This window comes from Streptomyces sp. NPDC056527, from assembly GCF_042794475.1.
Taxonomy (GTDB): Bacteria; Actinomycetota; Actinomycetes; order Streptomycetales; family Streptomycetaceae; genus Streptomyces.
On record NZ_JBHTTQ010000011.1, the window covers coordinates 57672 to 115342 of the forward strand.

At 71.2% G+C, this 57671-nt stretch carries 48 protein-coding genes and 1 riboswitch (2 of these 49 cut by a window edge); of the genes, 32 read left to right on the forward strand and 16 right to left on the reverse strand.

From position 1 onward, the window contains the following. Positions 1–1594 carry the 5' portion of an ATP-binding protein gene (locus ACFQ7Q_RS08980; RefSeq protein ID WP_383551537.1) on the reverse strand. Its footprint begins 167 nt before the window's first position, so 1594 of the gene's 1761 nt are visible here — the first part of the coding sequence; the start codon lies at positions 1592–1594; its stop codon lies beyond the left edge, outside the window. A 281-nt stretch (positions 1595–1875) separates the two neighbouring features. On the opposite strand from ACFQ7Q_RS08980, the gene ACFQ7Q_RS08985 reads away from it, so the two are divergent. Continuing rightward, positions 1876–2928 (forward strand): CobW family GTP-binding protein, encoded by a 1053-nt coding sequence (locus tag ACFQ7Q_RS08985; RefSeq protein ID WP_383551539.1) that lies wholly within the window; start codon positions 1876–1878, stop codon positions 2926–2928. Here ACFQ7Q_RS08985 and ACFQ7Q_RS08990 read toward each other — a convergent pair. Then, the gene (locus ACFQ7Q_RS08990; protein ID WP_383551541.1) at positions 2925–5381 is read right to left on the reverse strand and encodes a DNA topoisomerase (ATP-hydrolyzing) subunit A; all 2457 of its coding nucleotides are present in this window, start codon (positions 5379–5381) and stop codon (positions 2925–2927) included. The two genes, ACFQ7Q_RS08985 and ACFQ7Q_RS08990, sit on opposite strands and share 4 nt — an antisense overlap. A gap of 230 nt (positions 5382–5611) precedes the next feature. Here ACFQ7Q_RS08990 and ACFQ7Q_RS08995 point away from each other — a divergent pair, with 230 nt between their 5' ends. From ACFQ7Q_RS08995 to ACFQ7Q_RS09010, 4 genes are all read left to right on the forward strand, one after another. Further along, positions 5612–6952: a M16 family metallopeptidase gene (locus ACFQ7Q_RS08995; RefSeq protein ID WP_383551543.1), complete on the forward strand. Its 1341-nt coding sequence runs from the start codon at positions 5612–5614 to the stop codon at positions 6950–6952. Positions 6953–6978: 26 nt separating this feature from the next. Then, entirely contained in the window at positions 6979–8346 is a 1368-nt protein-coding gene (locus ACFQ7Q_RS09000) for a M16 family metallopeptidase (protein WP_383551641.1), read from the forward strand. Positions 8347–8549: 203 nt separating this feature from the next. Then, a riboswitch (cyclic di-AMP (ydaO/yuaA leader) is annotated at positions 8550–8716 on the forward strand. A gap of 12 nt (positions 8717–8728) precedes the next feature. Further along, positions 8729–9511, forward strand: a complete 783-nt coding sequence (locus tag ACFQ7Q_RS09005) for a M23 family metallopeptidase (protein WP_383551545.1) — start codon at positions 8729–8731, stop codon at positions 9509–9511. Positions 9512–9677: 166 nt separating this feature from the next. Beyond that, the gene (locus ACFQ7Q_RS09010; protein WP_383551547.1) at positions 9678–10361 is read left to right on the forward strand and encodes a GntR family transcriptional regulator; all 684 of its coding nucleotides are present in this window, start codon (positions 9678–9680) and stop codon (positions 10359–10361) included. Positions 10362–10509: 148 nt separating this feature from the next. On the opposite strand, the gene ACFQ7Q_RS09015 is transcribed toward ACFQ7Q_RS09010, so the two are convergent. Beyond that, positions 10510–10791: an HPr family phosphocarrier protein gene (locus tag ACFQ7Q_RS09015; RefSeq protein ID WP_383551549.1), complete on the reverse strand. Its 282-nt coding sequence runs from the start codon at positions 10789–10791 to the stop codon at positions 10510–10512. 176 nt (positions 10792–10967) lie between these two features. On the opposite strand from ACFQ7Q_RS09015, the gene ACFQ7Q_RS09020 reads away from it, so the two are divergent. From ACFQ7Q_RS09020 to ACFQ7Q_RS09045, 6 genes are all read left to right on the forward strand, one after another. Beyond that, positions 10968–14168, forward strand: a complete 3201-nt coding sequence (locus ACFQ7Q_RS09020) for a GNAT family N-acetyltransferase (protein WP_383551551.1) — start codon at positions 10968–10970, stop codon at positions 14166–14168. A gap of 67 nt (positions 14169–14235) precedes the next feature. After that, positions 14236–14820: a DUF5998 family protein gene (locus tag ACFQ7Q_RS09025; RefSeq protein ID WP_329115009.1), complete on the forward strand. Its 585-nt coding sequence runs from the start codon at positions 14236–14238 to the stop codon at positions 14818–14820. Beyond that, on the forward strand, positions 14820–16025 hold the full coding sequence (locus ACFQ7Q_RS09030; RefSeq protein ID WP_383551554.1) for an alkaline phosphatase family protein: 1206 nt from the start codon (positions 14820–14822) through the stop codon (positions 16023–16025). The genes ACFQ7Q_RS09025 and ACFQ7Q_RS09030 overlap by 1 nt, the downstream gene beginning before the upstream one ends. A gap of 165 nt (positions 16026–16190) precedes the next feature. Beyond that, entirely contained in the window at positions 16191–16838 is a 648-nt protein-coding gene (locus ACFQ7Q_RS09035; RefSeq protein WP_383551556.1) for a thymidine kinase, read from the forward strand. Positions 16839–17136: 298 nt separating this feature from the next. Further along, entirely contained in the window at positions 17137–17673 is a 537-nt protein-coding gene (locus ACFQ7Q_RS09040) for a GNAT family N-acetyltransferase (RefSeq protein WP_383551558.1), read from the forward strand. Between the two features lie 48 nt (positions 17674–17721). Further along, positions 17722–18405: a maleylpyruvate isomerase N-terminal domain-containing protein gene (locus ACFQ7Q_RS09045; RefSeq protein ID WP_383551560.1), complete on the forward strand. Its 684-nt coding sequence runs from the start codon at positions 17722–17724 to the stop codon at positions 18403–18405. Between the two features lie 227 nt (positions 18406–18632). Here ACFQ7Q_RS09045 and ACFQ7Q_RS09050 read toward each other — a convergent pair whose 3' ends face one another. Together ACFQ7Q_RS09050 and ACFQ7Q_RS09055 are read right to left on the reverse strand one after the other, a co-directional pair. After that, positions 18633–19061 carry a heme-binding protein gene (locus ACFQ7Q_RS09050; protein ID WP_383551562.1) on the reverse strand — a complete coding sequence of 143 codons (429 nt, stop codon included), beginning with the start codon at positions 19059–19061 and terminating at the stop codon, positions 18633–18635. Between the two features lie 53 nt (positions 19062–19114). Then, positions 19115–20335 (reverse strand): MFS transporter, encoded by a 1221-nt coding sequence (locus ACFQ7Q_RS09055; protein WP_383551564.1) that lies wholly within the window; start codon positions 20333–20335, stop codon positions 19115–19117. 445 nt (positions 20336–20780) lie between these two features. On the opposite strand from ACFQ7Q_RS09055, the gene ACFQ7Q_RS09060 reads away from it, so the two are divergent. The 3 genes from ACFQ7Q_RS09060 to ACFQ7Q_RS09070 all read left to right on the forward strand — a co-directional run bounded on the left by ACFQ7Q_RS09060 (position 20781) and on the right by ACFQ7Q_RS09070 (position 25840). Further along, complete coding sequence (locus ACFQ7Q_RS09060) at positions 20781–23429, forward strand: YfhO family protein (protein WP_383551566.1); 2649 nt, start codon at positions 20781–20783, stop codon at positions 23427–23429. 107 nt (positions 23430–23536) lie between these two features. Next, complete coding sequence (locus ACFQ7Q_RS09065; RefSeq protein ID WP_383551568.1) at positions 23537–24502, forward strand: glycosyltransferase family 2 protein; 966 nt, start codon at positions 23537–23539, stop codon at positions 24500–24502. Between the two features lie 3 nt (positions 24503–24505). After that, positions 24506–25840, forward strand: coding sequence for a polysialyltransferase family glycosyltransferase (locus ACFQ7Q_RS09070; protein ID WP_383551570.1), 1335 nt, complete (start codon positions 24506–24508; stop codon positions 25838–25840). Between the two features lie 284 nt (positions 25841–26124). Here ACFQ7Q_RS09070 and ACFQ7Q_RS09075 read toward each other — a convergent pair whose 3' ends face one another. Continuing rightward, on the reverse strand, positions 26125–26898 hold the full coding sequence (locus ACFQ7Q_RS09075; RefSeq protein WP_383551572.1) for a VOC family protein: 774 nt from the start codon (positions 26896–26898) through the stop codon (positions 26125–26127). A gap of 332 nt (positions 26899–27230) precedes the next feature. On the opposite strand from ACFQ7Q_RS09075, the gene ACFQ7Q_RS09080 reads away from it, so the two are divergent. Beyond that, positions 27231–28073 carry a sulfurtransferase gene (locus ACFQ7Q_RS09080; protein WP_383551574.1) on the forward strand — a complete coding sequence of 281 codons (843 nt, stop codon included), beginning with the start codon at positions 27231–27233 and terminating at the stop codon, positions 28071–28073. A 327-nt stretch (positions 28074–28400) separates the two neighbouring features. On the opposite strand, the gene sepH is transcribed toward ACFQ7Q_RS09080, so the two are convergent. Further along, the gene (gene sepH / locus ACFQ7Q_RS09085; RefSeq protein ID WP_383551576.1) at positions 28401–29477 is read right to left on the reverse strand and encodes a septation protein SepH; all 1077 of its coding nucleotides are present in this window, start codon (positions 29475–29477) and stop codon (positions 28401–28403) included. Between the two features lie 453 nt (positions 29478–29930). Here sepH and ACFQ7Q_RS09090 point away from each other — a divergent pair, with 453 nt between their 5' ends. Then, complete coding sequence (locus ACFQ7Q_RS09090; RefSeq protein WP_383551578.1) at positions 29931–30749, forward strand: hypothetical protein; 819 nt, start codon at positions 29931–29933, stop codon at positions 30747–30749. A 3-nt stretch (positions 30750–30752) separates the two neighbouring features. On the opposite strand, the gene ACFQ7Q_RS09095 is transcribed toward ACFQ7Q_RS09090, so the two are convergent. Both ACFQ7Q_RS09095 and ACFQ7Q_RS09100 read right to left on the reverse strand, forming a co-directional pair. Next, complete coding sequence (locus ACFQ7Q_RS09095; RefSeq protein ID WP_383551580.1) at positions 30753–32051, reverse strand: D-arabinono-1,4-lactone oxidase; 1299 nt, start codon at positions 32049–32051, stop codon at positions 30753–30755. Beyond that, complete coding sequence (locus ACFQ7Q_RS09100) at positions 32032–33303, reverse strand: MFS transporter (RefSeq protein ID WP_383551582.1); 1272 nt, start codon at positions 33301–33303, stop codon at positions 32032–32034. Before ACFQ7Q_RS09100 ends, ACFQ7Q_RS09095 begins: the two co-directional genes overlap by 20 nt. Before the next feature lie 132 nt (positions 33304–33435). Between ACFQ7Q_RS09100 and ACFQ7Q_RS09105 the strand changes: the two genes are divergently transcribed. Both ACFQ7Q_RS09105 and ACFQ7Q_RS09110 read left to right on the forward strand, forming a co-directional pair. Further along, positions 33436–34563, forward strand: a complete 1128-nt coding sequence (locus ACFQ7Q_RS09105; RefSeq protein WP_383551584.1) for a ferrochelatase — start codon at positions 33436–33438, stop codon at positions 34561–34563. 9 nt (positions 34564–34572) lie between these two features. After that, positions 34573–35397 carry an inositol monophosphatase family protein gene (locus ACFQ7Q_RS09110; protein WP_383551586.1) on the forward strand — a complete coding sequence of 275 codons (825 nt, stop codon included), beginning with the start codon at positions 34573–34575 and terminating at the stop codon, positions 35395–35397. Between the two features lie 64 nt (positions 35398–35461). Here the strand turns inward: ACFQ7Q_RS09110 and ACFQ7Q_RS09115 are convergent, their stop codons facing one another. Beyond that, the gene (locus tag ACFQ7Q_RS09115; protein ID WP_315893340.1) at positions 35462–35635 is read right to left on the reverse strand and encodes a hypothetical protein; all 174 of its coding nucleotides are present in this window, start codon (positions 35633–35635) and stop codon (positions 35462–35464) included. Positions 35636–36019: 384 nt separating this feature from the next. Here ACFQ7Q_RS09115 and ACFQ7Q_RS09120 point away from each other — a divergent pair, with 384 nt between their 5' ends. From ACFQ7Q_RS09120 to ACFQ7Q_RS09135, 4 genes are all read left to right on the forward strand, one after another. Then, the gene (locus ACFQ7Q_RS09120; protein ID WP_132914883.1) at positions 36020–36673 is read left to right on the forward strand and encodes a response regulator transcription factor; all 654 of its coding nucleotides are present in this window, start codon (positions 36020–36022) and stop codon (positions 36671–36673) included. 4 nt (positions 36674–36677) lie between these two features. Then, positions 36678–37913 (forward strand): sensor histidine kinase, encoded by a 1236-nt coding sequence (locus tag ACFQ7Q_RS09125; RefSeq protein WP_383551588.1) that lies wholly within the window; start codon positions 36678–36680, stop codon positions 37911–37913. 395 nt (positions 37914–38308) lie between these two features. Next, positions 38309–38605: a DUF4193 domain-containing protein gene (locus ACFQ7Q_RS09130; RefSeq protein ID WP_003955561.1), complete on the forward strand. Its 297-nt coding sequence runs from the start codon at positions 38309–38311 to the stop codon at positions 38603–38605. A gap of 12 nt (positions 38606–38617) precedes the next feature. After that, positions 38618–39622, forward strand: a complete 1005-nt coding sequence (locus ACFQ7Q_RS09135; RefSeq protein ID WP_383551591.1) for a hypothetical protein — start codon at positions 38618–38620, stop codon at positions 39620–39622. On the opposite strand, the gene ACFQ7Q_RS09140 is transcribed toward ACFQ7Q_RS09135, so the two are convergent. Further along, complete coding sequence (locus ACFQ7Q_RS09140; protein WP_383551593.1) at positions 39619–40152, reverse strand: DUF3093 domain-containing protein; 534 nt, start codon at positions 40150–40152, stop codon at positions 39619–39621. The two genes, ACFQ7Q_RS09135 and ACFQ7Q_RS09140, sit on opposite strands and share 4 nt — an antisense overlap. Before the next feature lie 58 nt (positions 40153–40210). Between ACFQ7Q_RS09140 and ACFQ7Q_RS09145 the strand changes: the two genes are divergently transcribed. From ACFQ7Q_RS09145 to ACFQ7Q_RS09180, 8 genes are all read left to right on the forward strand, one after another. Continuing rightward, the gene (locus ACFQ7Q_RS09145; RefSeq protein ID WP_383551595.1) at positions 40211–40795 is read left to right on the forward strand and encodes a PaaI family thioesterase; all 585 of its coding nucleotides are present in this window, start codon (positions 40211–40213) and stop codon (positions 40793–40795) included. Then, complete coding sequence (gene dut, locus ACFQ7Q_RS09150) at positions 40795–41307, forward strand: dUTP diphosphatase (protein WP_383551597.1); 513 nt, start codon at positions 40795–40797, stop codon at positions 41305–41307. Before ACFQ7Q_RS09145 ends, dut begins: the two co-directional genes overlap by 1 nt. 1 nt (position 41308) lies before the next feature. Then, complete coding sequence (locus ACFQ7Q_RS09155) at positions 41309–42067, forward strand: DUF3710 domain-containing protein (RefSeq protein WP_329114961.1); 759 nt, start codon at positions 41309–41311, stop codon at positions 42065–42067. Positions 42068–42212: 145 nt separating this feature from the next. Next, positions 42213–42941, forward strand: coding sequence for an ABC transporter ATP-binding protein (locus ACFQ7Q_RS09160; RefSeq protein ID WP_383551600.1), 729 nt, complete (start codon positions 42213–42215; stop codon positions 42939–42941). A gap of 163 nt (positions 42942–43104) precedes the next feature. Continuing rightward, positions 43105–45651, forward strand: coding sequence for an ATP-binding protein (locus ACFQ7Q_RS09165; protein ID WP_383551602.1), 2547 nt, complete (start codon positions 43105–43107; stop codon positions 45649–45651). A 103-nt stretch (positions 45652–45754) separates the two neighbouring features. Further along, on the forward strand, positions 45755–46444 hold the full coding sequence (locus ACFQ7Q_RS09170) for a response regulator (RefSeq protein WP_383551604.1): 690 nt from the start codon (positions 45755–45757) through the stop codon (positions 46442–46444). A gap of 137 nt (positions 46445–46581) precedes the next feature. Further along, positions 46582–46980 carry an OB-fold nucleic acid binding domain-containing protein gene (locus ACFQ7Q_RS09175; protein WP_361441847.1) on the forward strand — a complete coding sequence of 133 codons (399 nt, stop codon included), beginning with the start codon at positions 46582–46584 and terminating at the stop codon, positions 46978–46980. Between the two features lie 3 nt (positions 46981–46983). Next, positions 46984–47739, forward strand: a complete 756-nt coding sequence (locus tag ACFQ7Q_RS09180; RefSeq protein ID WP_383551606.1) for a DUF3159 domain-containing protein — start codon at positions 46984–46986, stop codon at positions 47737–47739. A 179-nt stretch (positions 47740–47918) separates the two neighbouring features. Here the strand turns inward: ACFQ7Q_RS09180 and ACFQ7Q_RS09185 are convergent, their stop codons facing one another. Both ACFQ7Q_RS09185 and ACFQ7Q_RS09190 read right to left on the reverse strand, forming a co-directional pair. Next, the gene (locus tag ACFQ7Q_RS09185) at positions 47919–48599 is read right to left on the reverse strand and encodes a potassium channel family protein (RefSeq protein WP_383551608.1); all 681 of its coding nucleotides are present in this window, start codon (positions 48597–48599) and stop codon (positions 47919–47921) included. Next, a complete protein-coding gene (locus tag ACFQ7Q_RS09190) occupies positions 48599–49267 on the reverse strand; it encodes a potassium channel family protein (RefSeq protein WP_383551610.1) in 669 nt (222 codons plus the stop codon). Before ACFQ7Q_RS09190 ends, ACFQ7Q_RS09185 begins: the two co-directional genes overlap by 1 nt. Positions 49268–49501: 234 nt before the next feature. On the opposite strand from ACFQ7Q_RS09190, the gene ACFQ7Q_RS09195 reads away from it, so the two are divergent. Both ACFQ7Q_RS09195 and ACFQ7Q_RS09200 read left to right on the forward strand, forming a co-directional pair. Then, complete coding sequence (locus ACFQ7Q_RS09195; protein ID WP_383551612.1) at positions 49502–51550, forward strand: APC family permease; 2049 nt, start codon at positions 49502–49504, stop codon at positions 51548–51550. A gap of 87 nt (positions 51551–51637) precedes the next feature. After that, a complete protein-coding gene (locus tag ACFQ7Q_RS09200) occupies positions 51638–52966 on the forward strand; it encodes a class I SAM-dependent RNA methyltransferase (protein WP_383551614.1) in 1329 nt (442 codons plus the stop codon). Between the two features lie 296 nt (positions 52967–53262). Here the strand turns inward: ACFQ7Q_RS09200 and ACFQ7Q_RS09205 are convergent, their stop codons facing one another. The 3 genes from ACFQ7Q_RS09205 to ACFQ7Q_RS09215 form a co-directional block, all read right to left on the reverse strand. Further along, complete coding sequence (locus ACFQ7Q_RS09205) at positions 53263–55320, reverse strand: WD40 repeat domain-containing serine/threonine protein kinase (RefSeq protein WP_383551616.1); 2058 nt, start codon at positions 55318–55320, stop codon at positions 53263–53265. Positions 55321–55397: 77 nt separating this feature from the next. Then, positions 55398–57410: a WD40 repeat domain-containing serine/threonine protein kinase gene (locus ACFQ7Q_RS09210; protein ID WP_383551618.1), complete on the reverse strand. Its 2013-nt coding sequence runs from the start codon at positions 57408–57410 to the stop codon at positions 55398–55400. A 125-nt stretch (positions 57411–57535) separates the two neighbouring features. After that, positions 57536–57671, reverse strand: partial view of a DUF6585 family protein gene (locus ACFQ7Q_RS09215; protein ID WP_383551620.1) — the 3' end only. It continues 674 nt past the right edge of the window; the window shows 136 of its 810 coding nt (coding positions 675–810); its start codon lies beyond the right edge, outside the window; its stop codon occupies positions 57536–57538.

Genomic DNA, 57671 nt, shown 5'->3' on the forward strand with positions numbered 1-57671 from the left:
TGAACTCGGCGCCTCCGTCCGGCCCGTCCGCGACACGGGCGCTGCCGCCCCGGCGCTCGGCGAGCCGGCGCACCAGGGCCAGGCCCAGACCCCGCTTGCCGTGCGACGGCAGCTCCTTCGTGGTCCAGCCCTCGGTGAAGATCAGCTCGCGGCGGTCGTCCGGGACGCCCGGGCCGCTGTCGGTCACCCGCAGGACGGCGGTGCGCCCCTCGGCCCGCAGCGCGATCTCGACGCGCGGCTCGGCCGTGCCCGCGGCGGCGTCCAGGGCGTTGTCGACGAGGTTGCCGACCACGGTGACCAGCTCGCGCGGGTCCACCAGACGGTCGGGGAGCAGCGAGTCGGACGAGATCCGCAAGGACACGCCCCGCTCCGCGGCGACCGTGGCCTTGCCGACCAGCAGCGCGGCGAGCAGCGGATCGTGGACCTTCTCCGTGACCTGCTCCGCGGTGGCCCGATGGACGCCGACGACCTCGTTGACGAACTCGACCGCCTCCTCGTGCATCTCCAGCTCGAGGAGGCCCAGAAGGGTGTGCAGCCGGTTGGCGTGCTCGTGGTCCTGGGCGCGCAGGGCGTCGATCAGGCCGCGGGTGGAGTCCAGCTCGCGGCCGAGCCGCTCCAGCTCGGTGCGGTCGCGCAGGGTGGCCACCGCGCCGCCGTCGTCCGTCGGCATCCGGTTGGCGATGAGGACGCGGTGGCCGCGTACGGTCACCAGATCCTCGCCCGTGACCCGCCCGGCCAGCACGTCGGCCGTGCGGCCCGGACCGAGGACCTCCTCAAGGGGCCGGCCGGTGGCCTCCGGGCCGATCCCGAGGAGGCGCTGGGCCTCGTCGTTCATCAGGCGCACGCGGCCGGTGCGGTCCAGGGCGACGACGCCCTCGCGGATGCCGTGGAGCATGGCCTCGCGCTCCGCGAGCAGCGCGGAGATGTCGGAGAACGCCAGGTCGTGGGTCCGCCGCTGGAGCCTGCGGGAGATCAAGTACGCGGCGAGGGCGCCGGCCGCGAGCGCGCCGCCGGCGTAGGCGAGGAGACCCGGGATCGCGCCGAGCAGCCGGTCCTGGACGCTGTCGTACTCGATGCCGACGGACACCGCGCCGACGATCGTCCCGTCGGGGCTCCGCAAGGGGGCCTTGCCGCGCGCCGAGCGGCCCAGGGTGCCGCTGTCGATCTCCATGACCTCGTGCCCGGCGAGCGCCTCGCTGGGGTCCGTGGAGACGAGTCTGCCGATCTGCGCGGGGTCGGTGTGGGACCAGCGCACGCCGCGGGTGTCCATGACGACGACGTACTCGGCGCCGGTGGACTGCCGGATCCGCTCGGCCTCCGCCTGTACGGGGCCCTGGGCGGAGGGCGCGGAGCCCTTCAGCGCGGAGGCGACCTGCGGGGAGGCGGTCGTCTCGGCGATGGCGAGGGCACGGCGCATCGCCTGGTCGTCGAGCTGGGCGCTGAGAGGGGCGAGGAAGAAGCCGGTGGCCAGCACCGTGACGCCGGTCGCGATGGCCAGCTGCATGAGGAGGACCTGCGAGAAGACCCGCTGCGGCCAGCCGAACCGCCGGCGTCGCGCGGGGGGCGGCGGCGGGGTGGTCGGTGCGGGGCTCATGGCAGGAACGGTACGGGGAGGGCGGCCGGGACCGGAAATGTGCGGGGTCGGCGTCCGCCAGGGCCGGGGCGGGCACGCGCGAGGCCCGTCGGCCACGGGCCGGTGGCGCCGGCCGGGGTCGGGGCGGGCGCGCGCGTGGCCTGTCGGCCACGGGCCGGTGAGGGTGCGCCCGGCCTCCGGCCGTGCCGCATGGGCCCCGGGGCGCCCATGGGGCGCGTGTGTCGGGGGCTTGCCTATTCTGGGGGCTTTGGTGTGTGTCGAGTCGTCGGAAGGGTTTTCCCTTGAGCAAGCAGCAGATCCCCGTCGTCGTCCTCTCCGGGTTCCTCGGATCGGGCAAGACGACGCTGCTCAACCATCTGCTGCGCAGTGCCCGGGGCACCCGGATCGGGGTCATGGTCAACGACTTCGGCGACATCGGCATCGACGCCATGACCGTCGCGGGACAGGTCGGGTCCACCGTCTCGCTCGGCAACGGATGCCTCTGCTGCGCCGTCGACGTGAGCGAGCTGGACGAGTATCTGGAGGTGCTCACCCGGCCCGAGCTGCGCCTCGATGTGATCGTGATCGAGGCGAGCGGGCTCGCCGAGCCCCAGGAGCTGGTGCGGATGGTGCTCGCCAGCGAGAACGAGCGGATCGTCTACGGCGGGCTGGTACAGGTCGTCGACGCCGCCGAGTTCTCCGCCACGCGCGCACGGCATCCCGAGACCGACCGGCATCTCGCCCTCGCCGACCTGGTCGTGGTCAACAAGGCCGACCGGGTGGGGGAGCGGGAGCTGGACGCCGTCCACGCGGCCGTCGGTGGGCTCGCGGGACCCGCGGCGGTGGTCCGTACCGCGCACGGACGCGTCGACCCCGAGCTGCTCTTCGACCGGGTGGTTCCCGACGGCGAGATCGAGGGGCAGATGTCCATCGAGGACCTGCTCTACGGAGATCCCGAGGACGACCACGACCACCCGCACGCCGGCTACGAGACCCTCTCCCTGGCCTCGGAGACCGCCCTGCACCCCCGCAGGCTGATGGAGTTCCTGGACTCCCGCCCCGAGGGCCTCTACCGCATCAAGGGATTCGTCGACTTCGGCGCCGCCGACCCCGACAACCGCTACTCGGTGCACGCCGTCGGCAGGTTCCTGCGCTTCTACCCCGAGCCCTGGCCGACCGGCGAGGAGCGGCTCACCCGGCTCGTCCTGATCGGCTCGGGCGTCGACGGCGACGCCCTGCGCGAGCAGCTCGAAGGCTGCCGCGTGGACGGCCCGCAGGACGCCCCCGACGAGCACAGCATGTGGGGCGTCCTGCGGTACGTACAGCAGCCGGACGAGCCGGCTCCGGAGCTCTAGCTCGCCGGGCCCGCCAGGACCGCGACCGGCTTCGGCAGTGGCGTGCCCGAGCCGTCGCGGCGCGGGTCGACCTCGGGCAGCTCCACCGGCATGCCGTTCTTCTGCGCGGCGAACGCCGGGGTCGCGCCCGCCCAGGCGAGGATGATCACGTCCTCGCCCTTCAGGAAGCGCTGGCAGCGCACGCCGCCCGTCGCACGCCCCTTGCGGGGGTACTGGTCGAACGGTGTCAGCTTCGCCGACGTGGCGGCGGAGTCGTCCAGCGTGCCCGTGGAACCCGCCACCGTGAACACGACCGCGTCCGCCGCCGGGTCCACCGCCGTGAACGAGATCACCTCGGCGCCCGCGGCCAGCTTGATGCCCGCCATGCCGCCCGCGGGGCGTCCCTGGGGCCGCACCTGCGACGCCTGGTAGCGCAGGAGCTGGGCGTCCGATGTGATGAAGACCAGGTCCTCCTCGCCCGTGCGCAGCTCGGTCGCGCCGACGATCCGGTCACCGTCCTTGAGGGTGATGACCTCCAACTCGTCCTTGTTCGCCGGATAGTCCGGCACCACACGCTTCACGACGCCCTGCAGGGTGCCGAGCGCCAGGCCCGGCGAGGACTCGTCGAGCGTGGTCAGGCAGACCACCGTCTCGTCGTCCTCCAGCGTGAGGAACTCCGCCAGCGGAGCCCCGCCCGCCAGGTTCGGCGCGGCGGCGGTGATCGGCAGCTGTGGCAGGTCGATCACCGCGATCCGCAGCAGCCGTCCGGCAGAGGTCACCGCGCCGATGTCACCGCGCTGCGTCGCCGGGACCACGGAGACGATCGCGTCGTGCTTGGCGCGCTTGCCCTCCTCGGCGGCCGGGATCTCCTCCGTCGCCGTACGGGCCAGGAGGCCCGTCGAGGACAGCAGGACCCGGCAGGGGTCGTCCGCGACCTCGAGGGACGTCGCGGCGACGGGCGCGCCCGCCGACTCCAGCAGGACCGTGCGCCGGTCGGTGCCGAACTTCTTCGCCACCGCGGCCAGTTCCGCCGAGACCAGCTTGCGCAGCTCGTTGTCGGAATCCAGGATCCCGGTCAGCTCGTCGATCTCGCCGTTGAGCCGGTCGCGCTCGGTCTCCAGCTCGATGCGGTCGAACTTGGTGAGCCGGCGCAGGGGGGTGTCCAGGATGTACTGCGTCTGGACCTCGCTCAGCGAGAAGCGCTCGATCAGGCGCTCCTTGGCCTGCGCCGAGTTCTCGCTGGAGCGGATGAGGCGGATGACCTCGTCGATGTCGAGCAGCGCGACGAGCAGACCCTCGACGAGGTGCAGCCGGTCGCGCTTCTTGCCGCGGCGGAACTCGGAGCGGCGGCGCACCACGTCGAAGCGGTGATCGAGATAGACCTCGAGGAGCTCCTTGAGGCCCAGCGTGAGCGGCTGGCCGTCGACCAGAGCCACGTTGTTGATGCCGAAGGACTCCTCCATCGGCGTCAGCTTGTAGAGCTGCTCCAGGACCGCCTCCGGCACGAAGCCGTTCTTGACCTCGATGACCAGGCGCAGGCCGTGGGCGCGGTCGGTGAGGTCCTTGACGTCCGCGATGCCCTGCAGCTTCTTGGAGCCGACCAGATCCTTGATCTTGGAGATGACCTTCTCCGGGCCGACCGTGAAGGGCAGCTCGGTGACGACGATGCCCTTGCGGCGGGCCGTCACGGTCTCCACCGTCGTCGTGGCACGGATCTTGAACGTGCCGCGGCCGTTCTCGTACGCGTCCTTGATGCCGGACAGGCCGACGATGCGGCCGCCCGTGGGCAGGTCGGGGCCGGGCACGAAACGCATCAGCGCCTCGAGGTCCGCGTTCGGGTGGCGGATCAGGTGCCGGGCGGCCGCGATCACCTCGCCCAGGTTGTGCGGCGGCATGTTCGTCGCCATGCCGACGGCGATGCCGGACGCGCCGTTGACCAGCAGGTTCGGGTACGCCGCCGGAAGGGCGACGGGCTCCCGCTCCTGGCCGTCGTAGTTCGGCGAGAAGTCGACGGTGTCCTCGTCGATCGACTCGGTCATCATCAGCGCCGCGGCGGCCATCTTCGACTCGGTGTACCGCATGGCGGCCGGCGGGTCGTCGTTGCCGAGGGAGCCGAAGTTGCCGTGGCCGTCGACCAGGGGCACCCGCATGGAGAAGGGCTGCGCCATGCGGACCATCGCGTCGTAGATCGACGCGTCGCCGTGCGGGTGCAGCTTGCCCATGACCTCGCCGACGACGCGCGCGCACTTCACATAGCCGCGGTCGGGGCGCAGGCCCATCTCGTTCATCTGGTAGACGATGCGGCGCTGCACCGGCTTCATGCCGTCCCGGGCGTCCGGCAGCGCGCGGGAGTAGATCACCGAGTACGCGTACTCGAGGAAGGAGCCCTGCATCTCGTCGACGACGTCGATGTCGAGGATCCTCTCCTCGAACGCGTCTTCCGGCGGCGGTGTCTTCGTGCTGCGGCGGGCCATCGCGGCTGCGGCTCCTTCACCAACAAGGTTGATCTGACGCGGACCATTGTGGACCGTCCCACCGACAACGCCGACCGCGACCCGGGTACGGCCCGCTGTCAGCCGTCCGGGACGCCCCCGCGACCCGGAAGAGGGACGCCTCGAACCTGCGGGAACTTCGCGAGGTGTCGGTGCGCTTGCATAGGGTGGCAGGACTTTTCCATATCGCGATCGAAGGGACGTACATGCCCATGGGTCACACGGCCACGGCAGAGGCCGGCTCCGGCGGCCTGACAGCGACCGAGCACCGGCTGGCCAACGGCCTGCGGGTGGTGCTCTCCGAGGACCACCTGACCCCGGTCGCCGCGGTCTGCCTCTGGTACGACGTCGGCTCGCGCCACGAGGTCGCGGGCCGCACCGGCCTCGCCCATCTCTTCGAGCACCTGATGTTCCAGGGCTCGAAGCAGGTCCACGGCAACGGCCACTTCGAGCTGGTGCAGGGCGCGGGCGGCTCGCTCAACGGCACGACGAGCTTCGAGCGCACCAATTACTTCGAGACCATGCCCACCCACCAGCTGGAGCTGGCGCTCTGGCTGGAGGCGGACCGCATGGGCTCGCTGCTCGCGGCCCTGGACGACGAGTCCATGGAGAACCAGCGGGACGTCGTCAAGAACGAGCGCCGCCAGCGGTACGACAACGTGCCCTACGGCACGGCCTTCGAGAAGCTCACCGCCCTCGCGTACCCCGAGGGCCACCCGTACCACCACACGCCGATCGGCTCCATGGCCGACCTGGACGCGGCCACCCTCGAGGACGCGCGGTCCTTCTTCCGCACGTACTACGCGCCGAACAACGCGGTGCTCTCGGTCGTCGGCGACATCGATCCCGCGCAGACCCTGGCGTGGATCGAGAAGTACTTCGGCTCGATCCCGTCGCACGACGGCAAGCTGCCGCCGCGTGACGGCACTCTGCCGGAAACCATCGGCGAGCAGCTGCGCGAGGTCGTCGAGGAGGAGGTCCCGGCCCGCGCGCTGATGGCCGCCTACCGGCTCCCGCACGACGGCACGCGCGAGTGCGACGCCGCCGACCTGGCCCTGACCGTCCTCGGCGGCGGCGAGTCCTCGCGGCTCCACAACCGTCTGGTCCGCCGCGACCGCACGGCGGTGGCCGCGGGGTTCGGTCTGCTGCGCCTGGCCGGGGCCCCCTCGCTGGGCTGGCTGGACGTCAAGACGTCCGGCGGTGTCGAGGTGCCCGAGATCGAGGCCGCCGTCGACGAGGAGCTGGCCAGGTTCGCCGCCGAGGGCCCGACGCCCGAGGAGATGGAGCGCGCCCAGGCCCAGTTGGAGCGCGAGTGGCTGGACCGGCTGGGCACGGTCGCGGGCCGGGCCGACGAACTGTGCCGCTTCGCGGTCCTGTTCGGCGACCCGCAGCTCGCCCTCACCGCCGTGCACCGGGTGCTGGAGGTCACGGCCGAGGAGGTGCAGGCGGTCGCCAAGGCCCGGCTGCGCCCGGACAACCGCGCGGTGCTCGTCTACGAGCCGCTCGGTACCGAACAGAGCGACAGCGACGAGGAAGAGGGAGCGGACCAGTGACCGACGCTGCCGCGTCTTTGACGAGCATGACGTTCCACCCGCAGCCGCAGGCCGGCACCGCGAAGCCCTGGGCCTTCCCGGCCCCGGACCGCGGAGCGCTGGACAACGGTCTGACGGTGCTGCGCTGCCACCGCCCCGGCCAGCAGGTGGTGGCCGTCGAGATCTTCCTCGACGCCCCGCTGGACGCAGAGCCCGAGGGCCTGGACGGCGTGGCCACGATCATGGCCCGCGCCCTCTCCGAGGGCACGGACAAGCACTCCGCCGAGGAGTTCGCCGCCGAGCTGGAGCGCTGCGGCGCCACGCTCGACGCACACGCCGACCACCCGGGCGTACGGGTCTCCCTGGAGGTCCCCGTCTCCCGGCTGCCCAAGGCGCTCGGCCTGCTCGCCGAGGCGCTGATCGCGCCCGCCTTCCTCGACACCGAGGTCGAGCGCCTGGTGCGCAACCGGCTCGACGAGATCCCGCACGAGACGGCCAACCCGGCCCGCCGGGCGGCCAAGCAGCTCTCCAAGGAGCTTTTCCCGGCCACGTCGCGCATGTCGCGGCCGCGCCAGGGGACCGAGGAGACGGTGGCGGCGATCGACGCCACGGCCGTCCGTGCCTTCTTCGAGGCGTACATGCGGCCCTCCACGGCCACGGCCGTCGTCGTCGGCGACCTGACCGACGTGGACCTGGACAAGGTCCTCGCCGAGTCGCTGGGCGCGTGGACGGGGAACGAGGCCGAGCCGCGCCCCGTCCCGCCGATCACGGCCGACGACACCGGCCGGGTGGTCATCGTGGACCGGCCGGGTGCCGTCCAGACACAGCTGCTCATCGGGCGCGTCGGCGCCGACCGGCACGACCGTGTCTGGCCGGCCCAGGTCCTCGGCACATACTGCCTCGGTGGCACCCTCACCTCCCGCCTGGACCGCGTCCTGCGCGAGGAGAAGGGCTACACCTACGGCGTCCGTGCCTTCGGCCAGGTGCTGCGCTCCGACGGCCAGGGGCACGGCGCCTCGATGCTCGCCATCAGCGGTTCCGTCGACACCCCCAACACCGGTCCGGCACTTGACGACCTGTGGAAGGTGCTGCGCACCCTCGCCGCCGAGGGGTTGACGGACGCCGAGCGCGACGTGGCCGTGCAGAACCTGGTGGGTGTGGCGCCGCTGAAGTACGAGACGGCCGCCTCCGTCGCCGGGACGCTCGCCGACCAGGTCGAGCAGCACCTTCCGGACGACTTCCAGGCGCAGTTGTACGCGCGACTGGCCGAGACCGGCACGGTGGAGGCGACCGCCGCGGTCGTGAACGCCTTCCCGGTGGACCGACTTGTCACCGTGCTCGTCGGTGACGCGGCGCAGATCGAGGAGCCGGTGCGTGCTCTCGGTATCGGCGAAGTGACCGTCGTCACCGGCTGATCGAGTCGGCCGCGCGCCACATCGAGGACCCCGTCATCACCGTATGGCGGGGTCCTCCCCTTTGTCCGGATTGAGGGCGAGCGTGGGTGTATGCCCTGTGGCATGTCTTACAAACGGGCGTGTCTGTTTGCTGATTGAAAGACGGTCCGCTTAGCGTCGGTCCGGCTGTTCGCCAGTTGCACCCGCCGCGAGCCCGTGGCATCGGACAGTCATCGCCGAGTCCCCGTCAGGCGCGAGCCTGGGGAGCCGGGGACCCATACGAAGTCCCTGGGGTGAATCGGACGCCTTCGCACCCGTGCGGAGGGGCCCGTAGGAGACCTTCCTGCTCCGAACCCGTCAGCTAACCCGGTAGGCGAGAAGGAAGGAAAGGATCAGCCACTACATGGCGTTCACCCGTGCCACCGGGAAGCATCGTGGTCCGAGCCGTATGGCGCGCCGTAGCGCGGGCATCGCCGGCATCGCGACCATCGCCACCACCGGCGTCATCGGAACCCTCGCCTCCCCGGCGCTCGCCGCCGACGCGGACGCCCCCTCCTTCGAGGACACCGGCCTGACCCAGATCGTCGCGGCGGACTCCCTCGCCGCCACGATCGACGCCCAGGCCGCCGCCCAGGAGCGCGAGGCCGCCGAGGCCGTCGAGCGGGCCAAGGCCGAGGCCCGGGCGAAGGCCGAGGCGAAGCGCAAGGCCGAGGCCCGCGCCAAGGAGGTCCGCGAGGCCAAGGAGCGCGCCGCCCGCGAGGCCGAGCGCAAGCGCCTGAACTCCTTCCAGCTTCCCGTCGCCGGTTCGTACGTGACCACCAGCTACCAGGCCGGTGGCGCGCTCTGGTCCTCCGGCAGCCACTCCGGCGTCGACTTCCGGGCCGCCTCGGGCAGCCGAGTCGTCTCCGTCGGCTCCGGCACAGTCGTCGAGGCCGGCTGGGGTGGCGCGTACGGCAACAACATCGTCATCCGGATGAACGACGGCACGTACACCCAGTACGGTCACCTGTCGTCCATCGGTGTCTCGGTCGGCCAGTCCGTCACCCCGGGCCAGCAGATAGGCCTCTCGGGCTCGACCGGCAACTCGACCGGCCCGCACCTCCACTTCGAGGCGCGCACCACCGCCGAGTACGGCTCCGACATCAACCCGGTCGCGTACCTCCGCGCCCGCGGCGTGAACGTCTGACCGCTGCTCGCGAAGCAGGCGTCAGAAAAGCCCCGGCTCGTCCTGAGCCGGGGCTTTTTGCTGGCCAAAAGATATCCATCTTCCCGGATCTCCTTCGGAAATTCCGCACCTCTGCAATAGAGTCGCCGACGAACCGGTTTCGCGCGGATCAAGGCGGAGGTCGAAGATGCGCATTCCCGCGCAGTCGGTATGCACGGCGATTCGGGACGACATCGTGTCCGGGGTCCTCCCGTGCGGCAGTCGTCTGACCGAGGAGCAGCTGGCCCGCCGTTACGGAGTCTCCCGTGTCCCCGTCCGTGAGGCGCTGCGCACCCTGGAGTCCGAGGGCTTCGTGATCAGCCGCCGCCACGCGGGCGCCCATGTCGCCGAACCCACCGAGCAGGAGGCGGCCGACCTGCTGGACGTCAGGGCACTGCTCGAACCGCTGGGCGCCGCCCGAGCCGCCCAGCGCCGCACCGACGCCCACCTCAAGGTGCTGCGTGGCCTGGTCAGGCTGGGGCAGGAACGGGCCAGGCGCGGCCAGGGCGAGGATCTGCGCTCGCTCGGCGCCTGGTTCCACGAGACGCTGGCGCAGGCGTCCGGCAGCCCGGCGCTCACGGCGCTGCTCACCCAGCTGCGGCACAAGATCGCCTGGATGTACGCGGTCGAGCCCACCGCCCAGCCCGTCGAGGCGTGGGCCGAGCACGGGGCGATCGTCGACGCGGTGGCGCGCGGCGACGCCGAACGGGCCCGCGCGCTGACCGCGCTGCACGCCGAGCGTTCGCTGACGCAGCACCGGCTGAAGCGGCAGGAACGCGGGCGTGTGAGGGCTTCGCAACACGTCGTAAACACCGCGAGCGCCCGGAATTAACACGCGGGCCGTATACAAAGAATAGGAATTCTCGGGGCTTTCTTTGTGCTGCCTCGAATTCCGGAAAGTCGGCGGTCGGGCCGGCTGCGGAAAACAATGGAGCCGCACTCGCCGTCATTTCGGCGTGTGCGGCTCCATCGGAATTCGGTCAGACGGTCTCGGGGAGCTCCTCGAGTCCCTCGGCAACCAGCTTCGCCAGACGGTCCAGAGCGGCCTCGGCGCCATCGGCGTCCGAAGCGAGCACGATCTCCTCGCCGCCCTGCGCGCCCAGGCCGAGCACCGCGAGCATCGACGCGGCGTTCACCGGGTTGCCCTCGGCCTTGGCGATCGTCACGGGGACGCCGGAGGCCGTGGCGGCACGGACGAAGATGGAGGCGGGGCGGGCGTGCAGGCCCTCGGCCCAGCCGACGTTGACGCGGCGCTCAGCCATGGTGTTGCCCTTCAAGTCTCAAGCGGGTTGTCTAGACCAGTCTCTCACGGGTGGCGGGATGCTCGTGGCCGACCTTCGCCCCCTGTTCCAGGGCCGATCGGTCCTCCCTACCTTGCATGGCACGCAGACGCCGCGCGACCGGTGCCACCGGCGTACCCCGGCCGTACGCTTGCCCCATGCAGAGCGCGTCGGAACAGCCGGAACAACCGGAACACGCCTACCCCGACCACTGGGAAGCGGATGTGGTCCTCCGTGACGGCGGCACCGCGCGCATCAGGCCCATCACCGCCGACGACGCGGACCGGCTGGTCAGCTTCTACGAGCAGGTCTCGGACGAGTCGAAGTACTACCGCTTCTTCGCGCCCTACCCGAGGCTCTCCGCCAAGGACGTGCACCGGTTCACGCATCACGACTTCGTGGACAGGGTCGGTCTCGCGGCGACCGTCGGCGGGGAGTTCATCGCCACCGTCCGGTACGACCGCATCAACGCCCAGGGGCTGCCGGCCAGCGCCCCCGCCGACGAGGCCGAGGTCGCCTTCCTGGTCCAGGACGCGCACCAGGGGCGGGGCGTGGCCTCCGCACTGCTCGAACACATCGCGGCGGTGGCGCGGGAGCGGGACATCAGACGGTTCGCGGCTGAGGTGCTGCCCGCCAACTCCAAGATGATCAAGGTCTTCACGGACGCCGGGTACACCCAGAAGCGCAGCTTCGAGGACGGTGCCGTACGGCTGCACCTCGACCTGGAGCCCACCGACCGCTCGCTGGCCGTGCAGCGCGCCCGGGAACAGCGGGCCGAGGCGCGCTCGGTGCAGCGTCTCCTCACCCCCGGCTCGGTCGCCGTCATCGGGGCCGGGCGCGCGCCGGGAGGGGTGGGCCGGACGGTCCTGCGCAACCTGCTGGACTCCGGGTTCACCGGCCGTGCGTACGCCGTGAACCGTGCCCTCGGGGACGGGGCCGCCACGCTCGACGGGGTGCCGGCCTTCCGCTCCGTCGGGGACATCGGCGAACCGGTCGACCTGGCGATCGTGGCCGTGCCCGCCGAGCGGGTGCCCGAGGCGGTCGCCGACTGCGGCGAGCACGGGGTGCAGGGCCTGGTCGTACTCTCGGCGGGGTACGCGGAGAGCGGCACGGAAGGGCGGGAGCGGCAGCGTGAACTGGTACGGCAGGCCCGCTCGTACGGGATGCGGATCATCGGACCCAACGCGTTCGGCATCATCAACACCTCGGCCGACGTCCGGCTGAACGCCTCGCTCGCGCCGCAGATGCCGGCCGCCGGGCGGATCGGGCTCTTCACCCAGTCCGGCGCGATCGGCATCGCGCTGCTCGCCGGACTCCACCGGCGGGGCGCCGGCCTCTCCTCCTTCATCTCCGCGGGCAACCGGGCGGACGTCTCGGGCAACGACTTCCTCCAGCACTGGTACGACGACCCCGCGACCGACGTCGTCCTGCTGTACCTGGAATCGATCGGGAACCCGCGGAAGTTCACCCGGCTGGCCCGGCGGACGGCGGCGGTCAAGCCGGTGGTCGTGGTCAAGGGCGCGCGGCACAGCGGGAGCGCGCCGCCGGGACACCGGGTGCCGGTCACGCGCATCGGGCACGCCACCGTCTCCGCGCTGCTCCGGCAGGCCGGGGTCATCCGCGTCGACACGGTCACCGAACTCGTCGACGCGGGCCTGCTCCTCGCCGGCCAGCCGCTGCCGACCGGGCCCCGGGTGGCGATCCTCGGCAACTCCGAGTCGCTCGGGCTGCTGACGTACGACGCCTGTCTGACGGAGGGACTGCGTCCGCAGCGCCCGGTCGACCTGACGACGGCGGCGACCCCGGCCGACTTCCGCGACGCGCTGGCGGCGGCGCTCGTGGACGACGCCTGTGACGCGGTCGTGGTGACGGCGATCCCCTGGGTCGGCGAGAACGGCGCCGTCGAGTCGGGCGACGGCGAGGTCCTCGCTGCCTCGCTCCGCGACGCCGTCGCCTCGGCCCCGAACCCGCCGAAGCCTGTGGTCGTCGTCCATGTGGAGATGGGCGGCCTCGCGGAAGCCCTCGCCGTCGCGACCAGCACCCGACCGACCCCCCGGAGGGGCGCGGCGGGGGCCACCGGCTCCCTGGCGGGTGCCACGACCGACCCAGGCGCCGCGCACGGCCCGTCGGCGGGAACCCTGCACGGGACACCCGCGACGGCCCGGACGCAGACGCCGCCGGCGGGAAGCGCCGTGCCGGAGACTCCTCCGACCGGCACCCCGCCGGGCTCTGCCGCCGATCGCCGGCCTGCGCGCGGCACCGTGCCGACGAGCACGCTCGGGCAAGGCGGCGCACCCGCCGGCCGGCCCGCGTACGCCAGGCCGACCCCCGCCGCCGGGGGCTCGTCCGGGGCTGCCGCGCCGACTCCCGCTGTAGGGGGTCCGTCCGGGGCTGCCACGCCGAATCCCGCCGTGGGGGGTCCGCGGCCTCTGCCCGGGCGGGACGCCGGTGAGAGCGACGGCGCCGGTCGGGACGAGGCGCCGCGGCCCGGAGCCATCCCCGCCTATCCCGCCGCCGAGCGGGCCGTGCGGGCACTGGCCGAGGCGGTGCGGTACGGGGAGTGGCGGCGGCAGGCCGCCGAGCCCGGGCGCGTGCCCGAGTTCGAGGACATCGACGAGGGCGGGGCCGCCGCGCAGATCGAGCGCGTGCTCGGCGGAGACGTGGACGCCCGGGGCGTGACCCTCGACGCCGACGCGGCCGGCGAGCTGCTCGGCCGGTACGGCATCGCCGTGCTGCCCACTCTCCCCGCGCCGACCCCCGACGACGCCGTCCTGGCCGCCGCCCGGCTCGGCTACCCCGTGGCGCTGAAGACGACCGCCCCCCACCTGCGCCACCGCCCCGACCTCGGAGGCGTACGCCTCGATCTGGCCACCGAGGAGCAACTCCGGACCGCGTACGCCGAAATGACCGAGGTCCTCGGCAAGCCCGCCGAGCTCCAGCCGGTCGTCCAGGCCATGGTGCCGCGGGGCGTGGACACCGTCGTGCGCTCAGCGATCGACCCGGCCGTCGGCGCCGTGCTCTCCTTCGGACTCGCCGGAGCCGCCTCCGAGCTGCTCGGCGACATGTCCCACCGGCTCGTCCCGGCGACCGAACGAGACGCCGCCGAGCTCGTACGATCCATCCGCACCGCCCCGCTCCTGTTCGGCTGGCGTGGTTCCGCTCCCGTCGACACCCCTGCTCTGGAGGAGCTGCTGCTGAGGGTCTCCCGGCTCGTCGACGACCATCCCGAGGTCGTCGCGATCGCCCTGGAGCCCGTCGTCGTCGCCGCGCACGGCCTGTCCGTGCTCGGCGCCACCGTCCGTCTCGCCCCGCCCCCGCCCCGCACGGACCTCGGTCCGCGCCGTCTCCCCAGCTACTGAGCGACCCGCCGAGCGGCCGCCGCGGAGCGGCCCGGAGCGCCCCTTCCGACGGATTAGGATGGAGTCCATGGCGAAGACCGGTACGACGACCCAGGGGCTGCGCGCGGCGATCGAGCGCAGCGGCTACTACCCGGCCCTCGTGGCCGAGGCGGTGGAGGCCGCCGTCGGTGGCGAGGCGATCGCGTCGTACCTGGTGCACCAGGAGACCACCTTCGACTCCAACGAGGTCCGTCGCCACGTCACGGTCCTCGTCCTGACGGCCAACCGCTTCATCGTCAGCCACACCGACGAGCAGAACGCCGACACGAGTTCCCCGACGCCGTACGCCACCACCTCCACGGAGTCGGTCAAGCTCGACCGGATCTCCTCGGTCGTCGTGAGCCGCGTCGTCGCCAACCCGGAGTCGTACACCCCCGGCACCCTGCCCCGTGAGGTCGTCCTCACCATCGGCTGGGGCGCCGTCTCGCGGATCGACCTGGAGCCGGCCGCCTGCGGCGACCCGAACTGCGACGCCGATCACGGCTACACCGGCAACGCCACCGCCGACGACCTCAGCCTGCGTGTCAGCGACGCCGGCGACGGTCCGGACACGGTCCGCCAGACCCTCGCCTTCGCCCAGTCGCTCTCCGAAGCCACCGCGGCGACGCGCTGATGGTCCAGCCCACCGCCGTCACCTCCGGCTGGCCGGACGACCCCGTTCCGCTCGACCTCGCCACGGCGCCCCTGCCCGAGTACGGCACCGGCTCGCTGGGCGACCTCCTTCCGACGCTCGTCGCCGGACAGGGCGTGCCCGGTTGCGACGCCCGGATCGCCGAGCTCACCCCGGCCGACCGGAACTGCGTCTTCCTGATCGACGGGCTCGGCTGGGAGCAGATCAAGGCCCACCCGGACGAGGCCCCGTACCTCACCTCGCTTCTCGGCGGCTCCCGCGGCGGCACGGGACGGCCCATCACCGCGGGCTTCCCCGCCACCACCGCGACCTCGCTCGCCTCGGTCGGCACGGGTCGGTTCCCCGGCACGCACGGCCTGCCCGGCTACACCGTCCGCAACCCCGAGACCGGCGAGCTCATGAACCAGCTCCGCTGGAAGCCGTGGACCTCGCCGCGCGTCTGGCAGCCGTACCCCACCGTCTTCCAGCTCGCCCACGAGGCCGGGATCCACACCGCCCAGGTCTCGTCGCCGATCTTCCAGGACACCCCGCTCACCAAGATCGCGCTGAGCGGCGGAGCGTTCCACGGCCGGCTCTCCGGCGAGGAGCGGATGGACTTCGCCGCCGAGCAGCTCGCCGGCGGCGACCGCTCGCTCGTCTACACGTACTACAGCGAGCTCGACGGGGCCGGACACCGCTTCGGTATCGACTCCGACGCCTGGCGCGGTCAGCTGATGTTCGTCGACCGGCTCGTCCAGCGCCTCGCCGAGCAGCTGCCGCCCCGCTCGGCCCTGTACGTCACGGCAGACCACGGCATGGTCGACGTCCCCTTCGACGACCAGCACCGGATCGACTTCGACGAGGACTGGGAGCTGCGCGCCGGAGTCGCCCTCCTCGGCGGCGAGGGCCGCGCCCGCCATGTCTACGCGGTGCCGGGAGCCGAGGCCGATGTGATGACGTGCTGGCGCGAGGTGCTCGGCGAGCAGTTCTGGGTGGCGAGCCGGGACGAGGCCATCGCGCTCGGCTGGTTCGGCGACGAGGTCGACGAGCGCGTGTACGGCCGGATCGGCGATGTCGTCGCGGCGGCCCACGACGATGTCGTCATCACCGCCTCCGTCAACGAACCCCACGAGTCGGCGATGGTCGGCATGCACGGATCGATGACCCCCGCGGAGCAGCTGGTGCCGCTCCTCGAAGTCCGTTCCTGACCACCCCGCCCACCCCTTCCCCCACGCCCTGAAAGGTCCTCGACCCGCCATGCCCGAGTCGGTGTTCTCCTCCGGAACGACGGACGGGGGAAAGAGCACCCTCTCGCTGGGGAACCCGCCATGCGGCGCTGCTCGCCCGACGACCCGAAAGGTCACCTCCTCCTGATGTCCGAGCTGGTCTTTTTCTCAGGAACCATGGACTGTGGGAAGAGCACGCTGGCGCTGCAGATCACCCACAACCGCTCGGCCCGCGGCCTGCAGAGCGTGATCTTCACCCGCCAGGACCGCGCCGGCGAGGGCAAGCTCTCCTCCCGCCTGGGCCTGGTGACCGACGCGGTCGAGGTGACCGACGCCATGGACCTGTACGCGTACGTGGTCGGTGAGCTGTCCCAGGGTGGGCGAGCGGACTACGTGATCGTCGACGAGGCCCAGTTCCTGGCATCAGGGCAGATCGACCAGTTGGCCCGGATCGTGGACGACCTCGACATGGACGTCTTCGCCTTCGGGATCACGACGGACTTCCGTACGAAGCTCTTCCCGGGCTCGCAGCGCCTCATCGAACTCGCGGACCGCATAGAGCAGCTCCAGGTCGAGGCGCTGTGCTGGTGCGGCGCACGTGCCACCCACAACGCCCGTACCGTCGACGGGGAGATGGTTGTCGAGGGCGAACAGGTCGTCGTGGGCGACGTCAACCGCCCTGTAGAGGTCGGCTACGAGGTCCTGTGCCGGCGCCACCACCGTCGCCGCATGACTTCGGCCTCCGCACACGCCGCCGCCCTCTCCCCGGACGTCCTCCCCGTCAATCGCGCCTGATCGACGGGCGGCGTGCTGCTGGTCGCGTAGGACCGGCATGGACCGGACCAGCCGGCGCTCGCCGATCCCGCCTGGGCACCGCGGCCTTGAGAACGGGAGCAGTCGCGGCCCTCTACGGCCGAAGGAGATCAGCTCGCACAGCTGACCCCTGACGGCCGTCTTGACGATCTTTCGCCGGGTGGGCGCAACCGGCACCCCACCGGAGCGCGTGTCGGCAGTCGAAGAAGTCCACAAGACGCTGCCCGTCGCGGCCGTGCGGAATCGAACCGCTCGGCCCGGGAGGATCAGGAGCCGTTCCGTGCCGGACAAGATCACGCTGCGCCCCGTCACCGCCGACGACCTCGACGTGTGGGAGCAGGAGTTCACTGGGCCGGAGGGCTGGGGCGTCCACCAGTGGTTCGGCCACCAGTCGACGGCCGACCTGCGCCGCCGCTTCGCGGAGAACGGCCTCCTCGGCCCCGACGGCGGGCTGTTCTCCGTCGTCGAGGGCGACGTGACGGTGGGCCGGGTCAAGTGGTTCCCCGGCACCTGGGGGCCCGCGGACCTGACCAACTGGAGCCTTGCCATCGGCCTGGTGCCCTCCGCCCGCGGCCGGGGCATAGGCACCCGGGCCCAGCGGCTCCTGGCGGACTATCTGTTCGAACACACCAGGGCCGACCGGATCCAGGCGTGGACGGACGTGGCCAACCTCGCCGAGCAGCGGGCCCTCGAGAAGGCCGGCTTCGTCAGGGAAGGCGTCCTGCGCTCCGCTGTATGGCGCGGCGGACAGTGGAACGACTCGGTGATCTACTCCATGCTCCGCGCAGAGCGGCCGGAAGACGTGGAGAGCTGCTAGCGGAACACCGAACGACCTTGTCCGACGATGATGGGAAACGACACCAGCGTGAATCAGGACCGAGTGCTCGAAGCCTTCCGCCAGGAAGCCGGGGCCCTGACCGATGCCATGTCAGAACTGTCCCCGGCCGAGTGGGACCTTCCGACACGCTGCACTCCCTGGAGCGTGCTCGACCTCCTCGGGCACGTATGCGTGGTGATCGACTGGCTACCAGGCATGCTGGACGCCGCGGCACCCGATGAGCCGGAGATCTCGGCAGCGGAGTACTACCGCCCGGACGACCGCTTCTCACCTCGGACCAACGAAAGTCGGATCACACTGGCCAAGGACCGTGCCGCGAGGTCCGCCGACGGCGCCGCCTTCGCCCAGGACTTCGCCGCGACCTGGCAGCGGGTCGACCAGCTGTGCCGGGTCCAGCAGGCCGGACGGACCGTGCGAACGCGTCATGGCGACGCCATGCTCTTGTCGGACTTCCTCCTCACCCGCGTGGTCGAGGTCGCCGTCCACGGTCTCGACCTCGCCGACGCACTCGGACGCAAGCCCTGGCTGACCTCGGCCGCCGGCGACGCCGTGACGGAGCTGCTCCTCGGCACGGAACACGCCACGGCCACCGACGAGCTGGGGTGGAGCCGGACTCGTTTCCTGCGCAAGGCCACCGGTCGGGAGCCGCTGAACGAAGCGGAGACCGCACAGGTCGAACGGCTCGGCATCCGCTGGCTCGCCCTGGGCTGACCCCGGCGCCCGTCCCTAACCCCGAGAAACCGGGAATCACCCGGCCGCGGCTAGGCGGACGGGGGAACGGGCGCCGCGATGGCGTAGACGGTCTCGTCCCGGTGACCGACGCTCCCCGCCCGCCTCCTGGACGCCTCTCGCCGACGACGAAGGCCCCGGTCTCTGACCAGGGCCTTCGGACAGGCGGGCACCGGTGGTTCAGGCCGGTGCCCGAGCCTCTGCCGGGCTCAGGCGAGCGCCGTGAGTGCCGTCGTGGCGAAGCCGTGGTCCTGCTCCGGGGCGCCGCCGCCGACCCCGATGGCGCCGATGAGGCGACCGTCGCGGTGGACCGGGAGTCCGCCGGCGATGAAGAGGAGCGGGCGGTCCAGCGCCGTGGTGAGGCTGTGGAACGGACCGTCGGGCTTCACCAGGTCGACGAGGTCGGCGGTGGGGGCGTTCAGCTGCAGCGCGGTGTACGCCTTGCGGGTGCTGGTCTCGCCGGAGACGAGCACGGCGCGGTCGTCCCGGCGGAAGGCCAGCAGGTGGCCGCCCGCGTCCAGGACGGTGACGCTGACGGTCACTCCGGCGTCCTCGGCCGCGCGGCGGGCAGCGTCGAGCAGGATCTCGGCGTCCTGAGTGCTCAGCGGGATGACGGCGGTGGGGGTGGTGGTGCTCATGGTGCGTTCTTCCTTCGTGGTGACGAGGTGATGAGGAGCCAGGTGTACGGGGGTCAGTGGCCGACGGCCGTGGCGACTGCCGGTGCCACCGCCGGTGCGGCGCCCTGCGCCACGACCCGGGAGCGGGCCTTGGTGCGCCGGTCGAGGAACGCGGCCAGGAAGGCCAGCAGCAGGGCGGTGGCCGAGAGCAGGGCGCCGACCCAGTTCGGGGCGGTGTAGCCGAGGCCGGCGGAGATCACGACGCCACCGAGCCAGGCGGCGAGCGCGTTGCCGAGGTTGAAGGCGCCGATGTTGGCGGCCGAGGCCAGGGTGGGCGCGGCGGTGGCCTGGTCGAGGACCCACTTCTGCAGCGGGGGCACCGTGGCGAAGCCGAGCGCGCCGATCAGCGTGAGGGTGATCGCGGCGAGCACCTTGTTGTGCGCGGTCGCCGTGAAGACGAGCAGGGCCAGGGAGAGGGCGCCCAGGGTCGTGAAGAGCAGCGGCATCAGGGCGCGGTCGGCGAACCTGCCCCCGACGAGGTTGCCGAGGAACATGCCGATGCCGAAGAGGACGAGCAGCCAGGTCACGGCGCCTTCGGTGTAACCGGTGACCTCGGTCATCATCGGGGTGATGTAGGTGATCGCCGCGAACACGCCGCCGTATCCGAGGACGGTCATCGCCATGGCGAGCCAGACCTGGACGTTCTTGAAGGCGGCGAACTCGGTACGGACGTTCGCGCTCTCGGCCCTGCCCGCCTCCGGCACCAGCTTGGCCACGCCGAGGAGTCCGATGACCCCGAGGGCGGCGACGAGGGTGAAGGTGACGCGCCAGCCCGCGGCCTGGCCGATGTACGTGCCCAGCGGGACGCCGACGATGTTGGCGACGGTCAGGCCCATGAACATCAGCGAGATCGCCGACGCCTTCTTCTCCGGGGCGACCAGACCGGCCGCCACCACCGAGCCGATGCCGAAGAACGCGCCGTGGGCCAGCGAGGCGACGATCCGGCCGATCAGCATCACGCCGAACGACGGGGCGAAGGCGGACAGCAGGTTGCCGACGACGAAGAGGCCCATCAGGAAGAGGAGCATCTTCTTGCGCGACACCTTGGTGCCGAGCACGGTCAGGAGCGGGGCTCCGAAGACGACGCCGAGGGCGTAGCCGGTCACCAGCCAGCCGGCGGTGGGGATCGTGACACCGAAGTCGCCTGCGACCTGGGGCAGCACACCCATGATCACGAACTCGGTGGTGCCGATCCCGAAGGCCCCGATGGCCAGGGCCAGGAGCGCGAGAGGCATGGCGAAGCACCTTCCAAAACGATTGCAGGGGGGTCTTGCGTGCTTCGACAATAGTTGCAGACGCGGGATAAATGCAAACGGTGGCTATTGCGCGTGCGGGGTACTTTGCAACGGCGGGTTCCTGATGGGGGTACTTCAAACCGGCGGGTCCCGGTGGTGGGTACTTCGAACCGACCGGGTCCTGGTGCGGGGTGCTTCGAATCGACCGGGTCCTGATGCCGCGTGCCTCGAACCGGCCGGTCCTGATGCCGGGTGCTTCGAACCGACCGGTCCTGCCCGACGGCACCCCGTGTTCACCTGCGGTGCGCCCGGAGATCGACTGCTGATCGGATGCGGGACGCCCTGCTCGGCGGTAATGGGCCTCGGCCCGTGACGGGAAGCCCCACCGGCATGAGCACCGGGCCCTCCCGCATCCGCGCGCCGCACGAAACACCCCGGAGGACGTGTGCCCCCAGCTGCCGAGACCGTGCCCGACCAGGGCGAGGGCGCGCGGACCGAGGACGGTCGTACCGGTGGGCCGGACGCGGACGGAGGCCGATCCCGTACGGCGCGGCTGATCCGCGCGGGCCGGCGCGGCCTCCGTGTGCGGGCCGCCGCCGCTGCCGCCCTGCTGACCTGTCTCGGCTTCTGCCTCGGCGGGCTGATGGCCGGCGCCCATCCCTTCGGGCCCACGACCCGCAACACCGTCGACCTCGGCCAGCAGTACCTCCCGTACCACGCCTACTGGCGGCGACTCCTGCTCGGCGACGCCGACGGCGATCTCTTCCTGAACTGGAGCGCGGGCTTCGGAACGAACTTCCTCGGCGACTTCGGCACGTATCTGAGCAGCCCCTTCGACCTGATGGTCGTGCTGTTCCCGGCCGACCGGATGGAGCTCGCCCTCTACGTCATCACCGCGGCCAAGATCACCGCCGCCGGCGGGGCGATGGCAGTGCTGCTCCTGACGCTGCGCCGCGGCCCCTGGCCGGTGGCCGCCGTCCTGGGAACGGCGTACGCGCTGTGCGGATGGGCCCTGAACCACGGAGCCACCGTCCCGATGTGGCTCGACGGGCTGCTCGCCTTCCCGCTGCTGTGCCTGGTGGGGGAGTGGGCCCGGACCGGGCGCCGACCCGTGCTCGGCCCGCTGGTCGTGGCACTGGCCTGGTTCGCCAACTTCTACACCGCGTACATGGCGACCGTCGGCGCGGCCGTCGTCCTCGTCGTCCGGCTGCTCACGGCCGAGGGATCGGGACGTACGGCACGCGGCCGCCTCGCCGGGCTGCTGCGCTCCGCCCGGGCGGTGCTCCTGGGCGTCGGCCTCGCGGCTCCGATCGTCCTGGTGATCTTCCTGGCCACCCGGGTCGCGGACCCCACCCCCGAGGTCACGTTCGTCGCCGTCGACTGGACGGACGTCTTCGCCCGACTGCTCCCGGCCACGGCGGGCGTCGCGAGCCCCGCCCTGTTCATCGGCACCCCCGCGCTCGCGCTCGCCCTCACCCTGCCGTTCAACAGCGCCGTGGCCCCTCGCGTCCGGATCGCCTGGGTGGCCACGATCTGCCTGGTGACGCTCTCGATGCAGTGGGAGCCCACCCATCTGCTCTGGCACGCAGGCGCCTCACCCAACGGCATTCCGTACCGTCAGGCATTCGTGCTCTGCGGCCTGCTGGTCATCGCGGGCTGGCTGTCCACCGCCCAAGGGCTGCCCCGGACACCCGCGCTCCTCGGCGCGACGGGGCTGCTCGCGGCCATGGCGTTCGCGGTCCGGGACAGCGTCGTCGTCGACCGCTGGACCTACCCCGCCTTCGCCGTCGCGCTGGCCCTCGCCGTGCTCGCCGCCGCTGCCGTCGTCCTCGCGCGGCGGTACGGGGCCGGCTCCCGGGCCATGCCCGCCGTGGCCGTCGCCCTCCTCGTCCTGACGCAGATCGGTGAGACCGCGATCACCGGCGGCAGGATCGCAGAGCAGCAGCTGGCCCAGGTCCACTGGTCCCCCCGGGTCGGGCCCTGGCAGGAGGACATGGCCCGCACCGTCGAGGCGAAGGACGCCTGGCCCCGCCACCGCACGGACCCCGGCGAGGTGCCCGGCGGGAACGACGTCCTGCTGGTCGGCGGGCAAGGCGGCGAGTACTACTCCAGCCTCAGCTCGGACGTCTACTCCCGCACGCTCTCCTCCCTCGGCTTCGGCTACTACGCCAAGGGCCGGCACCCGGTCAGCCTGGACAACCCGGTGACCGACGCGATCTTCTCGATCGGCACCCGGATGCGGTCCGAACCCACCGCGCCCCTGCGGACGGACGAGCTGCCCGAGGCCGTCATCACCGCCACCGACACGCCCGTCCCCCCGCTCGTCACCGTCCGACCGGACGTCCGGCTTCCCGCCCCGGGGGCCCGCTTCGGCGAATCCGCCTTCGCCAACCAGGAACTGCTCCTCGGCTCGAAGGTGTACGACACGCCGGCCCAGGTCCGGCGTACGGACGGGCCGAAGGACACCGCCACGCTGACCGCCACCTGCCCCGCGAACGCACGCGTCTGGTTCTGGGCGCCCCAACTCCAGGGCACCGCCACCCTGAACGGACAGCGGCCCGTGTCCTTCGTCGGCAAACTGCCGTCAGTCCTCGGCCCCATGCAGCCGCTCGGCACCGTCCCGGAATCCGGCGCCGTACGGATCGAACTGCGCAGCGACCGAGGGGCCCTGAAGCTGCCCCGGCAGCCCGTCGGCTGTCTCGTCCAGGAACGACTGGAGACAGCCGTACGGCAGTTGACCGCGACCGGAGCCACCGCCGTGCACGTCTCCGGACACGGCCTCACAGCCGAACTCCCGCCCGGCAGCACCGGAACCGCCGTCATCGCCGTGCCGCGGATCTCCGGCTGGAGCTGCGCCGCGGGTGACGCGAGACCGGCTCCCGCCAAGCGCTATCTGGGCCTCCTGGCCGTTCCGCTCGACGGCGGTGCGACCACGGTCAGTTGCTCGTTCCGGCCCCCGGGTCTGCGCATCGGCGGTGCGATCGCCGCCGTCTCGCTTCTCGTCCTGCTGGCGCTCGGATTCCGGAGCCGGTTTCTTCGCAGGACGACAAGAGTTCACCTGGAATGCACATCGGGATCGTCGGACGGGAAATGACGATGGATACGCTGCCCGCCTGGCCGGCGTCTGTCCGGGTGAACGTCATGACTCGATCGCTCGCGCGATCGACTGATTGACCGTCTGTTTGAGTGTTGGGAATTCGTGTGCCGAAACTTTCCGTCATCGTGCCGTTCCACAATGTCGGGATCTATGCCCCCGACACCATGCGCAGCCTCGCGAACAACGCGGATCCGAACTTCGAGTTCCTGCTGATCGACGACTGCTCCACGGACGAGACGCCGTACGTGCTGGATCGCTGGGAGAGCCGCGTCCCCCACGCGACCGTCATCCGCCACGAGACCAATCTCGGTGTCGCACAGGCGCGCAACACCGGCCTGGACGCGGCGACCGGGGACTACGTCACCTTCCTCGACGGCGACGACTGGTACGCCCCCGGCCACCTGCGCGCCATGGTCCGAGGCATCGAGTCGCTCGGCTGCGACTTCGCCCGTACCGACCATGTGCAGTCGACCGGAAGCTCGCGCAGCATCCGTTACGCGCCCGCCGGACTCCGCGACACCGTGATGAATCCGCGCGACGGAATCGCACCGGCCAAGATGGTGACGATGGTGGACTATCCCTTCGTCCCCTTCGGCATCTACAGCAGCCGTCTTTTCGAGAACGGCGCCTCGCGATTCGAGACGAAACTGCGCACCGCCGAGGACCGGCTCTGGATCTGGCGCCTCCATCTGAAAGCCACCACCTACGCGGCGCTCAGCCTGCACGGAGTCTTCTACCGTCGCGGTGTCACGACCTCCCTCACACAGATCACCGACAATCGCCAACTGGACTTCATTCCTTCGTACGACCTCCTGCTCGAAGAGGTCTCGAAGGACCCCGAGGCCGATCGCTTTCTGCCGAAGGCGGTACGCACCTACTGCGCCATGATCGCCTTCCACATGGGCAAGGCCGACCAGTACGAACCCGCCGTGACCAAGCGGCTCAGGCAGAACGTCACCGAGGCCCTGCGCCGTATGCCGCAGCAGGTGCTCGACGAGACGCTGGCCACGATGGACACCGCGCGCAGCACCCTGCTCACCAGCCTGCGCGCCACCGGAAGGACCGCCTGAGCCATGACCGCGAACCCGCGCACCCAGATCTTCCAGGTGTCCACGCTCTACGGCGCGGCCACGCTCGCCGCGGCACTCGACGCGGGCCGGTTCGGCGCCCGCGAGGACGTCCGGCGCATCCTCCTCGTGTCGAACAACGCCGAGATCCCGGAGACGGCGCTGCGACTCGACGAGATGACCGGCTACGACCGGATCGCCGCCCGGTTCGACGAGGCGATCGACTGGAACGAGGCCATCCACCCGCACCACCCCAGCTCCTGGTCGCCCCGCCCGGAAGAGGCCCCGCTGTGGCAGCGGGTGTTCCGGACGGCCTGGGCTCTCGGGACCGCCCCGGTCGAGCTGATCGTCGAGTCCATCCAGGTCAACCCCGCCAAGGCGCTCGCCGCGGTCTTCGCCGAGAGCACCGTCGAGGTGTACGCCGACGGCCTGATGAGCTACGGGCCGACGCGTGACGAGCTGCCCCAGTCGATCGCCTGTCGCATCCAGCGCCTGCTCCACCTCGACCTCGTGCCCGGTCTGCGCCCGCTGCTCCTCGCCGAGTACGACGTCGAGCCCGAACTGGTACCCGACACGGCCTTCCACGCGGTGCTCACGGAGATCGCCGATGCGGCCGGGGACGACCGGCAGCTGACCGAGGCGGTCGCGGCCGAGGCCACCGCAATCCTCCTCGGCCAGTACCTCGCCGCCCTCGGCATCCTCACCGCCGACGAGGAGGAGGAGCTGCACGTCCGGATGTTGCGCGGAGCCGCCGCGGCAGGCCACACGTCGGTGGTCTTCAAGCCGCACCCGACCGCACCCGCCCGCTACTCGACGGCGCTGCACGAGGCGGCCGAGGCGTCCGGCGTACGCCTCACCGTCCTCGACGGTCCGCTGCTCGCCGAGACCCTCTACGAGCGCTGCCGCCCGCGGCTCGTCGTCGGCTGCTTCTCCACTGCGATGCTCACGGCCTCCGTCTACTACGACGTCCCCATCGCCCGGGTGGGCACCGGCACGGTCCTGGAGCGGCTCAGTCCTTACGAGAACAGCAACCGAGTGCCGCTCACCGTCGTGGACCACGTCGTGCCGGACCTGGAGTCGGGCGAGGGCCCCGCGGTGCCCGGCGCCGCACCGGAGACCCTGACCCCTCTCGTACGCGCCGTGGGCTACTGCATGCAGCCGCGACTCCACCCGCTGCTGCGCCCCGAGACGGCGGAGTTCCTCAGGGCGCTCCAGGGCGAGGGCGGCACGGAGCGGTACTTCATGCGGGAGCGGCTGACCGAACTCGGACTGCCCGGCGGCGACGGCCGACGGGGCGCGTCCCGGCTCCGCCGAAGCCTGGTCCGCAGCGGCCGGAACTGACGAGAAGGCCCGCGGCGACCGGGGCTGACTCGAAGGCTCGCGGTGACCGGGGCTGACTCGAAGGGCGCGGTCACCGGAGCTGACGGGAAGGCCCGCGGCGGCCGAGGCTGACTCGCGGGACTTCGGCCGCCGGGGCCGCGACTCGCGGGACCGAGGTGGCCGGGGCTGACTCCAAGCACTGCCTTGGCCGGAGCTGACCGGCCGGAGCTGACCGGCCGGAGCTGACCGGCCGGAGCCGACCGGCCGGAGCCGACCGGCCGGACCTCGGCCGTCGGGGGTGGCCCTCAGCTGCCCGCAGAGCGGACGATGGTGAAGACCGCGCCCTCCGGGTCGGTGACCAGGGCGAGCCGGCCCGCCGTGCCCTCCCTGGGCGGTCGAAGGACCTGCCCACCCAGCTCGGTGACCAGGCGGGCGGCCGCGTCCGTGTCGGCGACCTCGAAGTACGTCATCCAGTGCGCGCCCCGGTCGCGCGGGAGCGCCGTACCGACGCCGTGCAGCGACGCCACCGGACGGCCCTCCAGGTGGAGGGTCAGATAGTCGAGGTCGGCGGAGACGATCGGCTCGACCTCGTACCCGAACACCGTCCGGTAGAACTTGCCGACCGCCGAGGTCTCGTATGTGAGCAGCTCGTTCCACACCGGGGTGCCGGGCGCGCCGGCTTCCGCCGTGCCGACGTGCGCGCCGGCCTGCCAGACACCGAAGACCGCGCCGGTCGGGTCCGAGCAGATCACCATCCGTCCGGCGTCGCCCGCGTCGAGCGGGCCGACGGCGACCGTTCCCCCGCAGCAGCGGATGGTCTCCGCCGTCTCGTCGGCGTCGTCCGTGGCCAGGTACGTCGTCCAGGCGACCGGCAGATGCCGGTCGGGCGGCAGCTGGCCGATACCCGCCACTTCCCTGCCGTCGAGCAGCGCGCGGACGTACGGGCCGAGCTGCTGCGGCCCGGGGACGAACTCCCAGCCGAAGAGCGCGCCGTAGAACTCCTGTGTCGCGTCAAGCCCGTGCACCATCAGGCTCACCCAGCAGGGTGCACCGGGTGTGCGCCGAGTCGCCTCGGTCATCGTCACTCTCTCCTCGGACCATCGTCGTGGCCGTACGGGGGGACAAGCCGTGCGCACGAGCGCGTACGGGCGGGTGGGAGCGAGGCCCCGGGTACCGCAGCGGATTACTGCCCGCCGCCGACCCGCCGTACGCGCGCCGGGTCGCGCGCCTCCGTGCAGATGCTCGCACCAAGGGGCGTGCAGCGCGCCAGGGCCGCGCCGTTCTTTGGCGCGATCCCGCGTGAGGATGCCTGGATCGCCGGGCCGGGTCCTCGCGGTCCCGTGATGCCTCGCCGCCGTTCCGGAGCTGCGGCACGGTCCGAGGCAGGGCGTGCTGCGCGAGGATGGCACCTATGAAGCCCATCATCACCGCAAGCGAACTCGTGAGCGAGTCGGCCGGGGCCAGGCCCCCGGTACTGCTGGACGTCCGCTGGCAGCTCGGCGGCCCGCCCGGATCGCCGGCCTACGAGGCCGGGCACATCCCCGGCGCCGTCTTCGTGGACCTGGACGCGGAACTGGCCGGTCCGCCCGGGAGCGGCGGGCGGCACCCGCTGCCCGACCCGGCGACGTTCGGGGCGGCGATGCGTCGGGCGGGCGTCTCGGCCGACACCCCGGTCGTCGTCTACGACGACTGGCTCGGCTGGGGCGCGGCCCGCGCCTGGTGGCTGCTGCGCTGGACGGGGCACGCGCGCGTGCGGGTGCTGGACGGCGGGCTCGCGGCATGGACGGCGGCGGGTCACGGCCTGTCGAAGGAGACGCCCGCCCCGGAGCCTGGCGACTTCGCACCGGAGCCGGGTGCCGTCGGTCTGCTCGACGCGGACGGGGCGGCGGCGCTGGCCCGCTCCGGCCTGCTCCTCGACGCCCGCGCGGCGGAACGCTATCGGGGCGACGTGGAGCCGATCGACCCGGTCGGCGGCCACATCCCGGGCGCCGTGTCGGCTCCGACGACGGAGAACGTGGACGCGGAGGGCCGCTTCCTGTCCGAGGAGGCGCTGGCGGCGCGCTTCTCGAAGCTCGGCGCGGGGGACGCGGGCGGCGGCGGAGCCGTGGGCGTCTACTGCGGCTCGGGCGTCTCGGGCGCGCACGAGGTGCTGGCCCTGGAGATCGCCGGCATCCCGGCGGCCCTCTACGCCGGCTCCTGGTCGCAGTGGTCGAACGACCCCACCCGCCCGGTGGCGACGGGCCCGAACCCCTAGCCGCCATGGCGAAGGGGCCGGGCCCCGGGCGCCGCTGCGAAAGGGCCCGAACCCACGGGAACGTCCCGACCCCCTGGGCGCCACGGCAAGGGCCCGAACCCCTAGCCGCCATAGCCCAGGAGCCGAGCCCTTGGGCGCCGCTGCGAAAGGGCCCGACCCCACGGGAACGTCCCGACCCCCTGGGCGCCACGGCAAGGGCCCGAACCCCTGGGCGCCACGGCAAAGGCCCGATCTCCTGGCCGCCATCGTCACAGGGGCCCAAACCCCCGGGCACCACGAGAAAGGGGCCCGCGTCGGTCGGCGCGAGCCCCCTTTCCCGTACGGGAATCAGTCCTGCTTCTTCCTTCGCGTGCCGAAGACGATCTCGTCCCAGCTCGGGACCGCCGCGCGTCGGCCCGGGCGGACGCCGTCCGCCTCCGCCTGGCGGTCCGTGGTGCCCGTCAGGCGGTCGCGGTGGCCCGAGACCGCACGGGGCATCAGGACGTCGGCGTACGCCGAGCCCGCGCCGGCCGAGGCCGCCGGAGCCGGCGGCTCCTCCGCCTCGGGCTCGTCGGAGGGCTCGGTCGAGGACGGCTCGGGGTTCCGGTCCGGGACGACCATGTCGCCGCGGAAGCTCGGCACGGCCTCCAGGAGGCTGGTGAGCGAGTCCCGCTCCTCCTCCGGCTCGGGAGCCGGAGCGGACCGTTCCGTCTGGCGCTCCATCTGGCGGTCCAGGGCGCGGTCCAGCGGCCTGTCCCTCGGCAGCCGGGCGATGCGCGGCACGAAGGGGAAGCTGGGCTCCGGCGCGGCGGCGATCGTGTCGTCCGTCTCGCCGATCAGTGCGCGCGCCTCGTCGTCCACGGCCTGGACGAGCCGCCTGGGCGGGTCGTACGTCCAGCTCGCGGTGTGGACCTCGCCGGCCACCCGGTAGACGAGCAGCACCTCCCACGTGCCGTCGTCACGGCGCCAGGAGTCCCACTGCACGGTGTCCTTCTCGGCTCCGCGCAGCAGCAGCCGCTCCTGCACCGCCTCGCCGAGCTGCGGACCGGTGTTCTCACCGGGCCGGCGCACGGGGGTCTTGCGGGCCCGCTCCGCCATGAACGCCCGCTCCGCGAGCACGGGGCCCTCGAAGCGCCGTACGCGGTCGACGGGGATGCCGGCGAGCTGGGCGACCTCCTCAGCGGAGGCACCGGCACGTATCCGTGCCTGGATGTCGCGGGGGCGGAGGTGGCTCTCCACCTCGATCTCGATCTGACCGAGCCGTGCGCGGTCGTTGCGCACGGCGGCGCGCAGCCGCTCGTCGATCGGAAGCGTGTACTCCGTGCTGTCAGCAGCCTTCAGCACCAGTCGTGTGCCGTCGTTGGAGACGGCCACGACACGCAGTTCGGGCATGGGGACCTCCCGGGTGGTGCCTGCCGACGTCACGTGCGTCGCTGCTTCCGCTAGTCGAGTGTGGCCTGCCCGGGTGCAGCCTGCCACAACCTTGCCGAGTTGCCCGGCGTGTCGGGCATGGACCCTGGAACGCCGTTATGGCACGGTTACCTGTTTACGACGCAGAGTGACCGGCGGTCACGCTGTGCGACAGGAATCCGTGCGGTGCCACGGCGCCGCCGGTTCGAGTGCCACTTTCGGCCCCCTCCCGTAGCCCCCGAGCACCCTTGCGGGAGCCCGGACCCAGGGCTCGACACAGTACTCCATTCGGGCCACCTGGGTGGACCGGCACGCCGCCCAACTTCTCCGGAGGTACGGGAGTTGAGTCTCCGCGACCTTCGCCCTTACGTGTCGCTCTTCACAGAACCCACGGAAACGGAACTATTCACTTCGCCCATTTGTCCCTTGTGGGTGCATGGTTGAACGGATGAGCAGGCAAGGGCGGGTATGAATCAGGCGAAGGACGAGAAGAAGAAGCGGATCGACCTCAGCGTCGCCCAGGTCTCCGGCAGCGCGGTCGCCGCCGTCGTCGCCGCCAAACTCGCCTCCACTCTCGGCGTGTACGGCACGATCCTCGGCGCCGGTGTGATCAGTGTCATCGCGACCTGCGGTGGTTCGGTCTTCCAACACCTCTTCAAACGCACGGGAGAGCAGATACGGGAGGCCGCCGTCCACTCCGAGCCGGCGAAGGCGGCAGAGCCCACGGCCCGGCGGCCGGTCCCGGACCGTACGCAGGTGCTCGCGACGGTCGGCGGGTCCGGGGCGTCCGCGCACGGCGGCGAGTTCGGGGAGGGGGTGGGCGAGGAGTTCGGCGAGGCCACCACGCACGGCACCCGCGTCCGGGGCTGGAAGCGCTCCGGAATCGCCGCGGCGCTCGTCTTCCTGGTCGCCATGGGAGGCATCACCACCTACGAACTGATCTCCGATCAGGACTTCAGCGGCACCAAGGGGAGCACGACCTTCGGCTCGGTCGTCCGGGGCGACGGCGGCGGCAAGGCCGAGCCTTCGACCGGTACGACGCCCTCGCACAGGCCGCAGAACGAGCCGCAGCGGGGGCGGGACGACACCGGCGGCGGCACCGGCACGCCGTCCCCGGGGACCGGCGGGACCACCCCGGACCCGACGCCCACGCCGTCACGCTCGCCCGGGGGCGACCCGACGCCCGCACCCACTCCGACTCCCACGCCCACCGACACGACGCCGACCCCGACTCCGACGGGGACCCCGTCCACCGGTGACGGTGGACAGGAGATCCCGGCCGAGTGACCGTCAGTCGCCCAGTGCCCGGCGCAGGTAGTCGTTGGCGAAGAGCCGCCCCGGGTCCAGCCGGTCCCTCAGTGCCGTGAACTCCGCGAAGCGCGGGTAGACCTCGGAGAAGTACGCGGCGTCCCGGGTGTGCACCTTGCCCCAGTGCGGCCGGCCGCCGTGCGCGGTCATGATGCGCTCCACCGCGGTGAAGTACCCGCTGTGGGGCGTCCCCTTGTAGAGGTGCACGGCGATGTACGCGGTCTCACGGCCCGAGGCCGTGGAGAGGGTGATGTCGTCGGCCGGGGCCGTCCGCACCTCCACGGGGAAGCTCACCTTCAGCGGCGAGCGCTCGACCATCGCCTTCACCTCGCGCAGCGCCGCGACGGCCGCCTCGCGCGGCAGGGCGTACTCCATCTCCAGGAAGCGCACCCGTCGCGGGGAGGTGAAGACCTTGTACGGGATGTCGGTGTACGTACGTGCTGACAGCGCGCGGCTGGAGATCTTGGCGAGCGAGGGGATCACCGGAGGGACGGCCCGGCCCAGCGAACAGGCGAGCTGGAAGACCCCGTTGGAGAGCAGCTCGTCCTCGACCCACCCGCTGATCTTCCCGGGCGGGGCGGCGGGGCCCGCGCTGCGGTTGTTGCGCTTGGTGTTGCAGTTGTCGGTGTGCGGGAACCAGTAGAACTCGAAGTGTTCGTTCTCCGCGTGCAGGGCGTCGAACTCCGAGGTGACCCGGTCGAAGGTCATCGGCTCCTCGCGCGCGGTGAGCAGGAAGACCGGCTCCACGGCGAAGGTGATGGCCGTGACCACACCGAGCGCGCCGAGGCCTATCCGGGCGGCCGCGAAGACCTCCGGATTCTCCTTCTCCGAGCAGGTCAGCAGCCGGCCGTCCGCGGTGACCAGCTCCAGCTCCCGGATCTGCGCGGCGATCGAGGCCGAGTCGCGGCCCGTGCCGTGGGTTCCGGTGGAGGTGGCGCCGGCGACCGTCTGCTCCATGATGTCGCCCATGTTCGTGAGCGACAGGCCCTCCCGGGCCAGCGCCACGTTGAGCCGCTTGAGCGGAGTGCCGGACTCCACCGTGACCGTCATCGCCTCGCGGTCGATGCGCCTGATACCCGTCAGCAGGTCGGGCCGGACCAGCACGCCGTCCGTGGCGGCGATCGAGGTGAAGGAGTGGCCGGTGCCGACCGTCTTCACGCGCAGCCCGTCCGCGGCCGCCTTCCTGATCGCGTCGGCCAGTTCCTCGGCCGAGGCCGGGCGCACCTCCCGTACCGGACGGGAGGTGACGTTCCCCGCCCAGTTACGCCACGGGCTGCTCACCGTCCCGGTGCTCCCCGACCGCTGTGACTGCCCCGTGCTCGTCCCGCTCACGCTGCCCCTCCCGTGTCGGCACCGGCTGCCGCAGCCGGTGGTAGCCCAGGAGACCCACCAGGACCGCGAGCGCGCCCGAGACGACGGGCACCACGTACGCCGCTTCCGCACCGGAGGCGTCGACCACCCAGCCGGCGGCCGAGGAGCCGAGCGCCACACCGATCGCGAGCCCGGTCCCTGTCCAGGTCATGCCCTCGGTCAGCTTGGTGCGAGGTACGTGTGCTTCGACGAGGGCCATGGTGGTCACCATCGTCGGTGCGATGGACAGGCCCGCGACAAAGAGCGCCACGGCCAGCAACGGCAAGTTCCCGGCCAGTAGGAGGGGGATCATACTCACGGCCATCGCGCAGACGCCCAGCAGCCACCTGCGCGACGGCTCGCCCTTGAGGTGGAGCAGGCCGAACACGGCGCCGGCCAGACAGGAGCCCAGCGCGTAGACCGCGAGCACCAGGCTGGCGGCGGCCTTGCTGCCCTGCTCCTCCGCGAAGGCGACCGTCACCACGTCGACCGAGCCGAAGATCGCGCCGGTGGCGACGAAGGCGAGGGCCAGGATCTGGAGTCCGGGGGAGCGGAGCGCGGAGCCGCCGGAGCTCCCGTCGCTCGGGTGCGGCTCGGGCTCGGTGGCCCGCAGCGACGTCAGCCAGAAGACGCCGATGGCGAGGAAGACGGCCGCGAACAGCGGGCCGGCTTCGGGGAACCAGATGGTCGACAGACCGATGGAGATGATCGGGCCGAAGATGAAGCACACCTCGTCGACGATCGACTCCCAGGAGTACGCGGTGTGCAGCCGGCGCGCCTCCCCCTGGTAGATGTCCGCCCAGCGGGCCCTGGTCATGGCACCGAGGCTCGGCACGCAGCCGATCACGGCGGTGAAGACGAACAGGGTCCAGTCCGGGGCGCCCTGCTGGACGCAGAGCAGCAGTCCGGCGGCCGCGACCAGCGACACCAGGGTCACGGGGCGCAGCACGCGGCGCTGCCCGTGCCTGTCGACCAGCCGTGAGACCTGCGGGCCGAGCACGGCGGCGGACATGGCCATGGTCGCGGAGAGCGCGCCCGCGAGCCCGTACCTTCCCGTCACCTGGGAGATCATGGTGACGATGCCGATGCCCATCATGGACAGCGGCATCCGGCCTATGAAACCGGCGACCGAGAACGATCTGGTGCCGGGCGCCGCGAAGATCGCGCGGTAGGGACTGGGCAAGGGGATCTCCGGGCGTCGGCTCAACACGTGTAATTAATAGCTAAAGCCTACGGTGTTGAAGTGAATGCCGCAGCCGTAATTTCGGTCGGGGCGCGCCATCGGCCGTCAGTGGCGGATGGGAGGATCGGTGCCATGTCCGATCAGTACGATCCCGCACCCTACGACGCCCTTCTGCTGCTCTCCTTCGGCGGTCCCGAGGGCCCGGACGACGTCGTCCCGTTCCTCGAGAACGTCACCCGCGGCCGAGGCATTCCGAAGGAGCGGCTCAAGGAAGTGGGGCAGCACTACTTCCTCTTCGGCGGTGTCAGCCCGATCAACGACCAGAACCGCGCGCTGCTCGACGCCCTGCGCGCGGAGTTCGAGCAGGCCGGCCTCGACCTGCCGGTCTACTGGGGAAACCGGAACTGGGCGCCGTACCTCACCGACACCCTGCGGGAGATGGTCACCGACGGCAGGCGACACATCGCCGTCCTCACCACCAGCGCCTACGCCTCGTACTCCGGCTGCCGGCAGTACCGGGAGAACCTCGCCGACGCGCTCTCGGAGCTGGAGGCCGAGGGGCTCCCGCTGCCCCGCGTCGACAAGCTCCGGCACTACTTCAACCACCCCGGCTTCGTCGAGCCCATGGTCGAGGGAGTGCTCGCCTCGCTGGCCGACCTCGACGACTCCGTCCGGGCCGGCGCGCACCTCGCCTTCACCACCCACTCGATCCCCGACTCGGCGGCGGACTCCTCCGGACCGGCCGGCGAGCACGGCGAGGGAGGCGCCTATGTGAAGCAGCACCTCGACGTGGCCCGGGTGATCGTCGACGAGGTCCACAAGAGGACCGGCGTCGAGTACCCCTGGAAGCTCGTCTACCAGTCCCGGAGCGGCGCCCCGCACATCCCCTGGCTGGAACCGGACATCTGCGATCACCTGGAGGAGCTGCACGGCGCCGGGGTCCCGGCCGCCGTGATGGTCCCGATCGGCTTCGTCTCGGACCACATGGAGGTGCTGTACGACCTCGACACCGAGGCCACCGCCAAGGCCGCCGAGCTGGGGCTCCCCGTCCGGCGCTCCGCGACCGTCGGAGCCGACCCGCGCTTCGCGGCGGCCGTACGGGACCTCCTCCTGGAGCGCGCGGCGAGCGAGCGCGGCGTCCGGGTCGAGCGCTGCGCCCTGGGCGCCCTCGGGGCCTCCCACGACCTCTGTCCCATCGGCTGCTGCCCGGCGAGGGCGGAGCGGCCCGCGGCGGCCGGAGCCGACAGCCCGTACGCATAAGGAGTGCTTGTGACCGAGCCCGTGAACCCTGTGCCGACCGACCCCCTGCTCGCCGAACTGCTCGACCTCGCCCTGGAGGCAGGGCGCCGGGCCGGCGCCCTGCTGCGCGACGGCAGGCCGGACGACCTGACGGTGGCGAAGACGAAATCCAGCCCGATCGACGTCGTCACCGAGATGGACATCGCCGCCGAGAAGCTCATCACCGGCTTCCTCTCCGAGCACCGGCCCGACGACGGCTTCCTCGGCGAGGAGGGCGCCTCCAGCCCCGGCACCAGCGGAGTCCGCTGGGTGATCGACCCGCTCGACGGCACCGTGAACTATCTCTACGGCCTGCCCACCTGGGCCGTCTCCATCGCCGCCGAGCGCGACGGAGAAACCGTCGTCGGGGTCGTCGAGGCACCCCTGCGGCACGAGACGTACCGGGCCGTTCTCGGCGGCGGGGCGTACGTGGGGGAGCGCCGGCTGTCCGTGCGCCCCGCGCCCCCGCTGGAGCAGGCGCTGATCTCCACCGGCTTCGCCTATGTGCAGACCCGCCGCGCCCGCCAGGCCGACATCGCGCAGCGCATGATCCCGCGCCTGCGCGACATCCGCCGGGGCGGATCGGCCGCCATCGACCTCTGCGACGTCGCCGCGGGCCGTCTCGACGGCTACTACGAGCGCGGCCTCAATCCGTGGGACCTCGCCGCCGGCGACCTGATCGCCCGCGAGGCGGGCGCCCTGACCGGTGGACGGCCCGGAGAGCGCCCGTCGGGCGAGCTGACGATCGCGGCCCCACCGGGGGTCTTCGAGCCGCTCCAGGGGCTTCTGGAGGAGTTCGGGGCCTGGCGCGACTAGGGAGTGTCCGCACATGCGAAGGGGCCCCGGTGTCGACGACACCGGGGCCCCTCCATGTCCAGGGTCAGGCGCTGGCGGCGCCGACCTCCACGCCGTGCTCGGCGGCCAGGCGGTGCAGGTCGTCGAGCTCGGCCTGCTCGACCTCCGCGAGGAAGTCGTCGCCCGTCTCGCGTGCCCGTGTGAGGTCGGTCTGCGCAGTCCTTATGCGCTGCAGCAGTCCTGCGGTGAAAGCGTCCATCGTGCGCCCCCTCGTCATGGGTCGGTGGCACGGGGGTGTGCCGAGGGTGGGGTGGATCACACGCTGCAACCTCTGGGGGACAGAGCGGCTTGTGGCGCGCCACATACAGGGCGTGATCGCGGGGTGTGCAGACGTCCTCCCCACGCCTTTCCTCACAGAAACCTCAACTGGCCCGTGAATCCGGTGAATTCTCCGCGCGCCCCTCTCCGACCCCGCTCGTGCCCCCACACGCCCCCTCCCCTCCCGCGCGCCCTCCCGCAGCCGCCCGTACGCCGCCTTACAGCCGGTTTACGCGCGTACCGGGCAGGATGGATACGCACAGTCAGTGCTCAAACCGCCCGGGTCCGCGTGAAGGACCCGGGCTCTCAGGAAGGAATGACAGACGTGCGCGTACTCGTCGTCGAGGACGAGCAGCTGCTCGCCGATGCGGTGGCCACCGGACTGCGCCGGGAGGCCATGGCAGTCGACGTCGTGTACGACGGCGCCGCCGCCCTGGAGCGCATCGGGGTGAACGACTATGACGTGGTGGTTCTGGACCGGGACCTCCCCCTGGTCCACGGCGACGACGTCTGCCGCAAGATCGTCGAGCTGGGGATGCCCACCCGCGTCCTGATGCTCACGGCCTCCGGCGACGTCAGCGACCGTGTGGAGGGCCTTGAGCTGGGGGCCGACGACTACCTCCCCAAGCCCTTCGCGTTCACCGAGCTCACCGCGCGCGTGCGGGCCCTCGGCCGGCGCACCACCGTGCCGCTGCCGCCGGTCCTGGAGCGCGCCGGCATCAAGCTCGACCCGAACCGCCGCGAGGTCTTCCGCGACGGCAAGGAGGTGCAGCTCGCACCCAAGGAGTTCGCCGTTCTGGAGGTCCTGATGCGCAGCGAGGGTGCGGTCGTCTCGGCCGAGCAGCTCCTGGAGAAAGCCTGGGACGAGAACACGGACCCGTTCACCAACGTCGTACGGGTCACGGTGATGACCCTGCGCCGCAAGCTCGGCGAACCGCCCGTCATCGTCACGGTCCCCGGCTCCGGCTACCGGATCTGACCCGGTGGCCGCGACCCCCGCGCCCCCTCAGGCGCCGCCGAAGCCGACCTGGGACCCCAGGGACCCGGTCAGGCCCCTGCTCCGTCCGACGATCCGGATACGGCTCACCCTCCTCTACGGAGGCATGTTCCTGATCGCCGGCATCCTGCTGCTGTCGATCATCTATCTCTTCACCGCGCAGGCGCTGGGCGACAGCGCGTCCGAGCTGCCGTTCAAGGTCGTCGAGGGCAAGGTCCAGCCGACCACCTCCTGGTGTCAGCTGCCCGTCCAAGGCACCGGGGAGCAGCTCAACGAAGCCGTCTCCGCCTGCCTCCAGCACCAGCGGGACCTGGCGCTCGACGATCTCCTGCGCCGCTCGCTGTTCGCCCTCCTCGGGCTGAGCATCATCGCCTTCGCCTTCGGTTACGCGATGGCTGGGCGCGTCCTGTCCCCGCTCGGCCGGATCACCCGGACCGCCCGTCAGGTGGCCGGATCCGATCTGGCCCGGCGGATCGAGCTGGACGGTCCGGACGACGAGCTGAAGGAGCTCGCCGACACCTTCGACGAGATGCTGGAGCGTCTGGAGCGGGCCTTCACCGCCCAGCAGCGGTTCGTGGCGAACGCCTCGCACGAGCTGCGCACCCCGCTGGCGATCAACCGCACGCTCCTCGAGGTCCACCTCTCGGACCCCGGGGCGCCCGTGGAGCTCCAACAGCTGGGCAAGACCCTGCTCGCCACCAACGAGCGCAGCGAGCAGCTGGTGGAGGGCCTGCTGCTGCTGGCCCGCAGCGACAACCAGATCGTGGAGCGCAAACCCGTGGACCTCGCCGAGGTCGCGTCGCGCGCCATCGACCAGGTGCATGCGGAGGCGGTGGCCAAGGGCGTGGAGGTCCGCGGCGAGCGGGAGGTCGCCGTCGTCCAGGGCAACGGCGTCCTGCTCGAACGGATCGCCCTGAACCTGGTCCAGAACGCCGTGAGGTACAACGTGGCCGAGGGAGGCTGGGTGGAGGTCACCACCGAGACCGAGCACGGCCAGGCGGTTCTCGTCGTCTCGAACACGGGTCCCGTGGTTCCCGCGTACGAGATCGACAACCTCTTCGAGCCGTTCAGAAGGCTTCGGCAGGAGCGGACCGGGAGCGACAAGGGAGTCGGTCTCGGCCTGTCGATCGCGCGTTCCGTCGCGCGCGCTCACGGTGGCCGTATCATCGCGGAGCCCCGCGAAGGCGGCGGTCTCGTGATGCGTGTCACTCTCCCGATCTGACACACTTCGGGTACCAGCCGGTTCCGTTCGCTTTGCGCGGAATTCTCGGATGCCGTTCCTGAGACGCTCATGTGTGATCGATCACAGGGGCGAGCATCCGACTCTCTACTCTCCGTGATTGAGAAATCCCTCGGAAAACCCGGAAAAGTCCGGGTTTCCGGGGGCCTGGATGACGGGAAGTACACGGGGTGGCGCCCGTGAAGGACGGCAGGTGGACCGTGTACGGTCCCGTTCGCCACCCAAAGCCGATCACTCGTGAGAGGGCCGGTTGGGTGTCGATTGAGTAACAGACCTTGATGTGAGGCAAAATCTCCGCCTCGGGTCGGGCACAAGTCCGGCCTCTCACGCGTTACGTGCGCTGGAGACACCGCAACCACCCAGAGGGGGAGAGCGACATGGCAACGGATTACGACACCCCACGCAAGACCGACGACGACGTCGATTCGGACAGCCTTGAGGAACTGAAGGCCCGCCGGAACGACAAGTCGACCTCGACGGTCGACGTCGACGAGTTCGAGGCCGCTGAAGGCCTGGAGCTGCCCGGCGCCGATCTGTCGAACGAGGAGCTCGCCGTACGGGTCCTGCCCAAGCAGGCCGACGAGTTCACCTGCATGAGCTGCTTCCTCGTGCACCACCGCAGCCAGCTGGCCCGGGAGAAGAACGGTCAGCCGATCTGCCGCGACTGCGACTGAGATCGCTCTGCCGTGGCAGGCGACTCACCGTCTCGGAAGCGACGCTTCCGGCTTCCTGGGAGGCCGGAGGCGTATCAGGGCGGCTCGGACCCGGCGGAGGGTGCTCAGGAGGCATCCGAAGCCGAGCAGAGCACCCTCCTGCCCTCCCTCGGCGCACGTGACGACGAGCGGGGCCCCTCGGCCTCGCTCGAGGCAGTCGGCACGACCGAGTCGGGCGGAACGCCCGAGCCGGTGGATCGGAAGGCCTCGCACGGCGGGCGCCGGCTCGACGCCGTCAAACGCGTCGCCGATCCGGCACGCGCACAGCTGGACCGTATGAAACTCGACCGCGCGCGGATCGACGCCGTCAAACGCGGCGTGAAGCGTGGCGGCGAGAGCGCCAAGGCCGGGATCGGCTACCTCGCCGACCGGATCATCGAGATCGCCCCGCGCGTTCCCGTCCGGGACCTGGCGACCCTGCGCAGGCACTTTCCGGGCATGGGACCCGAGCAGATCGCCGACAGACTCGTCGCGGGCGCCGCCAACGCCAGCTCGACCGTCGGCGCGGGCATCGGCGCCGCCGCGATGATGCCCGTACCCCCCGCGATGCCGGCCGAGCTCGCGGCGGAGATCACCGGAGTCGCCGCGATCGAGCTCAAGCTCATCGCCGAGCTGCACGAGGTGTACGGCCTGCGGCCGCCCGGCACGCTCACCCAGCGATCGACCGCGTATCTGACCTCCTGGACGGAGGAACGGGGCATCGACCCCACCAAGCCGACCACCGTCAACGCGGCGCTCGGCGGGCAGCTCAAGCGAGAGCTGCGCCAGCAGATCATGAAGCGCATGGTGCGCAACCTGCCGAACTTGATGCCGTTCATGGTCGGTGCCGCCGTGGGCGCCGTGATGAACCGCCGAGACACCAAGAAGCTCGCCCAGCACGTCCGCAAGGACCTGCGGAGGCGCCAGGTGCCCTGGGGCGACCTGGAGGGGCTGCCCCCGCTGGAGCAGCCCGAGAACCCCAAGGAGATCGGCTTCTAGACCTCGCCGGTCCGGACCTCGGCGGTCAGCGCCTCGCCGGTCCCGGCCTCGGCGCCGGGGTTCTCCGCGCGTGCGGCCTCCAGGGCCGCGACGAGGCCCTCCGGGTCACGGCTGGACAGATAGACGTAAGGCGTCGGGTCCGTCGGATCGGTCACCTCGATCCGGACCGCCCGCGGGACATAGCTGCGCAGCAGCATGAAGGCGCGCGGGTCGGCCTTGAACGTGCGCCAGGCGCGCGCCTCCTCCGCGTCCAGTACCTCCGGCGCGCCCAGCGCCGAGACCGGGATCCGCGCGTCGCCCGCCACCAGCGAACCGGCCACCACCCGGATCCGGGCCGAGCCGTACGAGGAGACCACGACCGCCGCCAGCGCCGTCGCGGCGATCAGTCCGACCAGCGTCGGCACCGTACCCAGCGGGAACATCACCAGACCGCCGGACAGGCCCAGCAGGACCGTGATCACCCACCAGGAGCGGGGGGCGGTCAGACGTTCGTCGAAGCGCGGCGCGGAAGACGGTACGGAAGGCTGCATACCTCCAAGCTTGGCACGGCGCGACCTGCGCCCGGCCTCGCGGGTAAGGTCTGCGGCTGTGACTGCAACATCTGCCGCCCTCACCCCGCCGGCCGACGCCATACCGCCGGTACGCCACCCCGACGCGCCCGCCCCCGGCGAGCTGCTCGGTGCGCACTACGAGTACTGCTTCGGGTGCGGCGGCGGCCAGCCCCACGGTCTCCACCTGGAGGCCCGGGCCGGCGAGGGCGTGACCGTCACCGCCGAGTTCACGGTGACCCCCGACCACCAGGGAGCCCCCGGGCTCGCGCACGGCGGCGTCCTCGCCACGGCGCTCGACGAGACCCTCGGCTCCCTGAACTGGCTGCTGCGGGTCATCGCCGTCACCGGCCGGCTGGAGACCGACTTCGCGCGGCCCGTTCCGGTCGGCACCGTCCTGCACCTGGAGGCCGCGGTCACCGCCGTGCACGGGCGCAAGATCTACTCGACCGCCACCGGCCGGATCGGCGGGCCCGAGGGCCCCGTCGCGGTCCGCGCCGACGCCCTCTTCATCGAGGTCAAGGTCGACCACTTCATCGACAACGGCCGCCCGGAGGAGATCCAGGCAGCCATGTCCGACCCCGACCAGGTCCGGCGCGCCCGCGCCTTCGAGGTGAACCCCTGATGCGCAACCCTGTCGACGTCCTGATCCGGCGCCTGGACCCGGACGTACCGATCCCGGCCTACGGCCACCCCGGCGACGCCGGAGTCGATCTCGTGACCACCGAGGCGGCCGTCCTGGCCCCCGGGGAGCGGGCCGTGCTGCCCACCGGGGTCTCCATCGCCCTGCCCGACGGCTACGCAGCCTTCGTCCACCCGCGCTCCGGGCTCGCTGCCAGGTGCGGAGTCGCCCTCGTGAATGCCCCGGGGACGGTGGATGCCGGGTACCGTGGAGAGATCAAGGTGATCGTGGTCAATCTCGACCCGCGCGAAAGCGTGCGGTTCGAACGGTTCGACCGGATTGCCCAACTGGTCGTCCAGCAGGTCGAGAAGGTGCGCTTCCACGAGGTGGCGGAGCTTCCCGGCTCGGCGCGGGCCGAGGGGGGCTTCGGGTCCACCGGCGGTCATGCCGCCGTGGACGGCACAACGGGTGGGAATCGATACGCTTCGGTCGTATCCGACCGGGAAGGACAGTGACGTGTTCGGACGTCGCAAGAAGAGCGGTGCCGCTGAGGACGCAGCGGGCGAGGCCGAGCAGGTCGTCGACGAGGTCGGCACCGACGGTAAGGACGCCCCGCGTCGGGTGAACCTTCCGCCGGCCCCCCGCCCCGACGGGCCGTGGGACATCTCCGAGGTCTCCAAGCCCGAGGACGGGCGGGTGGACCTGGGCGGCATCTTCGTGCCCGGTGTCGAGGGCATGGAGCTTCGGGTCGAGGTGGCGGGCGACGCGATCGTCGCGGCGACCGTCGTCCTGCGCGACAGCGCCGTGCAGCTGCAGGCCTTCGCCGCACCGAAGAAGGAAGGCATCTGGGGCGAGGTCCGCGAGGAGATCGCCTCCGGCATCACCCAGCAGGGCGGTGTCATCGACGAGGTCGAGGGCCCGCTGGGCTGGGAGCTGCGGGCCCAGGTCCCGGTGCAGCTGCCCGACGGCACCGGCGGTGTGCAGCTGGTGCGTTTCGTGGGTGTCGACGGACCCCGCTGGTTCCTGCGCGGAGTGATCTCCGGGCAGGGCGCGGTGCAGCCGGAGGCCGCCGGTCTGCTGGAGCAGATCGTGCGGGACACGGTCGTGGTCCGGGGCGAGGGCCCGATGGCTCCGCGCGACCCGATCGTCCTCAAGCTCCCGAACGACGCGCAGATGGTGCCCGAGGGCGTCCAGCAGGAGGAGCAGGAGGGCTCGCGCTTCTCCGGCGGCATGGGCCAGCTCCAGCGCGGACCGGAGATCACCGAGGTCCGCTGAACCTCTGATTCCGTAAGGCCGGTGGGGCGCCATCCGAACACCTCGTCCCGGAAGGGGCCCACCCGCGGGTCCCGGCCCCTGGCCCGGCGGCCCCTCGGCGGCACATACTGACGGGCGCACACGTTCGACGAGGGGGAGTGCGGGGATGAGTGACAGCAGCGCGCGGTCCGGCACGGCGGTGGCCGAGGACCCGTCCGGCGGACCCATGGTCCGGGTCGAGAACCTGCACCGCTCGTACGGTACGGGCGCGGCCGCCGTGCATGCCCTGCGCGGGGTCTCCTTCGACATCCCACGCGGCGAGCTCGTCGCGCTCAAGGGCCGCTCCGGATCCGGCAAGACCACGCTGCTCAACCTGGTCGGCGGCCTCGACAGCCCCGACGGCGGCCGGATCACCATCGGCGGCACGGACCTCGCGGAGCTCGGGGAGGACGGGCTCCTGGAGCTGCGCCGGGACCGTATCGGCTTCATCTTCCAGTCCTTCGGGCTGATCCCGATCCTCACCGCCGCCGAGAACGTCGGCGTACCCCTCCGGCTGCGCAGGGCGGACCCGAAGGAGCGCGAGGAGCGGATCGCCCTCCTCCTCGCCCTGGTCGGCCTCGCCGACCACGCGGCCCAGCGCCCCGGCGAACTCTCCGGCGGTCAGCAGCAGCGCGTCGCCATCGCCCGCGCCCTCGCCAACAGGCCGGCCCTGCTGATCGCCGACGAGCCGACGGGCCAGCTCGACGCCGAGACCGGGCTCGCGGTGATGGAGCTCCTGCGCGCGGTGGTTCGCAGCGAGGGCGTCACGGCGCTGGTGGCCACGCACGACACCCAGCTTCTGGGGCTCGCTGACCGCGTGCTCGAACTGAGCGACGGCGAGATCATCGAGCACTGAGGGTTCCGGATATCGGATATCGGACATTGGATTTCGGATCCGATATCCGATGTCCGATCCGCCCGCAGGACGGACAGAAGGCCACATCAGGATCCCGTCAATACGGCCCCCGGGCCTTGCCCCTCGTGCAGAATGTCCGTTTCGCTGGACGTAAGGTCATGCCATGGGACGCGGCAAGCTACGGATCTACCTGGGTGCGGCACCGGGCGTCGGCAAGACGTACGCGATGCTCTCCGAGGGGCACCGGCGCGTGGAGCGCGGTACGGACTGCGTCGTCGCCTTCGTCGAGCACCACGACCGTCCGCGTACGGAGGTCATGCTGCACGGCCTGGAACAGGTGCCGCGCCGCACGCTCCAATACCGCGACGCGACCTTCACCGAGATGGACGTGGACGCGGTCCTGGCCAGGAAGCCGGCCGTCGCGCTCGTCGACGAACTCGCCCACACCAACGTCCCCGGCTCCCGCAACGGCAAGCGCTGGCAGGACATCGAGGAACTGCTCGCCGCCGGGGTGGACGTCATATCGACGGTCAACATCCAGCACCTCGAATCCCTGGGCGACGTCGTCGAGTCGATCACCGGCGTGCGGCAGCAGGAGACCGTCCCGGACGAGGTCGTCCGTCGCGCCGACCAGATCGAGCTCGTCGACATGTCGCCGCAGGCCCTGCGCCGCCGCATGGCCCACGGAAACATATACAAGCCGGACAGGATCGACGCGTCCCTCGCCAACTACTTCCGCCCCGGCAATCTGACCGCGCTCCGCGAGCTCGCGCTGCTGTGGACCGCCGACCGGGTCGACGAATACCTCCAGCAGTACCGGGGCGAGCACAACATCCGCTCCACCTGGCAGGCCCGCGAGCGGATCGTCGTCGGACTCACCGGCGGACCCGAAGGCCGCACCCTCATCCGGCGCGCCTCCCGGCTGGCCGAGAAGGGCGCGGGCGGTGAGGTCCTCGCCGTCTACATCGCCCGCAGCGACGGCCTCACAGCCGCCTCGCCCAAGGAACTCGCCCTCCAGCGGACCCTGGTCGAGGACCTCGGCGGAACGTTCCACCACGTCATAGGCGACGACATCCCCTCGGGCCTCCTCGAATTCGCCCGGGGTGTCAACGCCACCCAGATCGTCCTCGGCTCCAGCCGCCGCAAGACCTGGCAATACATGCTCGGACCCGGCGTCGGCCAGACCGTCGCCCGTGAGTCGGGACCTGACCTCGACGTCCACATCGTCACCCACGAGGAGGTCGCCAAGGGCCGCGGACTGCCCGTCGCCCGCGGCGCCCGCCTCGGCCGCTCCCGGATCATCTGGGGCTGGATCGTCGGCATCGCGGGACCCGGACTGCTGGCCCTGCTGCTCACCCATGTCGACGCCGACCTGGGCCTCGCCAACGACATGCTGCTGTTCCTGGCGCTGACCGTGGCCTCGGCGCTGCTGGGCGGACTCATGCCGGCGCTGGCCTCGGCCGCGTTCGGCTCGTTCCTGTTGAACTGGTTCTTCACGCCGCCCCTGCACCAGGTGACCATCGCCGACCCCAAGAACATCGTCGCGATCGCCGTCTTCTTCGGCGTCGCCATGTCGGTGGCCTCGGTCGTCGACCTGGCGGCCCGCCGCACCCATCAGGCGGCCCGGCTGCGGGCCGAGGCCGAGACGCTCTCCTTCCTCGCGGGCAGCGTGCTGCGCGGCGAGACGAGCCTGGAGTCCCTGCTGGAACGGGTCAGGGAGACCTTCGCCATGGAGTCCGTCGCCCTGCTGGAACGGCAGAGCGACGTAGAGCCCTGGACCTGCGCGGCGAGCGTGGGCGCGCACCCCGTGGCCCGACCCGAGGACGCGGACGTGGACATGCCCGTCGGCGAGCATCTGGCCCTCGCGCTGACCGGTCGGGTGCTGCCGGCGGAGGACCGGCGGGTGCTGGGCGCGTTCGCGGCGCAGGCCGCGGTGGTGCTGGACCGGCAGCGGCTCATCGGCGAGGCCGAGGAGGCCCGCAAGCTGGCAGAAGGCAACAAGATCCGTACGTCCCTGCTCGCGGCCGTCAGTCATGACCTCCGTACCCCGCTCGCCGGAATCAAGGCGGCCGTCTCCTCCCTGCGCTCCGACGACGTCGAATGGTCCGAGCAGGACCGCGCCGAACTCCTGGAGGGCATCGAGGACGGCGCCGACCGGCTCGACCACCTGGTGGGCAACCTCCTCGACATGTCCCGGCTCCAGACCGGCACCGTCGCCCCGCTGATCCGCGACATCGACCTCGACGAGGTCGTCCCCATGGCGCTCGGCGGGGTTCCCGACGGCAGCGCCGAGCTGGACATCCCCGAGACCCTCCCCATGGTCGAGGTCGACAAGGGGCTCCTGGAGCGGGCCGTCGCCAACATCGTCGAGAACGCCGTGAAGTACAGCCCGCCCGGCGTCCCCGTGGCCGTCTCCGCCAGCGCCCTGGGCGAGCGGGTCGAACTGCGGGTCGTGGATCGGGGGCCCGGGGTGCCCGACGAGAGCAAGGACGGCATCTTCGAGCCGTTCCAGCGCTTCGGCGACGCCCCGCGCGGCTCCGGGGTCGGCCTCGGGCTCGCGGTCGCCCGCGGCTTCGTGGAGGCGATGGGCGGCACCATCACCGCCGAGGACACGCCCGGCGGCGGACTCACGATGACCCTCACCCTCCGGGCCGTGACAGGACGACGGTCACCGCCGCCCGCCGACGTACCCGCCCGGGTGATTTCCTGAGGCGGCGGATCCGCCCGCGGGATCCGACCGTCCGGTCCGTCGCCGCGATCCGGACGTCAGCAGCACGACCCTCAGCAGACCGACAGAGAGAAGGAAGCCCTCGATGACCCGGGTTCTCGTCGTCGACGACGAGCCGCAGATCGTCCGCGCGCTGGTGATCAACCTCAAGGCGCGGAAGTACGAGGTGGACGCGGCGCCCGACGGCGCCACCGCCCTCCGGATGGCCGCCGAGCGCCACCCCGATGTGGTCGTCCTCGACCTCGGACTGCCCGACCTCGACGGCGTCGAGGTCATCAAGGGCCTGCGCGGCTGGACGCGGGTGCCGATCCTGGTGCTCTCGGCGCGGCACACATCGGACGAGAAGGTCGAGGCGCTGGACGCGGGCGCCGACGACTACGTCACCAAGCCGTTCGGGATGGACGAGCTCCTGGCCCGGCTGCGCGCCGCGGTCCGCCGGGCCGAGCCGGTCGGCGGCGGCGGCGAGGACGGCGTCGTGGTCGTCGAGACCGAGGGCTTCACGGTCGACCTGGCCGCGAAGAAGGTCCACCGGGACGGGCGCGACGTCCGCCTCACGCCCACCGAGTGGCACCTGCTCGAAGTCCTCGTCCGCAACAGTGGGCGCCTGGTCAGCCAGAAGCAGCTCCTCCAGGAGGTCTGGGGCCCCTCGTACGGCACCGAGACCAACTATCTGCGGGTGTACATGGCGCAGCTGCGGCGCAAGCTGGAGGCCGATCCCTCGCACCCTCGGCACTTCGTCACCGAACCGGGCATGGGCTACCGCTTCGAGCGCTGAGAGGTCGCCGGGACGGGGGCCGAGACCGGCGCAGGGATCGGCGCGGAGATCTGCGCCGAGACGGGCTGTGGGGGTGTCGGAGGAGGCGGCGAACTGCGGCCGGTTCCGCTGTCGGCGGGGGCCGGTACGCTTTCTGTATGAGTGCTGCACCGCGTACAGAGAAGCCGGCCGGACGGTTCCGCCGGATGCTCGACCGGCTGTCCACCTCGCAGGAGGAGCTGGAGTCCGTCGAGCTCCAGGAGGACGCCGAGGCGTCGGGCTGCACGCGTATCTCCGACTGCTCCGACCGCCAGATAGTCAAGGTGACTGGTACCTTGCGCACGGTCACCCTGCGTCCTCGGGCCGGTGTGCCGGCCCTCGAGGCCGAGCTGTTCGACGGCACGGCCCCGCTGGACGTGGTGTGGCTGGGTCGGCGGTCCATCGTGGGCATCGAGCCGGGCCGCAAGCTGATCGCCTCCGGTCGCATCTCGATGAGCCACGGCCGGCGGGTCCTCTTCAACCCCAAATACGAGCTCCGACCGCTCGGACAGGAGTAGCCGGTGACGTCGTTCGACAAGCCGACGACGGATCAGGACGCCCAGGACACTCAGGCGCACCAAGATTCCCAGGCCGCGAAGGAGGTCACCGAGGCCGCGCTGTTCGAGGCCTTCGGCGGCCTGCGGGGCATGGTCGAGACGGTCCTGCCCGGCCTTCTCTTCGTCACGATCTTCACGATCAACAAGGACCTGCACGTCTCGGCGATCGCGGCACTCGCGGTCTCCCTGGTCCTCGTCGCCGTCCGGCTGGTCCGCCGTGACACCGTCAAGCACGCGTTCAGCGGTGTCTTCGGTGTGGCGTTCGGCGTGGTCTTCGCGATGATGACGGGCAACGCCAAGGACTTCTATCTGCCGGGCATGCTGTACACGCTGGGCCTCGCCCTCGCGTACATCGTCACCGCGCTCGCGGGCGTCCCGCTGATCGGCCTGATCCTCGGCCCGGTCTTCAAGGAGAACCTCTCCTGGCGGACCCGCAACCCCGGCCGCAAGAAGGCGTACACGAAGGCGAGCTGGGCGTGGGGCCTGATCCTGCTCGGCAAGTGCGCGATCCTCTTCCCGATGTACTGGTGGGCCGACACGACCAAGTTCGGCTGGGTCCTGGTCGCTCTGAAGATCCCGCCCTTCCTGCTCGCGGTGTATCTGACGTGGGTCTTCCTCGCGAAGGCGCCGCCGCCGATCGACGTCTTCGCCGAGATGGAAGCCGAGGAAGAGGCCGAGAAGGCCCGCAAGGCGGCCGCGGCGCGACAGCCGGAGGCGTAAGCGCGGAGCGCGTGGCGGTGCTGAGCACGGGGCACGCAACGCCCGGAGCGCGCGGCGTACGGAGCACCGGGCGCGTCACGCTCGGAGCGCGTCACGCACGGACCGTGTGGTGCAGACGGAAGGGCCCGGGACCTCTCAAGGTCCCGGGCCCTTCCTCGTAACAGCGCGTCGGCTTCGGATCAGCTCGCCGTCGACGTGTCGCGGCGGACCGACAGCAGGTCCTCCAGCTGCTCCTCGCGAGCCTGGGCGGCCACGAAGAGGAGCTCGTCGCCCGCCTCCAGGGTCTCCTCGGGGCTCGGGGTCAGCACCCGCGAGCCGCGGATGATCGTCACCAAGGAGGTGTCCTGCGGCCAGGCCACATCGCCGACCGCAGTACCCGCGATCGCGGACTCCGGCGGGAGCGTCAGCTCCACGAGGTTCGCGTCGCCGTGGCTGAAGCGCAGCAGCCGGACCAGGTCGCCGACGCTCACCGCCTCCTCCACGAGGGCCGACATCAGACGCGGCGTCGACACGGCGACGTCCACGCCCCAGGACTCGTTGAAGAGCCACTCGTTCTTCGGGTTGTTCACCCGGGCGACCACGCGCGGCACGCCGTACTCGGTCTTCGCGAGCAGCGAGACGACCAGGTTCACCTTGTCGTCACCCGTGGCCGCGATCACCACGTTGCAGCGCTGCAGCGCCGCCTCGTCGAGCGAGGTGATCTCACAGGCGTCGGCGAGCAGCCACTCCGCCTGCGGCACCCGCTCCACCGAGATGGCCGTCGGCGCCTTGTCGATCAGGAGCACCTCGTGCCCGTTCTCCAGCAGCTCGCCCGCGATGGAGCGGCCCACCGCACCCGCGCCCGCAATAGCGACACGCATCAGTGACCGCCCTCCTCAGGACCCTCGGCGAAGGCCGCCTCGACCTTCGCGATCTCGTCCGTACGCATCATCACGTGCACGAGGTCGCCCTCCTGCAGCACGGTCTGCGACGTGGGGATGATCGACTCGCCGAGCCGGGTGAGGAACGCCACGCGCACACCCGTCTCGTCCTGCAGCCTGCTGATCTTGTGGCCGATCCACGCCGGGGAGGTGTGTACCTCGGCGAGCTGCACGCCACCGCTCGGGTCGGTCCACAGCGGCTCCGCGCCGCACGGCAGCAGCCGCCGCAGCATCTGGTCGGCGGTCCAACGGACCGTGGCGACCGTGGGGATGCCGAGTCGCTGGTAGACCTCGGCGCGCCTCGGGTCGTAGATCCGGGCGGCCACGTTCTCGATGCCGAACATCTCGCGCGCGACCCGCGCCGCGATGATGTTCGAGTTGTCGCCGCTGCTCACGGCGGCGAAGGCGCCGGCCTCCTCGATCCCCGCCTCGCGCAGCGTGTCCTGATCGAAGCCCACGCCGGTGACACGGCGTCCGCCGAAGCCCGAGCCCAGACGGCGGAAAGCCGTCGGGTCCTGGTCCACGACGGCGACGGTGTGCCCCTGCTGCTCCAGGGTCTGCGCGAGAGCGGCTCCCACTCGCCCGCAGCCCATGATGACGATGTGCACGTCCCCTTACCCCGCACTCCTGATCGTCTTACCGACCTGCGAATACACCCTGCTCACAACTTTCCTCACCCGACTGGCCCGGGCCGTGGCGGGCAGCGCCCTGCCGTGCTGCCCGATCCGAGCTTATGCGGCAACGCCGAGCGGGACCGCATCCGAGGTGGCGGCCAGGGAGATTCCGTGCGGATTGGGGGTCGCGGTGAGCGTGGCCCTTTTCGAACGCTTACGATCCTCTCCGTGTCCAAACTGACCGACCTGCCCAAACGGATCTTGATCGGACGGGCTCTGCGCAGCGACAAGCTCGGGGAGACCCTTCTCCCGAAGCGCATCGCTCTCCCCGTCTTCGCCTCCGACCCGCTGTCCTCGGTGGCGTACGCACCCGGCGAGGTGCTGCTCGTCCTGTCGATCGCGGGTCTGTCGGCCTACCACTTCAGCCCGTGGATCGCGCTGGCCGTCGTCGTCCTGATGTTCACGGTCGTCGCCTCCTACCGGCAGAACGTCCATGCCTACCCGAGCGGCGGCGGCGACTACGAGGTCGCCAACACCAACCTCGGCCCGAAGGCCGGACTGACCGTCGCCAGCGCCCTGCTCGTCGACTACGTCCTGACCGTCGCCGTCTCGATCTCCTCCGGAATCGAGAACCTCGGCTCGGCCATCCCGTTCGTCGTCGAGAACAAGGTCCTCTGCGCGGTCGCCGTCATCATTCTGCTGACACTGATGAACCTGCGCGGGGTGAAGGAGTCGGGCAGCCTCTTCGCCATCCCGACGTACGTCTTCGTCGCCGGCGTCTTCATCATGATCGCCTGGGGCGCCTACAAGGGGATCGTCCTCGACGAGACCATGAGGGCCCCCACCGCCGACTTCGAGATCAAGCCCGAGCACCAGGGCCTGGCCGGCTTCGCGCTCTTCTTCCTGCTGCTGCGCGCCTTCTCCTCCGGCTGTGCCGCCCTCACCGGCGTCGAGGCGATCTCCAACGGCGTCCCCGCCTTCCGCAAGCCCAAGTCGAAGAACGCCGCCACCACGCTCGCGCTCATGGGCGCGCTGGCCGTCACCATGTTCTGCGGCATCATCTTCCTGGCGCTGGCCACCGACGTACGGATGGCCGAGAAGCCCGCCCAGGACCTGCTGCTCAACGGTGTGCCCGTCGGCGAGAGCTACGTCCAGGACCCGGTCATCTCCCAGGTCGCGGCCGCCGTGTTCGGCGATGGAACGTTCTTCTTCATCCTCCTCGCCGCGGCCACCGCGCTGGTCCTCTTCCTGGCCGCCAACACGGCGTACAACGGCTTCCCGCTCCTCGGCTCGATCCTCGCCCAGGACCGGTACCTGCCGCGCCAGCTGCACACCCGCGGCGATCGCCTCACCTTCTCCAACGGCATCGTGCTCCTCGCCGGCGCCGCCGCCCTCCTCGTCTGGGTCTACGGGGCCGACTCGACGAAGCTGATCCAGCTGTACATCGTCGGGGTCTTCGTCTCCTTCACCCTCAGCCAGACCGGCATGGTCCGGCACTGGAACCGGCACCTGAAGACCGAGAAGGACCCGGCCAAGCGCCGCCACATGATCCGCTCCCGCGCGATCAACACCTTCGGTGCCTTCTTCACCGGCCTCGTCCTGGTCGTCGTCCTCGCCACCAAGTTCACGCACGGCGCCTGGGTCGCGCTGCTCGGCATGGTGATCTTCTACGGGACGATGACCGCGATCCGCCGGCACTACGACTCCGTGGCGGAGGAGATCGCCGCCGCCGAGGAGCGCCCCGACGAGTACGTACGCCCCTCGCGCGTCCGTTCCGTCGTCCTCGTCTCCAAGCTGCACAAGCCGACGCTGCGGGCGCTCGCCTACGCCAAGCTGCTGCACGCGAACGAGCTGGAGGCGCTGAGCGTCAACGTCGACCCGGCCGAGACCAGGGCGCTCAAGGAGGAGTGGGAGCGGCGCGGGATCAACGTACCGCTCAAGATCCTCGACTCGCCGTACCGCGAGATCACCCGGCCGGTGATCGAGTACGTGAAGAACATCCGCCGTGAGAGCCCGCGCGACGCCGTCTCCGTCTACATCCCGGAGTACGTCGTCGGCCACTGGTACGAGCACCTGCTGCACAACCAGAGCGCGCTGCGGCTCAAGGGCCGTCTGCTCTTCACGCCCGGCGTGATGGTGACGTCCGTCCCGTACCAGCTGCAGTCCTCCGAGGCCGCGAAGAAGCGGGCCAGGAAGCGTCAGGACTGGAACGCGCCGGGTTCGGTGCGCCGTGGCCCGGTCGAGAAGCGCTCGAAGGAGCCCGCGGCCAAGAGCTGAGGCGTCCCGAGTCGCCACGGACACGTAGACTGGTGGGCTGCCGCGCTGCGGCGGCCCACCTCTCTCATTCTCTGGAGTTCCCCCGTCATGCAGAACGCACCTGTTTCTTCGTTGGTCGGGGAAGAGTACGAGGTCGAGGTCGGCCCGGTGGCGCACGGCGGCCACTGCATCGCGCGTACGGAGGCCGGCCGCGTCCTCTTCGTCCGGCACGCGCTGCCGGGCGAGCGGGTCGTCGCCCGGGTCACCGAGGGCGAGGAGACCTCCCGCTTCCTGCGCGCCGACGCGGTCACGATCCTGGAGGCTTCCAAGGACCGGGTGGAGGCCCCCTGCCCCTTCGCGGGCCCCGGCAAGTGCGGCGGCTGCGACTGGCAGCACGCCAAGCCGGGCGCCCAGCGCCGCCTCAAGGGCGAGGTCATCGCCGAGCAGCTGCAGCGCCTGGCCGGGCTCACCCCCGAGGAGGCCGGCTGGGACGGCACCGTCATGCCGGCCGAGGGCGACAAGCTCCCGGCGGGCGAGGTCCCGCAGTGGCGTACGCGCGTCCAGTACGCCGTGGACACCGAGGGCCACGCGGGCCTGCGCAGGCACCGCTCGCACGAGGTCGAGGTGATCGACCACTGCATGATCGCGGCCGAGGGCGTCTCCGAGCTCGGCATCGAGAAGCGGACCTGGGAGGGCATGGCCTCGATCGAGGCGATCGCCGCCTCGGGCTCCGGTGACCGTCAGGTCGTCCTGACCCCGCGCCCCGGCGCGCGCCTTCCCCTGGTGGAGCTGGACAAGCCGGTCTCGGTCCTCCGCGTCGACGAGAAGGACGGCGGCGTCCACCGCGTCCACGGCCGCCCCTTCGTCCGCGAGCGCGCCGACGACCGCACGTACCGCGTCGGCAACGGCGGCTTCTGGCAGGTCCACCCGAAGGCCGCCCAGACCCTCATGCTCGCCGTCATGCAGGGCCTGACCCCCCGCAAGGGCGACACGGCCCTCGACCTCTACTGCGGCGTCGGCCTCTTCGCGGGCGCCATCGCCGACCGCGTGGGCGACAACGGCGCGGTCCTCGGCATCGAGTCGGGCAAGCGCGCGGTCGAGGACGCCCGCCACAACCTCGAGGCCTACGACCGCGTCCGCATCGAACAGGGCAAGGTCGACCAGGTCCTCCCGCGCACCCGGATCACCGAGGTCGACCTCATCGTCCTGGACCCGCCCCGCGCGGGAGCCGGCAAGCAGACGGTCAAGCACCTCGCGACCCTGGGAGCACGAAGGATCGCCTACGTCGCCTGCGACCCGGCGGCCCTGGCACGCGACATCGCGTACTTCAAGGAGGGCGGCTACCGGGTACGGACCCTGCGGGCGTTCGACTTGTTCCCGATGACGCATCACGTGGAGTGCGTGGCGATTCTGGAGCCGGTGAAGAAGGAATCCTGACCTGGCGTTTCTCCGAGTGTGCGGTATGGGTGTTACATGCGTTGGGTGCGATATCTTGACGCATGTTTGACGTGCGTGACGCACGTATGACGCACGGGCGGCGCGGTTTCTGATGGGTCGTCATGCGCGGTTTGGCGGCCGTCGGCGGAGCCCTCAGTCGGGTGGTCGATGGGCCCCCGAAGGGGCGGGGAGGCCGACCGTCGAGCTGTCGGCTGGCCTCGCGCCTCTCGACGCGGACGTTCCGTGACACTCGGTTGGGTGTGAGGCGGGTGCTTTGAGTCCGACCCCCGGCTACGTCAGGGCATCTGCCAGAGCAGGACCGAGTCCTTGGCTTCATAGTCGATCGCCATGTTGAGGCCGATCGCCACGGTCTTGCCGTCCGGGCTGACGGCCACCGCCTCGACCTGGTTGGGGCACTCGTAGCTGCCGACCTCTTTCCCCGCGACCGTGTCCCACACGTGGACGGTCGTGCCGGCGCCGCTGACCAGGAGGCGTCCCTCCGGATGGAACGCGAGGGCCTTGGCCCAGCCTTTGAACCGGATGACTTCCGAGCGGGATTCGGTGTTCCACAGCACGATGTGGCCGTCGCCTTTTCCGAAGGCGAGGAGGCTCCCGTCCGGGCTGAACGCGGCGACCTCGGTGTTGTTGCTGTCCTTGACCGTGCCGGTGGACTTGCCCGCGGGGGTCAGGGTCTCCAGGGAGTTCCAACCGCTGACCAGCATCTCACCGTCGCCGCGGAACGCCACAGGGCCGCCGGGTTCGCTCGAGGAGACGGCCATGTGCTTGCCGGACGGCAGCTCCCAAAGGTGCAGGCTATCCCCGGTGCTCGCGGCCAGCCGCTTACCGTCCGCGCTGATCGCCAGGCCTGTGGGCCAGCCCTTCTGGCCCGTGCCACTCTCGGTGGACAGCGTGAACGTGTGCACGATCTTGGCGGTTGTCGTGTCCCAGATGCGGACCCTGCCCTCCTCCGCTCTGACCAGGAAGCTGAGATCCCGGCTGAACACGACGTCCTGCAGGTACCTTTGGGCGCCGATGTGGACGGAGTCGCCTGCCCCGGTGCTCGGATTCCAGCGCCAGATGGTGTCCTTGTCGGCACCGTACAGCTGCTGGCCATCCTTACTGAAGGCGAGCGTCCGCCCGTCTTCGAGGCCCTTGAGGAGAATGACCTCTTCGGTTTCGTCCGGCTTCGAAGTGCCCGGCGCGGGGCCGGGCTTATCGCCGACGTCGGACGATCCGCCTGCCTTGTCGTTGTCACGCAGCAGGATCGGCACCCCGACCGCCGTAGCGGCTGCCGCCGTCCCGAGCCCGGCGAACAGGAGCGTGCGCCGCGACAGCCCGCCCGGACGCGGCGTGCCGTTCGCGTCTTCGGTGGTGCTCACCGGCCCGAGCCCCGGTGGCGGAGTACCGGGGGCTGCGGTGACGGTCGGTAGCTGGGCCATCTGCGAGGAAACGGCAGCCGCGGGTGAACCCGCGGGAAGCACGGGGATACGAGGGTCTACCGGGCCGGCTCCCACCGGCCGCGGCCCCACAGCCCCACCTTCGCCCGCGGCCGCACGTGTCGCGAACCGCCCGGGCAGCTCATCAACGACCGGCCGCGCCTCGGGGGCCTTGGCCAGGCACGCGGCGAGCAGATCCCGCAGCGCACCGTCGCCGATGCCGTCGAGCGCGGGCGCCTTGTCCAGGATGCGCTGGACGATCTCGATCAGCGTGGGCGCGTCGAACGGCCCGCGCCCGGTCGCGGCGAACGCGAGTACCGAGCCGAGCGAGAACACATCGCTCGCCGCCCCCGCCCGGTCGGCGCGGATCTGCTCCGGCGACATGTACGAGTAGGTGCCGATGACCGTGCCCGTCGCGGTGAGCGAGCTGGCGTCCACGGCGCGGGCGATACCGAAGTCGATAACGCGCGGCCCGTCGTCGGCGATGATCACGTTGCCCGGTTTCAAGTCCCGATGTACAAGGCCGCACTTGTGGATCGCGGCGAGCCCTTCCGCGAGCCCCGCACCGAGCCGCCGCACGGCAATGGCATCCAGCGGTCCGTCCTTGGCGACGACTTCATACAGCGTCGGGCCGGGGACGAACGCCGTGACCAGCCACGGGGACTCGGCCCCGGGATCAGCGTCGACCACCTGCGCGGTGTGAAAGCCGCCCACCCGCCGCGCCGCGTCCACCTCGCGGGCGAACCGCTCCCGGAACTGCGGGGTCGCCGAGAGCTCTCGCTTGATCAGCTTGACTGCGACCTTTCGGCCGCCGGGCGAAGTACCGAGAAAGACCGATCCCATACCTCCCTCCCCGAGCCGTCCGTCCAAGCGGTAGGGGCCGACCCACTGCGGATCGTCGGGCCTGAGTGCGTCCATGGGTTCCGTCCGGTGCGAGGAGATCAGTAGGGGTCAGAGTGAGGCGGTGGCTTGAGTGGTCTCTCCGGCACCGCCGCTCACGGCAGCTTCCACAGCTGGATCGACGGCTCGATCCCGTCCTCGCCGGCCGCCGGGGTGCACACACCCGCCAGAGTCTTGCCGTCCGGGGTGAAGGCAAGGCGGCCGATGGAGGCCCGCATCGGGGTCTTCGGATCGCCGACGACCAAGGTGGTGGCGAGATTTCCGCTGTCCGCGTCCCAGACGCTGACCGTGCGGCCGACGGTGTCGGTCTTCTCGGTCTCTACGAAGCGGCCGCCTCCCACGACGATAGCCTTGCCCGAAGTCCCGGCGTCGGCGGGCCGGTACGCCGCGCTGTCGAGGTGCTTGTGCTGATCGGTGAGCTTCCTGGTGAGTCTTCCGGGGGCCACGTCCCACACCTGGACGCCGAGGCCGCTCGCGATGAGAGTCCTACCGTCGGGGCTGAACGCCACCTCGGAGTAGTTCGCGTCCTCACCGCCGCGCAGGGTCTTCAGCAAGCGGCCGTTCTCGGTGTTCCACAATCGGATGCCGCTCTTGTCGGCTTCGGCGGCGACGCCGGCGAGGGTCTTGCCGTCCGGGCTGAAGGCAATGCTCCCCGCCTTCCCTTCAAGCGTCTCGCGGATCCGGCCCGTGACCGGGTCCATCAGCTCGATCCGGCCGCCGACGCCGACAGCGAGGGTCTTGCCGTCCGGGCTCACGGCCAGGCACCTGACGAAGTCGTCCTCACTCTCGTACGCAGCCAGCTTCTTCTTCGGGGCCCCGCTGTTCGCGTCCCAGGCGAGCAGCTCCATGAGGGCGCCGGAGTACAGGGTGGTGCCGTCGGCGCTGAAGGCCACCGTCAGGACGGAACCGGTGTGGCCTTCGAAGGTGGCCTTCTCGCGGCGCGCAGTGAGGTCCCACAGCTTCAGCGTCGTGTCGTAGCCGCCCGTGGCGAGGAACCTTCCGTCCCGGCTGACCGCCAGGCTATCGATGTTCCCTTCGTGGCCCTTGAGTTCGCCGACGGGCCTGGTGATGTCCCGGTCGGGACTCTTGCTCGCCTTCGGCTTGCCCTTCGGCCCGGCGGGTGGTGCGTCCTTCGGCCACAGCACGAAGGCGGTGGGCACGGCGACCACGGCCGTCGCGGCGGCAAGCCCACCGAACAGCACGGAGCGGCGCCGGATCGGACTGCTGTCGACGGGAGTTGTGGCCGGCAGCGGGGGTATCGCCGGGGGCAAGGCCGGTACAGGAGGTGCGGCGGGGGCTGTGACAGCCAACCGGCGCAGGACCTCAGAGGTCGGCGGGCGCCCGGTGGGATCCTTGGCGAGGCAGTGGCAGACGAGGGCGTGCAGCGGGCTGCCCACGGCGATGTCGGTGAGTACGGGTGCCTCGCTCGTGACCCGGTGGATGATCGCCAGGACGGTCGACGCGTCGAACGGGCCCCGGCCGGTGGCCGCGAAGGCGAGCACCGAGCCCAGGGAGAAGACGTCACTGGCGGGGGTCACCTGGGCGGGGGCGCGGATCTGCTCGGGTGACATGTAGGCGTAGGTGCCGATGATCGTGCCCGTGTGCGTCATCGGCCCGGCGTCGGGGGCGTGCGCGATCCCGAAGTCGATGATGCGCGGGCCGTCGGCGGCGAGTATGACGTTGCCGGGCTTCAAGTCCCGGTGCACAAGACCGCAGCTGTGGACCGCGGCCAAGCCCTCAGCGATTCCGGCGCCCAGGCGGAGCACGGCATCGGGAGGGAGCGGGCCTTGTGCGGCGATGACCTGCTGGAGCGTAGGGCCAGGGATGTACTCGGCGGCCAGCCAGGGCGATGCGGCCTCAGGATCGGCGTCGACGATCTGGGCGGTGTGGAATCCGCCCACCCGCCGTGCCGCCTCGACCTCGCGGGCGAATCGTGCTCGGAACTGAGCGGTGGCCGCGAGCTCCGGCCGGACGACTTTCACCGCGACCCTGCGTCCGGCCGCGGATGTTCCGAGAAAGACCTGCCCCATGCCGCCCGCGCCGAGTCGCCCTTCGAGCTGGTACGGGCCGATGCGCCGGGGATCCGAAGGGGCCAGAGGGTCCACCATGACTACGCGAATCTTCCAGGTAGGTGTGTGATCACACACGGACTTAAACCATGCGCGGATGCACGGGGGAAGTGGGACTTCGCCCTGTTTCTGAGGGCCGCGAATGCGCTTGCCCAGGCGGGGCCTTAGGACTGTCGTGTGGCTTCGTGCAGCCTCTTGGCCACGGTGTAGAAGACCGGGAAGTTCGGTATCGATGACACCGGGACGTCCATTGCGAGGAGTCGCCGGCCGTCCTCCTTGACGTGAAGGCGGCCGTTGACA

Bases quoted from the DNA above. Each gene is read 5' to 3' on its own strand.
- dut (WP_383551597.1), top strand. From the start codon at position 40,795: ATGCGCAACCCTGTCGACGTCCTGATCCGGCGCCTGGACCCGGACGTA.
- ACFQ7Q_RS09075 (WP_383551572.1), bottom strand. From the start codon at position 26,898: ATGACCGAGGCGACTCGGCGCACACCCGGTGCACCCTGCTGGGTGAGC.
- ACFQ7Q_RS09005 (WP_383551545.1), top strand. From the start codon at position 8,729: ATGGCGTTCACCCGTGCCACCGGGAAGCATCGTGGTCCGAGCCGTATG.
- ACFQ7Q_RS09010 (WP_383551547.1), top strand. From the start codon at position 9,678: ATGCGCATTCCCGCGCAGTCGGTATGCACGGCGATTCGGGACGACATC.
- ACFQ7Q_RS09130 (WP_003955561.1), top strand. From the start codon at position 38,309: ATGGCAACGGATTACGACACCCCACGCAAGACCGACGACGACGTCGAT.
- ACFQ7Q_RS09115 (WP_315893340.1), bottom strand. From the start codon at position 35,635: ATGGACGCTTTCACCGCAGGACTGCTGCAGCGCATAAGGACTGCGCAG.
- ACFQ7Q_RS09050 (WP_383551562.1), bottom strand. From the start codon at position 19,061: ATGAGCACCACCACCCCCACCGCCGTCATCCCGCTGAGCACTCAGGAC.
- ACFQ7Q_RS08990 (WP_383551541.1), bottom strand. From the start codon at position 5,381: ATGGCCCGCCGCAGCACGAAGACACCGCCGCCGGAAGACGCGTTCGAG.
- ACFQ7Q_RS09025 (WP_329115009.1), top strand. From the start codon at position 14,236: ATGGCGAAGACCGGTACGACGACCCAGGGGCTGCGCGCGGCGATCGAG.
- ACFQ7Q_RS09030 (WP_383551554.1), top strand. From the start codon at position 14,820: ATGGTCCAGCCCACCGCCGTCACCTCCGGCTGGCCGGACGACCCCGTT.
- ACFQ7Q_RS09035 (WP_383551556.1), top strand. From the start codon at position 16,191: ATGTCCGAGCTGGTCTTTTTCTCAGGAACCATGGACTGTGGGAAGAGC.
- ACFQ7Q_RS09170 (WP_383551604.1), top strand. From the start codon at position 45,755: ATGACCCGGGTTCTCGTCGTCGACGACGAGCCGCAGATCGTCCGCGCG.
- ACFQ7Q_RS08995 (WP_383551543.1), top strand. From the start codon at position 5,612: ATGGGTCACACGGCCACGGCAGAGGCCGGCTCCGGCGGCCTGACAGCG.
- ACFQ7Q_RS09105 (WP_383551584.1), top strand. From the start codon at position 33,436: ATGTCCGATCAGTACGATCCCGCACCCTACGACGCCCTTCTGCTGCTC.
- ACFQ7Q_RS09160 (WP_383551600.1), top strand. From the start codon at position 42,213: ATGAGTGACAGCAGCGCGCGGTCCGGCACGGCGGTGGCCGAGGACCCG.
- ACFQ7Q_RS09175 (WP_361441847.1), top strand. From the start codon at position 46,582: ATGAGTGCTGCACCGCGTACAGAGAAGCCGGCCGGACGGTTCCGCCGG.
- ACFQ7Q_RS09210 (WP_383551618.1), bottom strand. From the start codon at position 57,410: ATGGTGGACCCTCTGGCCCCTTCGGATCCCCGGCGCATCGGCCCGTAC.
- ACFQ7Q_RS09140 (WP_383551593.1), bottom strand. From the start codon at position 40,152: ATGCAGCCTTCCGTACCGTCTTCCGCGCCGCGCTTCGACGAACGTCTG.
- ACFQ7Q_RS09020 (WP_383551551.1), top strand. From the start codon at position 10,968: ATGCAGAGCGCGTCGGAACAGCCGGAACAACCGGAACACGCCTACCCC.
- ACFQ7Q_RS09015 (WP_383551549.1), bottom strand. From the start codon at position 10,791: ATGGCTGAGCGCCGCGTCAACGTCGGCTGGGCCGAGGGCCTGCACGCC.
- ACFQ7Q_RS09090 (WP_383551578.1), top strand. From the start codon at position 29,931: ATGAATCAGGCGAAGGACGAGAAGAAGAAGCGGATCGACCTCAGCGTC.
- ACFQ7Q_RS09200 (WP_383551614.1), top strand. From the start codon at position 51,638: ATGCAGAACGCACCTGTTTCTTCGTTGGTCGGGGAAGAGTACGAGGTC.
- ACFQ7Q_RS09185 (WP_383551608.1), bottom strand. From the start codon at position 48,599: ATGCGTGTCGCTATTGCGGGCGCGGGTGCGGTGGGCCGCTCCATCGCG.
- ACFQ7Q_RS09000 (WP_383551641.1), top strand. From the start codon at position 6,979: ATGACGTTCCACCCGCAGCCGCAGGCCGGCACCGCGAAGCCCTGGGCC.
- ACFQ7Q_RS09205 (WP_383551616.1), bottom strand. From the start codon at position 55,320: ATGGACGCACTCAGGCCCGACGATCCGCAGTGGGTCGGCCCCTACCGC.
- ACFQ7Q_RS09165 (WP_383551602.1), top strand. From the start codon at position 43,105: ATGGGACGCGGCAAGCTACGGATCTACCTGGGTGCGGCACCGGGCGTC.
- ACFQ7Q_RS09070 (WP_383551570.1), top strand. From the start codon at position 24,506: ATGACCGCGAACCCGCGCACCCAGATCTTCCAGGTGTCCACGCTCTAC.
- ACFQ7Q_RS09055 (WP_383551564.1), bottom strand. From the start codon at position 20,335: ATGCCTCTCGCGCTCCTGGCCCTGGCCATCGGGGCCTTCGGGATCGGC.
- ACFQ7Q_RS09080 (WP_383551574.1), top strand. From the start codon at position 27,231: ATGAAGCCCATCATCACCGCAAGCGAACTCGTGAGCGAGTCGGCCGGG.